The organism is Bradyrhizobium sp. UFLA05-89, assembly GCF_059803475.1.
In genome coordinates this window covers 1-46,752 of the sequence record NZ_JBANBA010000074.1, presented here as the reverse complement: position 1 = coordinate 46,752, position 46,752 = coordinate 1, and the positions used below count along the sequence as shown (strand labels likewise).

The following is a 46,752-nucleotide window of genomic DNA, read 5'->3' as shown; positions in this document are numbered from 1 at the left end:
CGAGGGGTGTCCACACCCTCACCGCCGCTTACCCCAGTCGCCGCTTACCCCATAGCATCTGGATTCCCCGCTTTCGCAGGGAATGACAGCGAGATTGCGTAACGCCTACCACCCTCTCTCAACATTCCGCACGTCGCCGGTGTTGGCGTCGACATAGACTTCCATCCAGCGGCCGGCGCGGTCACGGCCTTCGATCTGCCATTCGTCGCCGAGGAACTGGGTGTGCGAGACGGTCCTGATGCCGATATCGGTAGCGATGCCGAGCGCGGTCTCCATCGAGACCTGGTCGCCGGAATCAAACGCCAGCGCAGGCGCCGACGCGCCGAGCGCAAGCACCGTGACGATCGGGATGATGAACTTTCGCATGGAACCACTCCTGTTACGTTGCCACGCGGCTAACCATGGACACAGACGAGCGTTCCGGGTTCCGATCACGATGCGTTGCGCGAATGTTCGGCAGGTCGCGGCATAGCGGTTCCGCTGTCACGCTTTCCATCGTCATCGTCGTCCTGGCGAAAGCCAGGACCCATTACCCCGGGGAGAAGTCGCAGCGGGAGATGGCAACTCCGAGTCTTCGCAAAACTGCCGACGGTGGTTATGGGTCCTGGCTTTCGCCAGGACGACACCGGAGAGGAACGTCGACGTCACACGCCGTCGCGCGCAGGTAGGCACTAAACCCCCGCCACCGAAATCCACAAATCCGCGAGCTTGCGCCGCAGCGCCTTCATCCGCGTGACAGGCGCTGGCTTCTCCTCGTCCTCGGGCAGCCGCAAGCCGACCACGTTGACGCGGCCGCCGGAGATCGAGCGGGCAACGAGCACGATCTCGTCGAGCGCGAGCTCGGCGCCTTCCTTCGGCGCGCGGTCCAGGTGAACGTCGAAATAATCGGCGAGCGTCAGCTTGCCCTCGTCCTCGCTCACCTTGACGCCGTAGATCTCGGCGAGCTCCGCCAGCGTGTGCTCACCGGAGACCATGAAGTCTCCGAGCAGATGCGGGTCGGGCGCGGTGCTCGGCTGCATGTCGACGAAGAAACGATCGAGCGACTCGGCCTTTTCAGGCGGAGCCAGCAAATAGATGTAGTCACCGGGCGTGATCGGGTCGGCTTCCGTGGGCGTCAAGATGTTCTCGTTGCGGATGACCAGCGTCGGCTTCGACCAGGACGGGATAAGACCGCGGCGGAAATACAGGCTCTTGGGCCGCACGGCATAGCCGACGAGCTGCTGCTCGAGCTGCCCGGGCAGGTCCAATTCCACGCGGCGAGGACCGCGCTCGCTGCGCGGCAGCGCGACATGCAGCCGCCTCGCGGCGGGCGCCAGCGTCCAGCCTTGCAAGAGGAGCGAGATGATGACGACCACGAAGGCAACGTCGAAATAGAGATAGGCTTTTGACAGCCCGACCAGCATCGGGATCGAGGCCAGGAAGATCGCGACCGCACCGCGCAAGCCGGTCCAGGCGATGAAGACCTTTTCCCGCCAGTTGAAGCGGAACGGTGCAAGGCACAGGAACACTGCGAGCGGCCTTGCGATCAGCATCAGGACCAGGGCGACACCGATCGCCGGCACCGCGCTGGAACCGAGCCGCTGCGGCGAGACGAGCAGGCCGAGCAGCACGAACATCACGATCTGCGCGAGCCAGGTCGCGGCATCCAGGAACGTCACCACCGAATTATGCGCGCGGGTCGGGCGGTTGCCGATAATGATGCCGGCGAGATAGACCGCGAGGAAACCCGAGGCATGCATGATCTGCGAGCCGCCGAAGATGACGAGCGCCGCCGTGGTCACGAACGGCGCGTGCAGCCCCTGCGGCAGCGCCACCTGATTGAGCGCGATCACCACCAGCCGGCCGCCGATCACGCCGACGATCGCGCCCAGCACGGCCTCCTGGATGAACTCCATGAAGACGTGGCCCGGCGAGCTCGACCCCAGCGAGATATATTCGACCAGCATCAGGGTGAGGAAGATCGCGAAGGGATCGTTGGTGCCGGATTCCGCCTCCAGCGTCGCGCCGACGCGCGGGCGCAGGCGCAGGCCCTGGGTGTGCACCAGCAGGAACACCGCAGCAGCGTCGGTCGAGGCGACGACGGCGCCGACCAGCAGCGACTCGGCCCAGTTGAGGTCGAGCGCGTATTTTGCAAACGGCGCGGTGATCAGCGCGGTCAGCAGCACGCCGACGGTCGCGAGCACCACGGACGGAGCCAGCACCGTGCGGATGCTCTGGAAGCGTGTGCGCAGGCCGCCGTCGAACAGGATCAGGGCCAGCGCCACCGAGCCGACCAGATAGGTCGTCCGCACGTCGTTGAACTGGAGCTGCCCCGGGCCGGAATCACCGGCCAGCATGCCGATTCCAAGGAAGACCAGCAGCAGGGGCGCGCCGAAACGCAACGCGAGCAAGCTCGACAGGATGCCCGCCATCACCAGGACGGCGCCGAGCAGGATCGCGATGCTGACCGAGTCGAGGGACGCCATCCGTCGTCACGTGGGAGAGGAAATCATTGTAAAACCATCCTTATCGTCGCCACACTTGCCCGCCAACCCATTTCTGCCACTCGCGGCAATCTGCCCGCATTTTGCGGCCTTAACTCGCATCACGTGCCGTTGTATCGATGGTCCGGCCGCGCCCTTTGTGGGATTCTGCCGCTGCATCGAATCAAATCCTGCCGATCTGCCTCCAACGCCCCCGCGATGGACATAGACCCCAAAGAGACATAGCCCCCAAAGAGACATGGACCTCAAAGACCTCATGGAGTTCTTGCAGACGACGGCGCGCAGCGTCGGCGCCGAGATCACCTCGCCCTGGTTCTACCTGCAATTCGGTCTGATGCTGGGAGCGGCCGGGATCGCCTGGGCCTCGGAGGCCGCCATCCGCAACCGCATCGACATGACGTCGCTGGCGATGCGCTGGCCGCTACCGCTTCGCCACTTCATCCGCGTGCTGGTCGGCAGCGCCTCCACGGCGGTCTTCACCGTCCTGGTCATCGTCGAGCGCGTGGTGATGTACCACGCGACCTGGCCGAGCCGCAGCTATCTCCTGATGGTCGCCGCAAAGCTCGGCCTCGCCTGGCTCGTGATACGGCTTGTAACCTCGGTGCTGCGCAACGCCTTCATCGTCAAGCTGGTGTCGGTCGCGGCGTGGTTCGTCGCTGCCCTTTCCATCATCGGTCAGTTGGACGCAACGGTCGATCTGCTTGACTCATTCGCGATCGTGCTCGGCGGATTGCGGCTGACGCCGCTGCTGCTGATCAAGGCCGGCGCGCTCCTGATCATCGCACTCTGGCTCACCAACATCGCCAGCAATTTCGCCGAGAGCCGGATCAACTCGACGACCGACCTGACGCCGTCGGTGCAGGTGCTGCTGATCAAGATCATCCGCATCGGGCTCTTGACAGTGGCGATCATCATCGCGCTCGACGCCGTCGGTATCAACCTGTCGGCGCTCGCGGTGTTCTCCGGCGCGGTCGGCGTCGGTATCGGTATCGGCCTCCAGAAGATCGTCGCGAACTTCATCTCCGGTATCATCCTGCTCGCGGACAAGTCGGTGAAGCCAGGCGACCTCGTCACCATCGGCGACAATACCGGGCGCATCAGCGCAATGAAGACGCGCTACATTTCCGTCGCCGCCGGCGATGGCCGCGAGTTCCTGGTGCCGAACGAGGATCTCGTGACGCAGAAGGTCGTCAACTGGACCTACACCGACAAGAACACGCTGGTGAAGATCGCCTTCGGCACCAATTACGACGCCGATCCGCGGCTGGTCTGCAAGCTCGCCGCCGAAACCGCCACCGCCCATCCGCGTGCGCAGAAAGGCAAGCCGCCGAACTGCATTCTGACAGAGTTCGCCGAGGCCGGCATGAAGTTCTCGCTAACCTTCTGGATCGCGGATCCCGACGGGATGGATAACGTCAAGAGCGACGTGATGCTGGCGCTGTGGGACGCCTTCAAGCGCGAGGGCATCCGGGTTCCCTACCCGGTGCGGGAAATCCGGGTCCGCGGCGGCGCGCTGCCGGTCGAAACCACCGTAGAAGTCCCGAGTTGAGGCAGCTTTTGGCCGCAAGCCCGCCAAGCTTGGCTTGCATGAAGGCCCGCGATCATTAAATTAGGACCAGAAATCAAACGCTTCCGCCGAAAAGATTACCTTTCATGAGCTACATCGAAGCCACCGATACTTCCTTGCGCAAGACCGGACAGATCAAGCTCCATGGCCCGAACGCATTCGTCGGCATGCGCAAGGCAGGCGCGCTGGTGGCCAGGTGTCTTGATGAGCTGACCGACATCGTCGGCCCGGGCGTGCCGACCTCGCGCATCGACGAGTTCGTCCGCGAGTTCGCCTTCAGCCATGGCGCCTATCCGGCGACGCTGATGTATCGCGGCTATCGCTACTCGACCTGCACCTCACTCAACCACGTGGTCTGCCACGGCATGCCCGGCGACCGGCCGCTGAAGGAAGGCGACATCGTCAACATCGACGTCACCTTCATCGTCGACGGCTGGTATGGCGACTCCAGCCGAATGTATGCGATCGGCCCGATCGCACGGAAAGCCGAGCGGCTGATCGAAGTAACCTATGAGGCGATGATGCGCGGCATCGCCGCCGTAAGGCCCGGCGCCACCACCGGCGACATCGGCTACGCCATTCAGAGCTTCGTCGAGCCGCAGGGCATGAGCGTGGTGCGCGATTTCTGCGGCCATGGTCTCGGGCGCATGTTCCACGACGAGCCCAACATCATCCATATCGGCCGGCCCGGCGAAGGCGTGCAGCTCAAGCCCGGCATGTTCTTCACCATCGAGCCGATGATCAATCTCGGCAAGCCGCATGTGAAGATTCTCTCCGACGGCTGGACAGCGGTGACCCGCGACCGCTCGCTGTCGGCGCAGTTCGAGCACTCCGTCGGCGTGACGGCGACCGGCGTTGAGATTTTCACGCTGTCGCAGCGGCACGGCGAGAAGCAGATCGGCTGACGTGTGGCGACCGCTTCGCTCGCTCCAACTATCCACCTATCCACCTATCGCAAACGTCGGAATGACGACGGTGGCCGTTTGTAGGTCGCGGCAAAAGCATCATTGAACCGCCGCACGCTGCCGAAGCCGGCCGCGAACGCGATCTCCGCCAAATTCATGTCGGTCTGGTCGATCAGGCGCTTGGCTTCCTGCACGCGGCGCGTCGCCGCGATCTCGCTCGGGCTCGCGCCGGCGTGGCGCATGAACAGGCGCAGGAGATGGCGCGGCCCGACGCCGAGGGCTTCCGCAAGCTCCGTCATCGACGCCTTATCCAGAAAGCCGTCATTGATCAGGCGCATCCCGCGCGCCACGGTGGTGGCGGTTCCCATCCATGCCGGCGAGCCCGGCGCCGTTTCAGGCCGGCAGCGCAGGCACGGGCGAAAGCCGGCCCGCTCGGCGGCGGCAGCAGTCGCATAGAAGGTGACGTTCTCGGAGCGCGCCGGGCGAACCGGGCAGACCGGCCGGCAGTAGATGCGCGTCGAACGAACGCCCGAGAAGAACAGCCCGTCGAACGCGTGGGCACGCGCCAGCCGTGCCCGGTCGCAGCTCTCCCAGTCGAGATGCGGTGGCAGCGTTTGCCGGTGCGCCAACGTCTTCGCCATGGCGGGATAATAGTTTCAGCACAGCCCGCCGAGTAGCCGAAATCGGACTGGATCGGGCGATGAGGTCCGAATCCAGCCAGCCTGCGCCGCCGCTTTTGGGATCATGGTGCCGACAGATCCCGGAGCAAATCGCATGAGCACGCAGGCGCAACAGACAATGTCAGGGCAAACCTCTCTCGCGTTCGAGATCGGGCTTTTGCTGATTCTCTCACTGATCTGGGGCAGCTCGTTCACGCTGATCAAGGTCGCGATCCCCACGATTCCGCCATTTACGATGGTTGCCGCGCGCGTGACGATTGCGGCCATCCTGCTGATCCTGATCGCTCGCGCGCAGAGACACGCCCTTCCGCGCCAGGGATCGGTGTGGGCGGCTTTCTTCGTGCAGGGGCTGGTGCAAAGCGCAGCTCCGTTCACCCTCATCAGTTGGGGCGAGATGCATATCGCGAGCGGCCTCGCCGGCGTACTCAATGCCACGCCGCCGATGTTCGTGCTGATGATCGCGCTGTTGACCGGGCGCGGACGACAGGCGATCAGCGGCCAGAAGATCATCGGCGTCGGTCTCGGCTTCGCCGGCGTCGCCCTGACGATCGGCATCGACGCGCTGTCCGGAATCGGCACGGCGGCGCCGCTGGCCCAGATGGCCGTGCTCGGCGCGAGCCTCTGCTACGCGCTTGCGCCGATATGGGGCCAGCGGTTCTCCGGCCTCCCCGCCATCGTCACCGCGGCCGGCGCCATGAGCTGCGCCGCGATCCTGATGCTCCCCATCGCCGCCGCCCTCGAACGTCCCTGGATGCTGGCGCTGCCTCCGGCACGGGCGATCGCGGCAGTCATCGTGCTCGCCGTTGTCTGCACGGCCTTCGCGATGGTGATCTATTTCCGCCTGATCCACACGATCGGCCCGCTCGGCACGACCAGCGGAAGCTATCTGCGCGCGGGCTTCGCGGTGGCGCTTGGCTCTGCATGGCTCGACGAGCGCTTCTCCTGGTCGATTGTTGCAGGAATGGCGCTCATTCTCGCCGGCGTCGTTGCCGTCACGGTGCCCCTGCCGGCGCGAAACAGCCGGAAACCTCCGGGCTGATTGTCGCCATTTTCAAAGCCTGATCTTGCCATTCCGTTCGCCGATGACGATCTGTCGTCAGAGGAACAGGAGAGATCAAGTGAGCACGTCGACGCGCCGTGGCTTTCTCGGATTTGTATCGGCCACTGCCGTAGGCGTGTTGCCAACCCGCGCGCAGGCGGCGTCCGAGCCCGCAGCGACTTCCAGCGAGCCGGCCTGCATCCTGACGCCGCAGGCGGAGGAAGGGCCGTTCTACGCCGATCCAAAGCTCCTGCGCATGGATATCACCGAGGGCAAGCAAGGCATTCCCCTCACGCTGCGGCTGCGTGTGATCGAGGCCGGTCCCTGCACCGCCATCAAGGGCGCCCGCGTCGACATCTGGCATTGCGACGCAAAGGGCCTCTACTCGGCGTTTCCGGGCCAGAGCGATAGCCATAACGTGGACGCGACCGGCAAGACGTTTTTGCGCGGCACTCAAGCGACCGACTACGCCGGGTGGGTCACGTTCAACACGATCTATCCCGGCTGGTATGACGGCCGCACCACGCATATCCATTTCAAGGTTTTCCTCGACGACAAAAACGTGCTGACGGGGCAAACCTTCCTGCCGGACGCGCTGAACGAGTTCATCTACACCAACGTTCCCGCCTACAAGGACCGCGCGCGGCAACGCACGATCATCAACGCCAACGACATGGTGATCGAGCGCTCCGACCCCGAGCATCGCGCCTTCTGCGCGGTGAAGGAGGAGCGCGACCGTTACGTGGCAAGCTTGACGCTCGGCATCGACCGCCGCGTGGACGCGACGGTCGGGCGCGCCGGCCCGCCACCGCCGCCACCCGGTTCACGCGGCGGACCTCCGCCGGGGCCTCCGCCCGCGGGCGGGCCGATGTTCGGCCGTCGGATCAAGGACCGGCTTGCTGCGCTGGTGCCGGGGCTGAAGCCGGTGCGCTGAACTCCGCCGCAATTGGCGGTTGCAAAAACGATGGCACGCGGCAATGCTGGCGCGCGATGCCCGCCAAATCCCGCGACCCATCCGAGAAGCACGAACCGACAGAGCCGCCGCATTATCACGGCCATCGCGAGCGGCTGCGCGAGCGCTTCTACAGCGCCGGGGCGGACGGGCTGAGCGACTATGAACTGCTGGAGATGGCGCTGTTTCCGGCGCTGCCGCGGCGCGACACCAAGCCGCTTGCGAAGACGCTGATCAAGACCTTCGGCTCGTTCGCCGAGGTCATCCACGCGCCAGTGGCGCGGCTGCGCGAGGTCGAGGGCGTCGGCGAAGCCGCGATCAATCAGCTCAAGCTGATCGCGGCGGCCGCAAGCCGCGTGACCAAGGGCGAGGTCAAGAGCCGCAACGCGCTGTCGTCCTGGAACGAGGTGATCGACTATTGCCGCTCCAGCATGGCGTTTGCCGACAAGGAGCAGTTTCGCTTGCTGTTTCTCGACAAGCGCAACCAGCTCATTGCCGATGAGGTGCAGCAGACCGGCACCGTCGACCACACCCCGGTCTATCCGCGCGAGGTGATCAAGCGCGCGCTCGAATTATCGGCGACAGCGCTGATCCTCGTGCACAATCACCCTTCCGGCGATCCCTCGCCCTCGCAGGCCGACATCCAGATGACCAAGGCCATCATCGAGATCGCAAAACCGCTCGGCATATCCGTGCACGACCACATCATCGTCGGCAAAGGCGGGCACGCGAGCTTGAGGGGGATGAAATTGATTTAACCCCGCTGCGTTGAGACCCGTCCACACACCCAAAGCCCATCCCTGCCTGCGCCAAAGCGCCTCCACGGAGACGATCATGTCGAATGGTCCCAGCGCGGTTCTCTCTTCCGATGAGATCAAAGCGATCGCACGTGACGCCGCCGAAGAAGGACAGGCGGGCCGCAAGCAGGCGGCGTGGCAGAATATCCAGCCATTGCGAAAGGCGCTGCGCCACCAGCCTGAGGCCGCGATGGCGTTGTTGTGGATTGTCGACGAGCGAAGCCTCACAAGGGAGGAGGCGGCAGACGTTCTTTCGGAGATAGCAGACGCCCACGATGGCGACACGAATATCCTCTCAACGCTTGGCCAATGCCTCGAAGCCGCCCGCGACATTGATGATCTGAATGCGCCACCGCCGGGACACCCAGTATTTCGGACCATGGTCGAGAAGCTGAGCCGCCTGGCCGAGGTCCATGAGGGGCAGCCTGAACAGGAGCGTATACTTTGCGGGCTCGCCACGTCGGCCCGAATGATGGCGCGCCAGAAGGATGCGATCGCCGAGAGCAGCCTTCGGAGGCTGACCGAAATCGATCCGCAAAACAGCGCGCACCAATACAATCTGGGCCTTTTCTACAAGACACGCGGCAGATTCGCGGAAGGCATGGCGGCGAACCGGGCGGCCGCAAGCCTGACGCAAAAAGTTATCGACAGTTACGAGTGGAACCTTGGAATCTGTGCCACCGCCGCCAAGAACGCCGAAACTGCCTTGGACGTGTGGAAGCGCATGGGTCAGAAAATAGAGCTTGGACGTTTCGGCTTGCCGGAAGGCAGATATCCGGCCTGCAAGGCGAGGCTCGCCGAACGTCCCCTTGCTGAGCGGACGGCAGACTCTGATGATCCAGGCAAAGAGGAAACGGTATGGATCGAACGGTTAAGTCCGTGCCATGGCATTATCCGCAGCGTGCTGTACGGCAATCTCGGCGTCGACTACGGCGATGTCATCCTCACGGACGGCGCCCCGATTACGCATCACACCTATGGTGAGCAGCAGGTCCCGGTCTTTCCCCATCTGGCAACACTTCTGCGTCGGAACTATCAATTCTTCGATTTCGCGGGCACGCAGCAGACAGCACGGCAATTGGCCGACCTGAGCGAAGAGTTGGACGGGGATGCCGTCGTCTATTCGCACTCCGAGAGCTTCAAGATCATGTGCGCGAATTGCTGGCGCGACCCCGATATCGATCACGCCGATCACGCGAAAATGGAAAAACACGTCGTCACCGGTCGTATCGCCGCGCCGCCCGACATTTCGCCGGCACGACTTTTGGATATGATTGATAAGGGAATCGAGAAGCGAGGAATTTGCCAACTCTACGCGCCCGATCTTTGTGCAGCGGCGGGACAGCTTGCGCGCGAGCAGATCGACAGACGTCGGTTTGCTCTACTCCGCAACTGACGGAAACATCGATCCGCAGTCGCAATCCCGGTGGACAGGCCATACACGACACGTGCATTGACTACCCGAATCGCATTGTTCGATTCGGTTGATCTGAAGAGTTTCCAAGCAAGCAATGAGATGAAATGAGCGACTGGCTGCACAACCTGCCGGTGCCGTGGATGGCGCTGGTGATTTTCGGCTTCACCTATTTTCTGGCTGCGACCGTGTTCGCGGCGGTCATGGTGTTCGCGACGGATGCGCGGACCAAGTCGCTCAAGACGATCTCGCCGGGCATGCTGCCGGTGCTCGGCATCATCTTCGGCCTGTTCGTCGCCTTCACGGCGGCGCAGGTGTGGGGCGACAGCGATCGCGCCAGCGCCGCGGTGAGCCGGGAGGCCAGCGCCCTGAGGAGCGTCGAGCTGCTCGCCGCCGGCCTGCCGACGGAGCAGGCGGCGCGCCTGCGCGCCCTGGTGCGCGACTATGTCGGGCAAGCCGCCACGGTGGAGTGGCCGATGATGGCGCAGCGGGAGGTTTCCCTGAAAGCGACGCCGCCGGCGCTGGCCGAGGCGTTGCAGCTCGTGGTCGCGATGACGCCGCAGGGCTCGGGTCAGGCGACCGTGCAGCGCGAGCTCATCAACGCGCTGGAGCAGGCGCTCGATGCGCGCCGGCAGCGCATCATCATCAGTCTCGCCGCGGTGAATGCGGTCAAGTGGTGGTGCCTGTATTTGCAGGCGGCGTGCGCGCTTGTGGTGATCGGCCTCGTCCATTGCGACAATCGCCTCGCGGCGGCCATCGCGATGGGCCTGTTCGCGACCGGCGTTTCGGCTTCCGTTCTCCTGATCGCCGCGCATGACCGGCCATTTGCCGGCCAGATCTCGATCGGACCCGAGCCGCTGCTCCAGATCATGCCGGAGAAGCCGGACAAGCTGCCCTGAGAGGAGCTGCTAGGACATTCCCACGATTTCGCGCAGCTGGGGCGCGAGTGCGGGAGTGGAGCAGAGAATCGGGTTTCCTTTGCTGATGCCGTCGCCAGCGAAGAAATCATTGATTGTTGCGCCCGCCTCGCCGGCGATGACGATGCCGGCAGCGACGTCCCATGCATTGATGTGCAGCTCGAGATAGGCGTCGGTGCGCGCATTGGCGACATGGCAGAGCCCCAGCGCGCCCGAGCCGGAGCGCTTCACCGCGCAGCCCGCGGCATAGCCGCGCTCGAGGACGGCGAGATAGCGCTCGAAGGGGACGCGGGGCGACCAGCCGAGCTCGACATAGGCGCGCTTGAGGTCGTTGGTGGCCGAGACGTGGATCGGCCGCCCGTTCAGCGTTGCGCCCTGTCCGCGTTGGGCCACATAGAGCTCGTCCAGCGCCGGTGCGGCCACGATTCCGATGGTCGGGACGCGATCGTGCAGGAAGCCGATCGAGATGCACCAGTTGCGGTCGCCATGGGCGAAGTTCATGGTGCCGTCGATCGGATCGATGATCCAGACCGCATCGCTCGCTGCGCCGCCGCCCTCCTCGCCGATCACCGTGTCGGTCGGGAAGAGCACGGCCAGCCGCTGCCTGAGGAAATCCTCGACGGCACCGTCGGCAACCGTCAGCCAGTCCTGAGCGCCCTTCATGGTGACGCCGAGGCTGTCCTGCTTGCCGAAATAGTCCAGCGCCAGGCGCCCGGCCTCGGCGACAAGGCCCTGGACGGCATGACGCCGCATTGCGAGCTCTGCCGGCGTCATCGCCCAACAACCTCGGTGGGGACCGACGCGCCAACGCGCTCCGCAAGATCAGGGATCAACCACGGGAGCAAGGCTTCGTCGTCGCTGTCTGGCATGAGCCAGGTCGATTGCTCGTCGGCAGGCATCGTTTCGGCTTCACCAATCTCGGATTCACAAATCTGTTGCATCAGCACGCTACGGATCGCTACGTTTATTCCAAGCCGGTCGCGGAATGGAAGGACAATTCCATTCTGGCAAAATGACATCGGCGTGGAGGGAACGAATCGTGCAGGCGGAAACGCATGGCGTGACGAGCGCCGGCGCGGCGATCCAGGTGCGCGACCTGCATGTCGCCTATGGCGGCACGCCAGTCCTGCACGGTGTCAGCCTCGATTTTGCCCCCGGCACCTTCACCGCCCTCCTGGGCTCTTCCGGCTGCGGCAAGACCACCCTTCTGCGCTCATTGTGCGGCTTCGTGCCGGTGCACTCCGGCTCGATCGTGGTCGGCGACCGTGACGTCGCCCTGCTGCCACCGGAGAAGCGTGGCATGGCGATGGTTTTCCAGTCCTACGCGCTGTGGCCGCATATGACCGTGCTGCAGAACATCGGCTACGGGCTGAAGCTGCGGGGCGCCGCCAAAGCCGAGATCGCCGCTAAGGCGGCTTCGCTGCTCACGATGCTGGGCCTTGCCGGCTACGAGCAGCGCAAGGTCACGGCGCTGTCGGGCGGGCAGCGGCAGCGCGTCGCGCTCGGCCGGGCGCTGGCGGTCGACCCTAGCATCCTGCTGCTCGACGAGCCGCTGTCCAATCTCGACGCCAAGATCCGGATGACGATGCGCCACGAGATCCGCGCGATCCAGCAGCGGCTCGGCGTCACGGCCATCCATGTCACGCATGATCGCGAGGAAGCCATGACCATGGCGGATCGGCTCGTCATCATGCAGGTGGGCCGGATCGCCCAGGTCGGTACACCCGAGGAGGTTTACGATCGGCCGGCGAGCGCCTTTGTCGCCAACTTCATGGGCGCGGAGAACGTCCTGCCCGTGCGTGTCGCGCGCAACGAGGACGGGACGGCCGTCAGTGCCGGCTCCGCGGTCGTCCGGGTCGCGCACGACGATGCCACAGCGCTGCCCACGGGCGAGGCCGTGGCCTATTTCCGCGACGACGTCGCAAGCCTGGAGGCGCCCGACGCGATGCCGCAGGGCGATCTCCTCGTGCCCGGGCGTATCGCCGCGCGCAGCTATCCCGGCGGTCTCTATCGCTATCGCGTCGAGGCGGTCGGCCGGCAGATCACGGTCGACGACGCAGCACGCCATGAGCCAGGCGCGACCGTCGGCCTGCGCATTCCGTTGCGACGCATTCACATCTTCCCGGCGGCCGAAGCCGCCACCGCCGCCTGACCAGGAGCCAGACTCATGCGCATTCTCAACTTAGCCTGCTCGCTCGCGGCGCTGCTCTCAGCATCGCCTCTCGCCGCACAGACCCTCAACGTCGCTTCGGCCGGCGACCAGAATATGGTCGACTACGTCAAGGACTATCTCGGCCCGATGTTCGAGAAGAGTCACCCCGGCGTGAAGGTCATCTCCGTCGGCACCGGTCCCGGCGATGCCGGCTCCCAGAAGATCTTTGAGAAGCTTGACGCCCAGAAAGGCGCCGCGACCACCGATTTCGATGTGGTGGTGATCCACCAGAAGGCGGCCGGGACGATGGTGAAGCAAGGGCTGCTCGCGAAATACACCGACAAGGTCGACACCGCGAAGCTGGTCTCCAGCGAGACCGCCAAGAACTCGCTCGGCGCCGACGTCTCGGGCTACGTCATCCCGATGTTCCAGTCGCAGACGGCGCTCGCCTACAATGCCGACATGCTCAAGACCCCGCCCGACAACTTCGCCGAGTTGAAGGAGTGGGTGAAAAAGAACCCGAAGCAGTTCGGCTACAATGGCATCAAGGGCGGCATGTCCGGCGTGGCATTCGTCGCCGGCTGGATCTATGCCTTCGGCGGCGACGCCGGCAAACTGATTCAGGGGCCGTATGACCCGGCCGAGAAGGCAAAGTGGGACACAGCCTTCAGCGAGCTGAAGGACTTCAACAAGAACATCGTCATCACGCCCGGCAATGCCGGCACGCTCGACATGCTCAACCGCGGCGAGATCGCGATGGGCCCGGTCTGGGTCGACATGTTCTATTCCTGGCAGGCAGACGGCAAGCTGCCGCCCAACATGAAGCTCAAGCTCGCCTCGCCCGGCATGCCCGGCCAGCCGATGTACTACGCCGTGCCGGAGAAGGCGGCGCAGCCGAAGCTCGCAGAGGAGTTCATCGCGCTCGCCACCAGCCCGCAGGTCCAGGCGGACGGCATCGTCAAGAAGTTCAACTGGTATCCGGGCATCGACGCCAAGAACCTCGAAGGCAAGCTCGACAAGGCGGCATGGGACAAGCTCTTCACCGACATCACCCCGGCCGACCTGTCCAAGAACGCAAAACCCTTCCCGATCGCGCCCTATTTCAACGACATTCTCGAGGGCTACGAGAAGAAGGTCGCGAACTGAGGGGCGCGTTTTGCGGGACGGGTTCGGAACGCCGCGAAATATCATGAGCCTGTCCCAGCGCCAGCTCGCCTTGCTGCTGATCGCGCCGGGCCTCGCGCTCGTCGCGGCGCTGTTCCTCTATCCGCTCTGCTTCTCGCTCGTCTCGGCCTTCACCGATCCTGATGGCGGATTCTCCTTGCAGGCCTTCGGCAAGGCCTTCGAGCTCTATTCCGGCGACATCCTCTTCACGATCGTCATCGTGGTGACCTCCTGCGCGTTGACGGCGCTGGCGGCGGTCGCCATCGCCGGCACGCTGACGCTCGGCGAGAACCCATGGGTCGTCGGAACGTTGCGCGCCCTTTACCGCTGGCCCCTGTTCATCCCTTTCATCGTGGCCGCGCAATGCATGCGCACCTTCCTCGCCAAGAACGGGCTGATGAACAACACCTTCGTCTCGCTCGGCCTGCTGGAGCCGTTGCAGGCGGTAAGCTATCTCGACTGGCGCGGCATCATCATCACCTTCGTGTGGAAGCAGACCCCATTCGTCGCCCTGCTGCTGGCCGGCGCGCTGGCCTCGCTCGACCGCGCGACCCTCGAGGCCGGGCGCAATCTCGGCGCCTCGCGGCTCAGGGTTCTGATCGAGCTGGCGCTGCCGCAGGTGATGCCGACGCTGCTCGTTGCCCTCGTCCTGTCCTTCGTGACGATGCTCTCGGTGCTCTCCGTGCCGATGATGGTGGCCGGTTCGCAACCGACCATGCTGACCGTCGACATGGCCTTCCGCATCAACTCCTATGGCGACTATGCCACGGCGAATGCGCTCGGCGTCATCACCTACCTGATCAGCGCCGGTGCTGCGATCCTCTATCTCCGGCACGGCATGGCGAAGGAGGGCGCGCCATGAGCCGCGTCGCATCCTTGCTGCGCGCTGCGCTGGCGGGCGCTCTTCTTGCGGCCTTCGCCTTTGCGCTGATCGGCCCGCTCACCAATCTGGCGCTGTGGTCGGTGGCCGAGCGGTGGTACACGCCCTACAAGCTGCCGGTCACCTATGGCACCCGCTACTGGGAGCAGGTCTTCCGCCCGACCGGCGACGCCATGGCCTCGCTCGGGACCTCGGTCTCGATTGCGGTGCTGACGGTCGTCGTCGCACTCGCGCTCTCCGTGCCGGCCGGCTACGCGCTGGCGCGCCTGAAGCTGCCGGTCCGCTCACTGTTCATGATCGTGTTCCTGCTGCCCCAGGCCTTTCCCTCGGTGGCGATTTACATCAACGTGGCACGGATCTTCTATGGCCTCGGCATCAACGGCACCGTGCTCGGCGTCGTGCTGGTTCACGCCGCGCACGGCCTGGTCTATTCCGTGTGGATCGCGGCCGCGGCTTTCGCGGCAGTCGACAGGGATCTCGAACTCGCGGCCCGCAACATCGGCGCCTCGCCGCTGCGCACCTTCTTCACGGTGACGCTCCCCCTGGCAGCGCCGGGTGTCATCGCGAGCGGCATCTTCGTCTTCCTGGAATCACTGGACGAGTTCACCGGCACGTTCTTCGTCGGCGTTCCCCAAGTCACGACGCTGCCGCTCTTGCTCTACAATGCGGCGATGGGCGGAAACTACCAGGTCGCCTCGATCACGGCACTGATCCTCCTGGTGCCATCCGTGCTGTTCATGCTGTTCATCGAGCGCTTCCTGCGCGCGGACGTTCTGGCGAAGGTGGGGGCTTAGCGCCCTCGCGAGTCGGGATCACCTCGTGCGCATCGGCTGATGATCCGGTCGCGCCGTGACAGGCGATCTCATCGAATCAGTTGCCATCCCTTCGGTGTCCAGCGGAGCAGTGCGCCGGAGAGCGGCTTTGGCGAGCGGGCCATGACGCCTTTGGCAAGCGTTCGCAAAGCATCGATCGCGGCACCGGAGTCCTCGCCGACGTACAGCAGGACGTCAGCCGACGGCGCCGCAACGATCAATACGCCACGCTGAGCCTGCGCCAGCGGGGCCCAGCTATCCGGCAGCGCAAGCCGGCTGGTTTGATAATAGTCGCCGCCGATCGTGCCGATCTGCCCTGGCGGTGCCGCCTTCGCGACTTCCATAAGAGGCCTGGTAGCGTTGCGGAGATTGGCAATTCCAATGTCGAATGCCTGATTGGTGGTAAGACCAAGCGTCGCCCGGTCCTTGTCGTTGAGCATCCGGAGCGTGCGTGGCGAATCGAGCACCGGCACGATCACCAGCCCCTCAACGAGAGGCCTTGGCGTCACCATCGCACCCGGCGCAGGCCCCAAGGCTTGCCGCATATACTCGGTCGACCGGACTACGACGCGCAGAGCTTCCTTGGTCGGCGGATCACTTTGATTGCGCGTTGCTGCCGCGACACCGCCCACATAGGTCTCAATCTCCTTGGCGCAGCCAGCCGCGTTCGCCTTGCAGAACGCATAGACCCGATCGAGATTGGCCTGTAGGGGCCCAATCGAAAGCGTCAGCGGCCCCTTGATGACGACGGCGACGTCGCGAACGGCGGTCCGCACCCGCTCGGCCACAAACGCTGTGAAGGTGCGCTCGTCAGTTGGTATCTGTTGCGCCAATACTGGCGCGACGACAAGAACGTGGAGGCTCGCGATTGCGCAGGTCAACCAGCGGCACATTCGAAGTTTGATGCGCATGCTCGAAAGAGCCTCGGGGCGAGGCTCGCGCGATTGAGTCGCCTCCCCAATCATGAGACACATGCCGCGCCAGACCGAGCTGGGCAAGCGAGCCTGCGGGGATACGGGCTCATGCAGATCATTCGCCGCCCATTTACCATCTATTAACTCTCCGCTTTGTGCTGCGGGAATGTGTGTCACAATCGTTCATCATCGAAACGGAGAGGAATCGATGATGAATCAGACAATAGAGCACATCTGGAGCACGGGCCTGTCGTTGCTGAGCCCCGGTCATCTGGTCGACTGGCTTCTCGACCAGATCGAGAAAATAAGCCCAATGATGATGCCTGCTCAGGTCGACATACTGTCGTACCAGGAAACGCGAGTCGAAGCGCGTCGCGACTAGTTCGGCGCGATCACTGCTCGCACCGGCGCCACCCACGTGACGCCGGTATCAAGTCAGAGCAAAACTAGTAGCAATAACGCGGATCGACCCGGACATAGGCGCCGTCGGGGCGCTGCATGTAGCAGCCGCGCTGATAGGCGTAATAGCCCGAACGGCGGTGCTCGCCTTCGGAGGCGATGGCCGCACCCGTGCCGGCGCCGACGATCGCACCGACTGCCGCGCCGCGGCTGCCGCCGATCGCGCCGCCGAGAATGGCACCGCCGACGCCGCCGACGATCGCGCCGCCAATGGCGTCCTGCGCCGCAGCCTCATGCACCGGCACCAGCATCGCAACCGCCAGGCAGGCCGCCATTCCAAGTCCTGCCATCCTAAGTCCTGCCATCCTAAGTCCTCGAAGCATCGCAATCCTCCAGTGTGACGCGGCGAGTCATATCGTCGGCTGGGGATTCGGGCCAGAACTATCACGCCCCTTCCGGCGTGAGGCGCCACGCGATGTCGCCATGGTCTCAGATTCCATACCAGCAAGGGATCGCGCGTGCTACAGAACGTAGGCTAGTGCGGCTCGAACGGGTGGCCGGGAATTTCCAGATGTTTCATTCATGAGGAATAGCGACATGGCGCGTCGATTTCTGGTGCTGATCGGCCTGGTGCTGCTGACGATCTCCGCGGCAGAGGCCGGACCGAACGAGGACGCGGTGGCGGCGCGCGCGAGCTGGGAGCAGGTCTACAATGCCGGAGATGTCGACAAGTTTGTCGCGCTCTACACCAAGGACGCGATGCTGTTCGGCTCGACCGCGCAGCTCTTTACCGGCACCGATGGCGTGCGCACCTATTTCAGCAAGCTACCCGCAGGCATCAAGGTCAAGATGGGCGATCAGCAGGCGATCGCGGCCGGCCCCGACGTCGTGCTCAGCTCAGGCTTTGCCGACTTCACGCTTCCCAACGGCACCGTGCTGCCCTTCCGTCTGACGCTCGCTTTCGTCAAGGTCGACGGCAAATGGCTGGTGGCCCAGCATCACGGTTCGCCCGTGCCGAAGTAAGGCCGCCCGCCGTCACGGCGCGATCCAGCGCTGCACGGCCTCGGCCGTGTCGCTCGGGTTGGTGTTGAAGCAGATCGCAGCGTTCGGCGCGAGATGGTGCACGAGGTTGAGCACCTTTTCGAATAATAGCAGGCGCTCCTTCGGCTCGCGCAGTCCGGCGCCGATCACCACGCAGTCGAAGCTCGCTTCGCGCAGGGCCGACGTGACCACCGCCTCCGCCGTCTCGTCGAGATCGATCAGGCAGCTCGTGACCTCATAGCCGAGGTCAGTGAGCCGCAGCAGCTGTGCGTCGACATAGTTGCGCACGAGCTCGGGCGTGAGCTGCGGGAACGCGCTGTAATCCGCGCTGCCGGGCTCGATGCCGATCGCGAGCACGCGTTTGGCCATCGCGGGGGCTCCCTCGACAATTCTGTTGGATTGCCAACGGCCACGCAGGCCGGTCAGTTCCGCTATTGCCGCAGCAGGATCAGGGGATCAGCGGTATCGGGCACGCGGCGCCATTGCGCGTTGTCGTCGGCCTCGAACTGCCAGGCTTCGCCGGCCTTCGACATCAGGATGATCTGGCCGCGCTCGAGCCGCCACTGCGTCGGGTTGAACTGCGCGATCTCGGCGTCGCATTTCGACTTGAGGAAGACCTGGAAATTGTCGGGGCCGGCTTCGGTGTTGGTCAGCACGAGCGTGCAGACCGGCTGGCCATTGCCGCGCACCATGGACCAGTCGCCGATCATCTGATCCATCGACTTGGCCATCGAGCGGGCGGCGGCGAGATTTTGCAGGATGTAGACACCCTCGCCCTGCCGCAAGCCCTCGAAGATGCCGGCCTCGACCTCGGTGAAGTCGATCACAGATTCGCCGGTGGCATCCTGGAGCCGTACGATGTCGAGGCCCTTGATGCTCCAGGCCGTGATGTCCTTGGTGAAAGGCAGCGCGGTCTTGCAGGCCGGCTCCAACTCGAGCTTGGAGGCCTGGCCAGCCCCGTCACCCTTCAGCGTCACCACGCAGGTCTTGCTGCGCTCGGTGGTGGACAGCTCCCACTGCCCGACCATGTCCTTCTTCAGGGTCGTCGTATCCTGCGCCTGCGCAACACCGGTCACGGCGACGAGCGCCGCGACGATTGCCCACGCACCGACCCGAAGATGTGTCATCCGCGACTCTTCACCGGAGTTTCCGGGACCGGCGTGATCGGCGGCTTGCCGGCAAACCAGGTCTTGAGATTGTCGACCACGAGCTGGTCCATCGCGTTCCGCGTTACCACGGATGCCGATCCGATATGTGGCAGCAGAATGACATTCTGCATGGTCTTGAGCTCATCCGGCACGTTCGGCTCGGCAGCGAACACGTCGAGACCGGCGGCGAGGATAGTCCTGGATTTCAACGCCTGGACCAGCGCAGGCTCGTCGACGACGGAGCCGCGCGCGACGTTGACCAGCACGCCGCGCGGACCGAGCGCCTTGAGGACCTCGGCGTTGATCATCTTGTTGGTGCCGGCCCCGCCGGGCACGATGACGATGAGCGTGTCCACCGCCTTCGCCATCTCGATCAGATCGGGATAGTGCTGGTAGGAAACATCCTTGGATGGATTGCGCGAGTGGTAAACGACCGGCACCAGCGAGGCTTCGATCCGGCGCGCGATCGCCTGACCGATCCGGCCCATGCCGACGATGCCGACCTTGCGGTCGCGCAGCGAGCCGACGCTCAACGGATAGTTCTGGGTCGTCCAGAGGCCGGAGCGTACATAGCGGTCGGCCGGGATGAATTCGCGCAAGGTGGCAAGCAGAAGGCCCATCGCGACGTCGGCAACCTCTTCCGTCAGAACGTCCGGCGTATTGGTGACGACAATATTGTGCTCGCGCGCATAAGCCGTGTCGACGTGATCGTAGCCGACGCCAAAATTCGCCACGATCTCCAGCTTCGGGAAATGCGACAGCGACTCCTTGTCGGCCCGCACGGTGTGATAGGTCACGGCGATGCCGCGGATTTTTTCGCGGACGGCAGGCGTCAGGCGCTCGAGGTCGGCCCGCGTCTCCGCCTTGTGCACGACGAAATGGTCTGAGAAGCCGTTTTCGAGAATCGGCCGCACCGGCCCATAGATCAGAAGATCGATCTTCTCGGACGAAATCGAAGCGGCCGCCATCAGCTTTCCTTTCCAAGGGCGCTTTCATGCCAGCGCCGTAAAATGAGGTGGGAAATTAGCGCCAGCACCCCATAGATGACAATCCCGGCAAGCGACAGCAAAAGCAGCGCCGCGAACATGCGAGGTATGTTGAGACGATAGCCGGATTCGGCGATCCGGTAGGCAAGGCCCGATCCGGCCCCGGCCGTTCCCGCCGCGATCTCGGCGACAACGGCGCCGATCAGCGACAGGCCACCGGCAATGCGCAGGCCGCCGAGGATATAGGGCAAGGCCGAGGGCAATTTGAGAAAACGCAGGGTTTGCGGCTTCGAGGCGCCATAGAGCTGGAACAGGCCGGCGAGATTGCGGTCGACCGAATTCAGCCCGAGCGTGGTGTTGGCGAGGACCGGGAAGAACGCGACGATGAAGGCGCAGACCACGACGGCGGTTTCCTGGTCGAGATAGATCAGCAGCAGCGGCGCGATCGCGATCACCGGCGTCACCTGGAGGACGACCGCATAGGGGAACAGCGAATATTCCACCCATTTCGACTGGTTGAACAGCAGCGCCAGCGCGATGCCGCCGAGGCTGGCCGCGATGAAACCCTCGAGCGTGGTGAGCAAGGTGGTGAGAAGCGATTGCGACAGCACCGCCCAGTCCTTGATGAGGGTCAGGAACACGGCCGAGGGCGCCGGCAGCACATAAGGCGGTATCTGCTTGATGCGGACCACGAGCTCCCAGGCGATGAGGCCTGCCGCGAAGACGACGAGGGGAAGCGCAAAGCGCGCGGCGCGCAAGGCACCATTCTCAGGCTTTGCCGGGACGACGGGCTCTGCGCTCATAGCACCGACTGCCCGGAATAGGACGGCGCGAGCGCGCTCGACACCTTGCGGCAATAATCGGCATAGCCGGCAGAGGTGCGAAACTCTTCTCCGCGCGGCTCGATGGTCTCGATCCGGATATCGGCCTGGATACGGCCCGGCCGCGCCGTCATCACCACGACCCGCTGGGAGAGATAGACGGATTCGAACACCGAATGGGTGACGAAGATGACCGTCTTGCGCAGGCGCCGCCACAGCGCGAGCAGATCGTTGTTGAGGCGAAAGCGCGTGATCTCGTCGAGCGCCGCGAACGGCTCGTCCATCAAGAGGATATCGGGATCCGTGACGAGCGCGCGCGCCAGCGAGACCCGCATCTTCATGCCGCCGGAAAGCTCGCGTGGGAATGCATCGGCGAAATCGGCAAGGCCCACACTGGCAAGAGCCTCGTCCACGCGCGCGTTCGCCTCGGCCCTGGCGACGCCCGCAAGCTTCAGCGGCAGCCGCACATTCTCCCGCACGCTCGTCCACGGCATCAGCGTCGGCTCCTGGAACACGAAACCGATGGCATGGCCCGGCCGCGCCACATCCTCATGGCGCGAGACCCGCACCGTTCCCGCGCTCGGCGCGCTCAAGCCCGCAATCAGGCGCAGCGCCGTCGACTTGCCGCAGCCGGACGGCCCGAGCAGGGAGATGAACTCGCCCTTGCGCACGGCAAGGTCGAACGGCCCGAGCGCCATCACGCCGGTGTCATAGGCCTTCGTCACGCCGCGCAGACTGACGGCCAGCGCCGTCAGCCCGACATCGCCCCCGGACGAAGCTGTGCACTCTATCATTGGCAGGCGGCTGTTGTTTGGTCTGGCTGCGCCGCGATTTCCACCTCTCCCCAACGGGGAGAGGTCGCGCCGCAGGCGCGGGCGAGGGGGTCCCACGAGAGAGCGTAACCCCTCACCCGGATCGAATCTAGCGATGCGATCCGACCTCTCCCTATGGGAGAGGTGAACGATGCGGGCGCATCTTGATCATATCGCCGCATCGGCTACGGCTTGCTCGGACGCAGCTCGACGCCGACGCCCTTGTTGACGAAGCGCAGCGTGTAGGACTTGCGATAGTCGATGTCGGAGCGCACCACGCCGGCCTTGACCATCTTGTCGAAGAAAGAGGTGTAGCGCTCGTCGCTCATGGCGCCGATGCCGTTCTTCAGGGATTCGCCGGAATCGACGATACCGTACTCCTTCATCTTGGCGACGGAATAGGCGAGCAGCTCGTCGGTCATTTCCGGGTTGAGCTTCTTGATCATGGCGTTGCCGGCGGAATTGTCGCCATAGATGTAGTTGTACCAGCCGACGATCGAGGCATCGACGAAGCGCTGCACGAGGTCCGGCTTCTTCTCGACGATCTCGCGGCGGGTCTCGATCAGGGTCGAATAGGTGTTGAAGCCGGAATCGGCGAGCAGCAGCACGTTGGGCTTGAAGCCCGCAGCCTTCTCCACCGCAAAGGGCTCCGACGTCACATAACCCTGCATCGCGCTCTTGGGATTGGCGATGAAGGGCTGCGGATTGAAATTGTAGGGCCGGACGTTCTTCTCGCTGAAGCCGTATTCGGACTTCAGCCACTGGAAATAGCTGGTCATGCCCTCCTTGGAGACGAACAGCGTCAGCGGCTTCAGATCCTCGATCTTGCCTACCTTGGCGTCCGGCTGCGTCAGCATCACCTGCGGATCCTTCTGGAAGATCGCGGCGATCGTCACGACGGGCACGTTGTTGGTGACGGCGTCGAACGACATCAGCGTGTTGGCGGCCATGAAGAAATCGATCTTGCCCGCGATCAGGAGCATCCGGTTGTTCTCGTTGGGCCCGCCCGGCACGATGGTGACGTCGAGCCCATAGCGCTTGTAGGTGCCGTCGGCGACCGCCTGGAAGAAGCCGCCATGCTCGGCCTCGGCGACCCAGTTGGTGCCGAAGGAGACCTTATCCAGGGTCTCGGCCCGCGCCGGCAGGATCGACATGCATGCGGCCATCAAGCCTGCCGTTAACGCTCGCTGCAGATGGATGGGGCGCATGATTGGACTCCGTCGATCGTTCTGGACCATGATAAAACACAAGAATTTCGGGGACGCAGCCGGTCGGGCCACGTCCCCTTCAGGCCCGCAAACTACGTTACAAATTCACGCAAAGAAACCACGATGAGACCTTCCCGCGACTGGACCGACATCCGCTGGAGCGAGATTGAGCCCGCGGAACCGGCGCGCTGGATCGCGGTCTTGCCGCTGGCGGCGACCGAGCAGCATGGGCCGCATCTGCCGCTCGAGACGGATGTGCTGATCGCCGAGGCATATCTTGCGCGAGTGCGCGCGCTTGCGCCCGAAAACCTTCCTGTCACGTTTCTCGGGGTCGAGCGGATCGGAATCTCCACCGAGCACATCGACTATCCGGGCACGCAGACGCTGCCGACCGAAGTGGCGCTGAAGAGGTGGACGGGAATCGGCGAGGATGTCGCGCGCGCGGGCCTGCGAAAACTCGTCATCGTCACCAGCCATGGCGGCAACAGCGCGGCGATGATGCTGGTGGCGCAGGATCTGCGCGCGCATCAGAAATTGTTCGTGGTGACGACGTCTTGGTCGCGGCTTTCCGGCGCGGAGCAATTGTTTCCCGCCGAAGAAGTGCGCCACGGCATCCATGGCGGCGCGGTCGAGACCTCAATCATGCTGGCGCGCTATCCGTCCGAGGTGCGCAAGGACGCGATCGCGGATTTTGCTTCCAGCAGCATCGCGATGGAGCAGCAATATCGCTGGCTGTCGACACAGCGGCCCGCACCGTTCGCCTGGCAGGCGCAGGACCTGCACCTGAGCGGCGCCGTCGGCAACGCGACACTGGCCTCTGCGGAGAAAGGCGAACAGCTCGTCGACCGGGGCGCGCGGGCCTTCTGCGAGTTGCTCGCCGAGATCGATAACTTCGACGTGAAGAGGCTCGCGTCAGGCCCCCTCACCTACTCCACATCCCTTTGAAATTGCTTAGTTACCTAGCGACTTCCGAGGTCGACTTGGCGCGTTTCGAACCCGAACGCGCAAGCCTCCGTCCAACTGGGCACGCGGGCCACAACGGACCGCCTCACCCCGGATGGAGTTTGAAATGTCGATCAAGACCAAGATTGCCGCTGCTGCCCTCGCTGCACTGACCATCACTGCGAGCGTCGCCACCACCACCTCGTCGGCCGAGGCCAAGCCGCTCGGCTGGGGCTGGGGCGTCGGCGCCGGCATCGCCACCGCCGCCATCGTCGGCACTGCAATCGCCGCCAGCAACGACCCCTATTACTACGGCTATCACCGCTGCGGCTGGGTCGCCCAGTATGACGCCTTCGGCCACTACGTCGGCCGCGTCCGCACTTGCTACTGATCTCACCTATCTGAGGCCCGATCCCTGAGTGGGTCCTGCGTCCGACACGGGCGCCTCATCCACCCCGTGTCGTGCCCCCGACCCCGTCCGGTTGTCCCCCCGGGCGGGGTCATCCTTTTTTGGCGGCGGAGTTTTTGTTGCAGTCCCGTCACACAAGGATGCGAACCATCGTCTGCGACATTCCGCACTTGTTGCTATTGAGAATTATTCGCAATAAGGTTCGCAACAGGTACAGGGACTTGGGAAGAAATCGCGACGCACCGCGATCATCTCGTCCGATCGAGTGGACGAGAAGGACCTGATGACAGGATCGCCACGAATCGGCAGGGATATCGGGGCGTGGGGCAAATTAGGGGCGTGTGCTTTGACGTTGAGAGGTCACCGACACCGGTTGTTGCGCACGGCCGCCGCGATCGCCTGCGGCGTGCTGGCGCTCCCCGCTGCCGGCCAGGCGGCCGATCTGCCGCTCAAGGCGCCTGCGCTCAAGGCCGTCTATGACTGGACCGGGTTCTATATCGGCGCGCATGCCGGCTACGGCCGCGGCTCGTCCGCCTTCGCCCTGAACGACGGCACCGCGATCGGCGGCAATGGTGTCTTCAGCGGCATGGTCGGTGGCGTGCAGGCCGGCTACAACTATCGGCTCAACTCCGGTCTTCTGCTCGGCGTCGAAGGCGATTTTTCGTTTCCCAACTACATCACCTCCAACTCGATTGTCTCCTCGCTCGCAACACCCGTCAACGCAGTGACGCAGCAATGGGACTACACGGCAAGCCTGCGCGGCCGGGTCGGCTATGCGAGCGGTCCGTGGCTCGTCTATGCCACCGGCGGCTTTGCCTGGATGGGCGAACGCTATTTCGACACGCCGGCCGCGGGTGATACCCAGAAGGTCCTGAACACGAGGCCGGGCTGGATCGCGGGTGCCGGCGTCGAATATGGCTTCGCGCCACATTGGAGCGCGCGGCTCGAATATCTCTACAGTCGCTTTGACGGCGCCAATATCGGCTTCTCATCCGGAGCCCAGTACACATCCTCATCGCTCGACTTCCAGTCGATCAGGCTTGGCCTCAACCGCAAGGTCGATTGGCCGGGCATGCCGGGCTACGATCCCAAGACATCGCTCACGGATACCGAATCCGATCGCTGGGAGATTCACGGCCAGAGCACGTATCTTCCGCAAGGCTATCCGTCATTCCCCGCGCTCTACAGCGGGCCGAACTCTCTGTCTCCCTCGGCACAGGCCAAGGCGACCTGGAGCAACAGCCTGTTCCTGAACGCGCGACTGTGGGACGGCGGCGAGGTCTATTACAACCCGGAGCTGCTCCAGGGATTTGGACTGAACGACACGGTCGGCGCCGCGGGCTTCCCGAATGGCGAGGCGCAGAAGTCGAACTTTCCCTACCCGCACTACAACACCTCGCGCCTGTTTCTGCGCCAGACGTTTGGCTTCGGCGGCGAGCAGGAGGAGCTTGCGAGCGGCCAGTTGCAGCTCGGACAGAAGGTCGACGTCTCCCGCCTCACGCTGCAGGCCGGCAAATTCGCAGTGGTCGACGTGTTCGACGGCAATGCCTACGCCAAGGACACGCGCAAGGATTTCATGAACTGGTCGATCTGGGCACCGGGTGCCTTCGACTATGCCGCCGACAAGGTCGGCCTCACCTACGGCGTCACCGCCGAGCTCAATCAAAAGCAATGGGCGCTGCGCGGCGGCTATTTCCTGATGGTCGCGGAATCGAACGCGAACCATTTCGATACCAATATCCCCGAGCGTGGCCAGTACGTCATCGAGCTCGAGACGCGCTACTCGCTGTTCGGCCAGCCCGGCAAGCTCAGGACCATGGGCTGGGTCGACAGCGCCAATATGGGCAGCTTCCGCGAGACGCTGGACAATCCTGCGCTCAACCTCGACATCACGCAGACCCGGCGCGGTCGCCTCAAGGTCGGCTATGTCGTCAACCTCGAGCAGGCGATCACGGATGATGTCGGGCTGTTCGGCCGCTGGAGCTGGAACGACGGCAAGACCGAGACCCTCGCCTTCACCGACATCAATCGCAGCCTGTCGGGCGGGCTCTCGATCAAGGGCACGAAATGGGGCCGGCCCGACGACGTGATCGGCATCGGCGGCGCCATCAATGGCCTGTCGCAGGACTATCGCGACTTCCTCGCCGCTGGCGGTCTCGGCGTGCTCGTCGGCGACGGCGCGCTCAACTATCGCAACGAGCGCATCCTCGAAACCTACTACGCCTACGCGCTGAACAAGAACCTGACCTTCACCGCCGACTACCAGCTCATCGTCAACCCCGCCTACAATGCCGATCGCGGGCCGGTGTCGGTGTTTTCAGGACGGCTGCACGGCGAGTTCTGAGATGGTCGTGAGGCCGCCGCCCTTCACCGGGAGGTGGCGTACGCCGCCGCTGCTTCTCGCAGAGCCAAACTAGCAGGTCTTATACTGCAAGTGCTGGAGGCAGGTACACGTGGTCGTCGAGCTGGTGTACTTGACGTCATAGTAGGCAGGACCAGTCGAGTTCGAGGGACTGTTCGTTGAACAGCGCGGAAACTTCCAAAATGTGTCCTGAAGATTTACGGTCCCGCTGATCGTAAACCCGAGATTGGGTGTATAGGCGTACGAGACCTCGCTCACAATGAACGAAACCTGGTCGTTTTGGTTGTTCGGATTGTTTGCGTTGCCGACCGTTCCGTTGAGCGACGTGGGCACTGTCAAGCCCGTCAAATTGGTCCTTCCCTGTGTGAAGGTTGTTCCGTTGTACGACTGACTCCATCGAAGGGTCAGGTTGCCATTGGCATCGCTGGAGACTTCGGACACGGTGACGGACAGGATCGCGCTGCCGCTGCTGCCATTGACGGAATACGGTGCAATGATGGAGGTCGCTCCGGTGAGTATGTTCTGCATCGAGGTCGTGCTGAGCGACGTGTTCTGCGTAACCATGTCGGCCACGGAGTGAGCCGTCGCGCTGACCTTGACGTTGATCGCCATTCCGTTCGCGAGTTCGACGCCGCCGACCAACAGCACCAGCATGAACGGCACCACGATCGCGAACTCTGTCGCTGCCACGGCATCGGCGTTGGTGGAGAACTTCCTTAAGCGAAATGACAGGCTGGTCATAGGCTGATACCTCTAGGGAGTGGCAGGCTCGTTCTGAAAAGCGGCGGTTGCCATGATCAGCCGGGAGCCGTTGGTCTGGTTTGCCATGTTGAAAGCGATCGGCCCGAAGAAAATCGGCCAGAGATACATCACGCGGACAACAACGATATCGCCCGCAGTTCCCGGATTGAATTGCCAGGTGTTGGCGACAGTCCCATCGCTGTTGTAGGTCAGCGTCGGCATGCCGACATTGGCCGAGGACCAGTTGTTGGCGACCTGGACGTCGACCATCAGGCCGCCAGTGCTACTACAGGTGAAAAGGACTTTGGCGTTGTTGCAGACGGTATTTTTAAATGCGGCCGCGGCTGCGGCCGATGTCATGCTCGCATCCTGCGTCTGCACCTGCCCTGTCAGAATTTGGCGGGCCGATTGCCGGACGGCATTTTCGAGGATCGACTGCGCAAAGAAAAGCAGGAACGTCTGGATGAGGGCAGCGAGGATGGCGAGAAACGGCGTGGCAATCAGCGCGAACTCGACCGCCGTGGCGCCTTCGTTGTCCCTGACAAAGGCGCCGAAACGATTGCGGCGCCTTTTCCCTGGTGTGGTTTCCAACTGGACCATGGCGCTTTCTTACTGCGTGAGGCTGGCGGTACTTGAGGCGACCTTGATGAACAGGTCCGTCAGCGCCTGCTTGATATCGCCGCCGGTTTTGACGTGGGAGTAGAAGCCAGGCGAGGCGCACGCTTGGAGGTTTAGTGCGATCGTGCCGGTTGAGGGATCAGGCTGGTCGTACTTGTCTATCCAGCTCATGTACCAGGAATCTGTTGTCTGGATACCGGTGGAGGCACTGGCGATGAGTTGCAGGTACTCCGTGTAGAGGATAGCGATCTTAATGCCCTTGTTCTTGATGGTCGTGCATATCGTCGTGTCGAGCGGCTGCTGGCATCGATTGTTGGAGGCGAGGCTCGCGTTGGGGCAAGCTGAAGCGCCCGAGACGATCTTGTCCTCGACGCCGTCGGTGACAAGGAAGACCACCTCCTGCGGCGTATCTCCTGACGCGTTGCTGCCGAGGCCGGGCGTAGGCATGATTTTGTTGAGGTTGGTGAGCGCGCCGGCGATATCCGTGCCATTGTCGGTCTTGCAGTTCGTTGTCGTAACGACGCAGTTCTGGTAGGCGACCGGCATCAGCGCAATGTTGGAAACCTGGGCTCCAGCCAATGTCGGGGTGGTCAGCGTCGCCAGTGCGTTCAAACCCAAGTCGAACGTATAGAGCGCCGCGTTATACGTGGTGTTGTTCAGGGCCGACATGCACTGCATGACGCCCCCCGAAACACCAGACTGCGGGCAGTTCGACCATGTATTGAGCAACTGATTGACGGCACTTGTCACGAGATCGATCCGCAGGGTGATATTCCTGAATCGTGCGATCGCGAGGTTATCCTGGGTCCCGCCGTCGTGAGCGATATTGGTTTGATGACAGGCAAAGCCGCAATTCTGCGAGGCTTTTGCTGACTGGTACTTGGAAGCGGTGTAGGTGATGAGATTGCTGATGTCGGCTGTGGTCGCGCCGATCCCCATGGATGGCGAGTCGTCCATCAGCAGATAGAAATTCATGTTGGGCGCGCTCGCCGCCTGCGCTGTCGCCGAGCCGTTGATCGGCCACGACGCAGTGTTCATGAGCACCGCGGGAAAATTGTTGATGGATGCGGTGCTATACGAAACACTGACGGTGCGCTTAAGTCCTACGTCAGTGACGGTAATCGTCGGCGTCGGTGTCGTGGTCAACCCCGGCGCAAGACTGTTCGCCGTCGACATAAAGATGGCCGAGGCGGTGGCACTAGCCACCGTACTAGTTTGCATCAGCATGGCCGGCCTGACGGCTGCGATTGCGGCTGCGTCGGCAGCGGCGTCCAACTGCGCCTTCTTGCGTAGCGCCTGCGTGAAATCGAGCGTCATGCCGAGCAGAAAGACGATGGGAACCATCGCGAGCGCGGTGATCACGGCGATATTGGCCTTCCGATCTCTCGCGAAACGAAGAACTGAGCGGCGGAGCATGATCTTCATCCTATTGCCGTCGCTGCGGCGAAAGCACTTTCCTGAAATGTTGTCGATCGGAGGAGACGGTCAGATCTCCTCCGCCGATCGCGCGCTCGACACGGGCGAATATGGATACGCCCCTGTTAATCAAGGTTTACGCGCAACACATAGACATGGTCTGAAACCGCACCGGATGTGCCACATTGAGAAGGCATCATTAACGCCGGCTAAACGAGTTCCCAGAAACTTGGCCCCGAAAATCCACGCCGGCGCAGGAAAGCGCGCTCGCCTGAGCAACCTGGACGCACCTCGGGCGCGTCGTTGAGATCGATCTCGGCGACCTCCGCGATGCGGGCGCGCCGCCCGGCACCGCGATTTCGCAACAATCGCAAACGTGCCGTTACGCCGCCCGGATCGCATCGAGGAATTTGCCGACCTCGACCTTGAGGCGGCCGCTCTCGCCCGAGAGCGACTTCGCTGCCGCGAGCACGTTGGCGGAGGCCGATCCGGTCTGGCTTGCGCCGTGCTGCACGTCGACGATGTTGACGGAGACTTGCTGGGTGCCGCGCGCCGCCTGCTGCACGTTGCGGGATATTTCGCGCGTTGCGGCGCCCTGCTCCTCGATCGCCGAGGCGATGGCGGAGGCGATCTCGGACATGCGGGTGATGGTGTCGCCGATCGCCTTGATGGCGCCGACGGAATCCTGCGTCGCGGACTGGATGCCGGCGATCTGCTGGCTGATCTCGCCGGTCGCTTTTGCGGTCTGCTCGGCCAGCGCCTTGACCTCGGATGCGACGACCGCGAAGCCGCGCCCGGCCTCGCCGGCGCGCGCCGCTTCGATCGTGGCATTGAGCGCCAGAAGATTGGTCTGGCCTGCGATCTGGCTGATCAGCTCGACGACGTCGCCGATGCGGCCGGCAGCCTTGGCGAGCTCGCCGACATGACCGTTGGTCTGCTCGGCCTGCCGTACCGCCTCGCTGGCGATGCGGGCGGAATCCTGGACCTGACGGCTGATCTCGTCGACCGAGGAGGCCATCTCCTCGGCCGCAGCAGCGACGGTCTGCACGTTGGTGGAAGCCTGCTCGGATGCGGCCGCGACGGTCGCCGTCACCTGCTCCGACTGCTCGGCTGTCCGCGTCAGCGTTCCGGCCGATGCTTCCAGCTCGGTTGAAGCCGACGAGACGGTGTTGACGACGTCACCGATCAGGGCTTCGAACTCGCGGGCGATCTGATCCACGCGCTGGCCGCGCTTGAGCTTCGCCTCCGATTCGACGCCGGCCGCCTCGTCGGCGGCGGCCTTGGCCATCAGCGAATCCTTGAAGTGCTGGAGCGAGCCGGCCACCTGGCCGATCTCGTCCTGGCGCCCGCTCGCGGGAATCTCGACCGCGTGCTTGCCGGCGGCGAGAGCGCCGATCACTTCCGCAAGCTCCGCAAGTGGCCTCACCACGCGGCTGCGCAGCATCACGGTCACGCCGGCGAGCATGCCGAGCAGCACCAGCACCGCGATGCCGGCGAGCGCCAGCATCGCCAGCGCACCGTCACGGACCGCCGAGGCGCGGTCGGCCGCCTCCGCCAGCGCGGCATCTCGCACGCCGAAAAACATCTGGATGGCCGGCACGATGGCATCCGCCAGCTCATCGGTGCTGAGGCCGTACTTGCCGTCGCTCCGCGCCGCGGGCATCGCCTTCTCGACCGCGAGAGCCGCGCGCCCGAAATAGGATTCGGTTGCGTCCCTGAACGCCTTGGCGATGCGGGGCGGATTTCCGAGTTGATCGATGCCGGCCTCAATGCGCTCGCGGTCCGCCTCCACGCGTCCCTGCACGCGGTCCATCAGGGAGAATTCGGCCACCGTCAGCGGGCGGTGGGCGCTGATCGCGGGCGACAGCGTGGCGGCACGGCTACCGGCCGAGACGCGCAAATCCTGCGCCGTGCGGGCCACGTTCAGCAGCGCCGCGAGCGAGGAGTCGGCGCTCACCACCTTCGCCTCGAGCCGGTTCATGATCGGTTCGATGGCGTTGATCACATCGGCGACGCCGGGCAGGAAGCCCTTGATGGCGGCGCCGTCGCGCGCGCTGAGGGGGACACTCATGGCGCGGTCCGCCGCCGCGCGGATTTCTTTCAAGCGGCTCGCGGCCCGGTCGAGAGTCTCGACCAGCGCGGCGCCATCATCCAGAGCAATGATCGCCCGCCTTGCATTCTCGAACGCCGTATCCGCAGCCTTCGCGGCTTTCGCGGTGGCCTCGAGTTGGGCCGGAGTCGCAGGAGCTTCCTGGAAGATCGGCGTGATGTAGGGGGCGCGATAGCCGACGACGTACTGGCTGACCACGAGGATGGCGCCAAAGGCATCGACGGCCTTGATGGCCTGGGAACGGTCGGCATAGACGCGTGTCTGGGGCACCAGCACCTCGGCGCCGAGGATGACCGCGAAGACTGTCACCGACAGCATCGACAGTGCGAAGAGCCTTCCGATCCGCATCCCGATCCCCACAAGCATTACCGTTAATGGCGGGAAAACTAGCCGGGAGACACTAAGGCGCCGTTAAGTAAACACCCCCGCAACAACCGTAGTTCCGCGGAGTGTGCCAGGTCGTAGCTGTTCAATGCCGCTGCAACGCGAGGATGCGATAGAATTCCCGGGCATTCGCCCGCCGAATGCCTATATGACGAGGTAGTGGCCGCATGCCTAACCTGGAACATCGATGCTTTCGCTTGAACTCGCCATCGTCGTTTGCCTCATCGTCGTCAACGGCCTTCTGTCGATGTCCGAGCTGGCGGTCGTCTCGTCGCGCCCGGCCCGCCTGTCGATGCTTGCCGCCAAGGGCGTGCGCGGTGCCGAGCGCGCGCTGGCGCTGGCGTCCGATCCCGGAAAGTTTCTCTCGACGGTGCAGATCGGGATCACGCTGGTTGGCGTGCTGTCAGGCGCGTTCTCGGGCGCGACGCTCGGACAGCGGCTGTCGCAATGGCTGGTCGAACTCGGCCTGTCGGCGGGGATTGCCGACATCGTCGGCGTCGGCATCGTCGTGACCCTCATCACCTACGCGACGCTGATCGTGGGCGAGCTGGTACCCAAGCAGGTGGCGTTGCGCGATCCCGAAAGCATTGCGGTCAAGGTCGCGCCGGTGATGGACTGGCTCGCGAAGATCTCGCTTCCGCTGGTGATCCTGCTCGATCTCTCCGGCAAGCTGATCCTGACGCTGCTCGGCCGCGGCGGCAAGGCGGAGGAAAAGGTTTCTGAGGACGAGATCCATCACCTCGTCAGCGAGGCCGAAAGCGCCGGCGTGCTCGAGCCCGGCGAGAGGGAGATGATCGCGGGTGTGATGCGGCTCGGCGACCGCCCGGTCGGCGCCGTCATGACGCCGCGCACGGAGGTCGACGAGATCGATCTCACCGATGCGCCGGAGACGATCCGCGAGATCATGTCGAAAAGCCCGCATTCGCGCTTTCCCGTCTCCGACGGCGACCGTGACAAGCCGATCGGCGTGCTCCAGGCCAAGGACCTGCTCGTCGCCTATTTGAACGAGCGCACGCCCGATCTGCGCGCGCTGGTGCGCGACGCGCCCGTGATTCCCGCCTCCGCCGATGCGCGCGACGTGCTGGCGATCCTGAAGGCAGCGCCGGTGCATGTTGGCCTCGTCTACGACGAATACGGCGCCTTCGAAGGCGTGGTCACCGCGGCCGATATTCTGGAATCCATCGTCGGCGCGTTCCATTCCGAGGAAGGCCCGCCGGAGCCGGCCTACGTCACGCGCGCGGACGGTTCGCTGCTGATCTCGGGCTGGATGCCGGTCGACGAATTCGGTGAGCTGCTCGGCTTCGAGCTGCCGCCGCATCATCGCTACAACACCGTGGCCGGCCTCGTGCTGCAACATTTCAACGTGCTGCCGAATGTGGGCGACGCCTTCGACCTCGGCGGCTGGCATCTCGAAGTCGTCGATCTCGACGGCCGGCGGATCGACAAGATCCTTGCGAGCCGGAAAAGCGAGCAGGCGACTTGAGCTGCGCGCGCTAATTTCCAGTCGTCATCCCGGGCCGCGCGAGCCCGAAACCCATAACTACAGATTCACTTCTCGCGCTTCTGAGAATGGCCGTTGCGTCTCTCGTTGCCGTCGTCGCTGTTGCTCGCGTCGAGCGCTCGATCCCGCTCACTGTTGCTATCGCCGCCACGGCCCACGGTATCCGATGATGCACCCTCCTCCTTGCGCGGCTCGCGGCCGTAACGCGGGGTGCCGTCCGGGCTCGCGCCGACGACGGCGTGCGACGGGCTTGCGGGATATCCTCCGCCTTGCGCCATCGCCAGGGACGATAGCGCAAGCCAGAGTAACGCGGCCACGCTCGCCGTTCTCATGATCGCCTCCGCTCGATCGAGGGCAATGCAGATCGTGCGTGGGAGTTGCAACGCGCCGACCCGCGAAGCGGGCCCTCACGGAACCGGCTGGAACGAATCCGCCCGTGCCATCCGCCAGGCATCGCGGAAGCGGGGGTCCTCGGTGCCTTCGAGCAGCTCCCCCGGCCGCAGCGCCGGATAGAGCTGCGCGAACGACTTCACCTCGGTGGTCGAGGTGCGCTGGGTGAAGTGGATCGGGCGCAACTCCTGCGGATGCTCGAGGCCCGCTGCGGCGATCAGCTCGGACAGCGAGTGCAGCGTCGCATGGTGATAGTTATGGACGCGGTCGATCTTGAGCGGCACGTAGAGCGCACGCGCACGCGTCGGGTCCTGCGTGGCAACGCCGGTCGGGCAGCGGTCGGTGTGGCAGCTCAGGGACTGGATGCAGCCGAGCGAGAACATGAAGCCACGCGCCGAATTGCACCAGTCGGCGCCGATCGCCATGGCTCGCGCCATGTCGAAGGCAGTCGCAACCTTGCCCGACGCGCCGATCTTGATGCGGTTGCGCGCGTTGATGCCGACCAGCGCATTGTGCACGAAGTTGACGCCCTCGCGCATCGGCATGCCCAGATGATCCATGAACTCGAGCGGCGCGGCGCCGGTGCCGCCTTCATTGCCGTCGACGACGATGAAGTCCGGATAGATGCCGGTCTCCAGCATCGCCTTGCAGATCGCCAGGAACTCCCAGGTGTGGCCGATGCACAGCTTGAAGCCGGCAGGCTTGCCGCCGGAGAGCTTTCGCATCTCGGCGACGAATTGCATCATCCCGATCGGGGTGGAGAAGGCGCGATGCGAGGCCGGCGAAATGCAGTCCTCGCCCATGCCCACGCCGCGGATCTTTGAAATCTCTTCGGAGACCTTGGCAGCCGGCAGAACACCGCCGTGACCGGGCTTGGCGCCCTGGCTGATCTTGAGCTCGACCATCTTGATCTGGTCTTCGGTCGCGACGCGCGCGAACGCGTCCGGATCGAAGGTGCCATCGAGATGACGGCAGCCGAAATAGCCCGAGCCGATCTCCCAGATGATGTCGCCGCCCATCTCGCGGTGATAGGGGCTGACCCCGCCCTCACCGGTGTCGTGCGCGAAGCCGCCTCTCTTGGCGCCGGCATTGAGCGCGCGAACGGCGTTGGGGCTGAGCGCACCAAAGCTCATGGCCGAGATGTTGAATACCGATGCGGAGTAAGGCTTCGCGCAGTCCGGGCCGCCGATCGTGATACGGAATTTCTCATCGGACCGCGTCTTCGGCGAGACCGAGTGATGCATCCATTCATAACCCTCGCGATAGACATCCTCCTGTGTGCCGAAGGGCCGCTTGTCGAGCTGCATCTTGGCGCGCTGGTAAACCACCGCGCGGGTATCGCGCGAGAACGGCATGCCGTCCTTCTCGCTCTCGAAGAAATACTGCCGCATCTCCGGGCGGATTTCTTCGAGCAGGAAGCGCATATGTGCCGAGATCGGGTAGTTGCGCAGGACCGCGTGGCCCTTTTGCAGGAGATCGCGGACGCCGAGCAGCGTGAGGCCGCCGAAGATCACGATGGGAATGATCAGGATGTCGAAAATCTTGCGATCGGCGATGCCGAAGCCGATCAGGAGAGCGGTGACGACCGCGCAGATCGTCAGCACGATGAAGCGCGGCGAGAATGGAAGCAGCAGGGTCTCCATGGTCCCCTGCTCCAGGGCCCCACGGACCGATTTCGGCGCTTTGCTATTTTCGTCGGCCACGATCACATCCTCTCATCGAAACGACGGGGCATGATACGCCCGCGTCCCGTTTACGGATATGACGCGGCTTCTGTTTCAGGCTACCGAATTCGACCAGCGCAAATCAATCCGCAGGGTGGGCGGGCTGCTGCAGTGCAATAGACGGGATCCATAATCACAGGGAGTGGTTTGGCGAAGACCCGCAACCACCATCTCGCGCCACAACTCCCGCCTGGGCTTTGGGCCCCGGGCTCGCGCGGAGCCTGTCATCGGGCCGCGCGTCGCGCGGACCCGGTGGCGCGTCCCGGGATGACGATGGGTAGGATCGCGCCGCGCGGAGATCAGCGCTCCACGAAGGCCTTTTCGATCACGAAATGGCCGGGCTCGCTACCGGAGCCTTCGGTGAAGCCGCGACCTTCGAACATGCCGCGGAGCTCTTCGAGCATCGCCGGGCTGCCGCACATCATGATGCGGTCGGTCGCGATGTCGAGCGGGACCTGGCCGATGTCGTTGAAAAGCTGCTCGGAGTTGATGAGGTCGGTGATGCGGCCACGGTTCCGGAACGGCTCGCGGGTCACGGTCGGATAGTAGACGAGCTTCTCGGAGAGCATCGGCCCGAACAATTCGTCATCGCGCAAAGTCGCGACGAGCTGCTCGCCATAGGCGAGTTCCGAGACCTGGCGACAACCGTGAACCAGCACGATGGTCTCGAACCGGTCATAGACGTCGGGGTCCTTGATCAGGCTCGCGAACGGCGCAAGGCCGGTGCCGGTCGACAGCAGGAGAAGCCGCTTGCCGGGAATCAGGTTGTCGGCAACGAGCGTTCCGGTCGCCTTGCGGCCGACCAGGATGGTGTCGCCTTCCTTGATCTTCTGGAGGCGCGAGGTGAGCGGGCCGTCCTGAACCTTGATCGAGAAGAACTCGAGCTCCTCCTCGTGATTGGCGCTCGCCATGCTGTAGGCGCGCAGCAACGGACGGCCGTCCACTTCGAGGCCGATCATCGCGAACTGGCCGTTCTGGAACCGGAAACCGGTGTCGCGAGTGGCACGGAAGCTGAACAGGGTATCGGTCCAGTGCTGGACGGAGAGGACCTTCTCTCGATAAAACGCGCTCATGTGTTTCGATATTCCGAATCTATACGGTTTTGAACAAAAGCGTTGCCCGGCCCCTTCAACGTGGGGCGAACACCACTGTCATGGCGGATGATTTCGCGTCTCTGATTTACGGCATTGAGGTCAATAATCAACCTCGTTCGCGCAGCAATTGATGCCGATCAAACTGGCATTTCCCGTTGATTTGTCAGGATAATTAACGATTTTCTCTTTTCAGGCCGCATCGCAGCAATTTCTTTGCCCAAATGGCCCGCAAGGCAGCACTTAATTTCCGTTTCGCTCGCGAGAAATTCATTAAGAATAGCTCTGCTTTTGGCCATGGCAGACCGCCGATTCCGGCATGAAGCGACTTTTTTGGCGGGACAAGCACGATGCCAAGCAATGAACGGATATTCGTCCAGGCAATACGAAGCTATTGCGCGCGGCATGGGATCGCCATCGACGTGCGCGCGGAAGGCTGGCTGATCGCGATGGGCTGGGGCGAGACCCGCCGCTTCGCCTTCGGCTACGATATCGGTCTCAACAGCGCGATTGCGCATCGCCTCGCCAACGACAAGTCGGCGACATCGGAGGTGCTCGCCCTGACGGGCGTGCCCGCTATCGCCCATCACCTCTTTCTCAACCCGACGCTGGGGGAGCACGTCGTTGGACCGCGCTGGTGGGAAGCGATGCTTCGGCTCGTGATGCAGAACCCGCAAGGGCTGGTGGTGAAGCCCAACGAGGGCACGGCAGGCCGGTCAGTTCTCAAGGTAACGAGCAGCGCCGAACTCGAACGCGCCGTGAGCGAGATCTTCGCGATGAGCCTCGGCCTCGTGATCGCGCCCTATGTCGAGATCGAGGACGAGGTCCGGGTCGTTCTCCTCGATAAGACACCGCTCGTGGTCTACCGCAAGGAGCGGCCGTCGGTGGTCGGCGACGGCGTGCAGACGCTGCGCGAACTGGCGGGCACGATGCCCAAGGTGAAGCTGGATGATCTCGACGCGCATGCGCTCGACACCGTCGTGCCGAACGGCGAGCGGCGCGTCCTCACCTGGCGTCACAATCTCGATGCCGGCGCAAAGCCTGTCCTCATCGAGGGTGGCGAGACGCGTCGGGTGTGCGCAAAGCTCGCCATCGACGCCGCTGGCGCCATCGGCATCACCTTCGCATCCATCGACCTCGTCCGTGTCGACGGCGCGTGGCAGGTGCTCGAGATCAACTCCGGCGTGATGATGGAGGTGCTGGGGAAACTGTATCCGGACCTGGTGCAGGCGACGTACGACGCGGCGCTGGATCGGGTGTTTGGGAGAGAAGGCTGAGCGCTACGCACTCGCTGCCATCCCTTCTCCCCTTAAATCAATTAAAACAACAACGTCGACCGTCTGTGTCTACCGTTGTATCCCGATCCGACGGAGCTGTGAAAAGGCCGCTGAACCCTTCAGTTAGGGCTCGTGTTTGCCGGTGTGCGTTGATCGGATACCCCGGCGCAGCGCTTCCAAAGCGATGCGGGCGTGGCGCGCAGCCTCGTGATTGCCTGCTTTCTCGATGTGCTCGATCGCCCACATCAAGTATTGCATGGCGGTCTCGGCAGGAGGGTCAGGGGTCATTGAGGCTATCGGGGCCGCGTCGTTGGGATTGGCGTTCTACATCACGCAGTCTGTACACCTCCCGTCTCTTTAGACGAGAATAGGCGATTTCGGATATAGCAACAGTGCTTGGTTGCCATTCTTTCCTGGCACCGTAGTTCCACGCTGCTCCGGTTGAGTATTCTGCTACATTTACTCCGCGAGGCCCCAGCGACCACGGATGGTCTCGCCCTCGCTTCCTCCCGGGGTTCTACGTTTCGGAACCTGCTCCCCGCCCTTTGCTCATCTTTCCCGTCTGCAACTTACCCATCTTTAAGTTGGACGCTGGTCGGTGAAATGCTCGAAGCCGAGGTGGCAACGGAGAGAAGGAAGCTGCGATAGACACTCCCGCACGCTTTTCGCGACATGGAAAGCTCTGTCCAAAAGTGAACAAAACGCACTTGCGAGCTTCGCGCCGGGCTCTTGGTATCAAGCCGGTCGTCATCGAATTCCATGCTTTTGCCAAGAGCTTTGGTCACCAATAGCGCCGGAGTTCCAGAATGGAAATCGCGCGCAATGATCTTCATGTTTTTTGCCGTAGCGATCGCGGCCGTGTTCTTCGTTGGCTCGATGATTTCTCTGAACTTCGGCCGCCGCCTGGGTTTGCGCTATCGCAAGCATACAAACGGCGAAAGCACCGCTGGCCTGTCAACGGTCGAAGGAGCCATCTTCGGTTTGATGGGTCTGCTGCTTGCTTTCACCATTTCGGGCGCTCTGCAACGATTTGACGACCGGCGGCAGTTGGTACTTCAAGAAACGACGGCGGTGGCTGCCGCATATGACCGGACAGGTCTCTTCGAGAGAGATACGGCCCACGAACTCAGAAGCAAGCTCAAAGATTACGTCCGTGCTCGCGTGGACCTCTACCGCATGCAACACGATTTCTTGCTCTGGAAGAGGATGGAGGATTTCTCCCGCGAGCAGCAGAGCCAACTGGTGCAGTTGAAAGAAGGCCTTTGGAATGCGGCGTTGGCGGCTTGCCCGAAGAGCGATTACCAACCCGCCTGCTCATTGACCTTACCTGCATTGAACACCGCGTTTGAAATCGCCCGCCTCCGAGCGGGTGCTGCGGAAAAGCACCCACCGCAAATCATATACCTAATGCTCTTTGGGCTTGGCTTGGGCTGTTCGTTGTTGGCCGGGTTCGGCATGGCGGCGAGCGCGGCTCGAAGCTGGGTGCATATGATCCTGTTCGCCGGTGTTCTGACGGTCGCTCTCTACATCGTCACGGACATGGAATATCCACGGCTAGGTCTCATTCGGATTGAGAGCTTCGATCATTTTCTCGCGGATGCCTATGATCAGATGCGTTGAAGGATCATGGGGATCCTCTGGGGCGAGGAGGCTGGATATGGCAGGTGCCGCAGACCGCGATCCCCGACACCATACGCAGAAGATGCAGAAGGCCCTTCGGGATATCCGGAACCATCTGCGCGAAGACATTCAGAAGTTCGACGAACCGCAGTTGAAGGCGATGTTCGAGACATCCGCCGAGGTCTTGAGCGGGCTCGAGAAGGCTTTCAAGGACTACGAACAGAAGAACGAAAAAGCCTGGCGCTGACAGAACTCGGCGCCGCGACACCTGCGGCGGGCCTCATTCCTTGTTTTCACGAAACGCTCTGACCTCGGTTCGGATGGATGCACTCTCGAAGACGGCCCGACGAAGTTCCCGTCGCTCGAAATCGTTATCCGCATGAAGCAAGCGGCAACGGCGTTGGAGGTCACGGCTTTCCTCGATAGCAAGCCGGGCGCGTTCGAACAGTGGATCGGTCATGTTTCGGACAATGATCGCGTCGCGAGCTAGTTGCCATTGCATAAGCTAATCCGCTTGGCATTGTACGAAGCAGCGGCCTCAGTGCACTTTTCCCGTCAACGGGTTCCTCGACCGGCAACCATTCTCTGATCGGTGCGTTGTTTCGCATCACCGGCTCGGCTTTGCCCGTGGGCGTCGGTGGCTGAGAGACCAGTAGCGCTCCCGCCTGCATAGGATAGGGAGCGCCGCCGATGGCCGATGCGCTAGAGGACGCCGACAGGCTGATTACCCGTGCCGCGGCGGCAATCTCGGAAGCCAGGCGACTAATCGAGGAAAGCCGCGAGTTGCATCAACGGGCCGAGGTTCGGCTGAGACGCTTGTATTTCCGCGCCAGCTTCCACCCCAAGACCATTAAGCTCCTTTCGCCGCTGGATTTTCCTGATCGGCGACAACCTTATCGGGCGTCTTCGGCCCTGGGCGATTGAGCCGCGCAATCTGGCACTCCGGCGCGTGGGCCCTCTGCGCGCGAGACTGCCCACTTCGCGCAACTTCTTCGCGCGAGCGACTCGCAGTCGCCAGAACCGCGCGTTCCATAAGCGCGCCTGCACGATGCATTCGTAGACCTGGCGCTGGATCAGCTCGCTATCCCGAATGGCCCTGTCCGCGCGTTTTAGTAGTTCGTCCATACGCCGATAATCGGTGCGGGGCGAATCGTTCCTAAAAATTGAGAAGGTTTGTGAACCGGTCTTCTGCGGCCTACCGGTTTTTCGCAGGCAATTTTGGCAACAACCGACTTCGCTTCGCGAAGTTACCCTCTTCCAAAAGGGGAGAGGGTGCAGCCGGATTGCGGCCCGATCATTCCGCAGCGCAAGCGCGCTAATTGTTTGCCCCCGGCGAATCGTCCATGGCCTTGAAGGCTTCCTCGAGTTGCAACGAGATCGGCACGTTGAGCCTTTCGCCGGTCGGAAGCCGTGCCACGAACCATTTGTTGTAGAGCGGGACGAGGTCGTGGTTGGAGCCGAGCTTGCGGAAGGTGCGCTCGACCACGGCTGAGAGCTGCGGCTCGCCCTTGCGGAACATGATGCCGTAGGGGTCGTAGGACAAATAATCGCCGGTGACGCGGAACTTGTCCTGCGCCTTGTGGCGCACGATCAGGCCGTAGAGCAGGATGTCGTCGGTCGCGAACGCGTCGGCCTTGCCGTCCGCCAATATCTGGAACGACTGCTCGTGATCGGGCGAGGCGATGATGTTCAGGCCGAGCGAGAACTTCTTGTCGACCGCATGCATCGCCTGCTCATTGGTGGTGCCCTTGGTGACCACCACCGTCTTGCCCTTGAGGTCGGCGACGGCAGACACGTTGGATGCCTTCGGCACCATCAGCTTGGTGCCGGCAACGAACATCAGCGGTGAGAACGCGACGCGTTTGCCGCGTTCGGCATTGGCCGTGGTCGAGCCGCATTCGAGGTCGATCTTGTTCTGAAGCACGGCATCGATGCGGTCGTCCGAGGTGACCTTGACGTACTCGATCTTGAGATCGGGATCGTCGACCTCGACGCCGATCTCCTCAACGATCGCCTCGCAGAGCTCGAGGCTGTAGCCGATCGGCCGGCCCGCCTGGTCGAGGAAGGAGAACGGCGGCGAGCTTTCGCGATAGCCGAGCCGCACGACGTGACTGTTCTTGATGGCTGAGAGCGTGGGGCTGAGCCCTTCGCTGCCACCGATCTGCCCCGAGGCGCCGGTTGCCAGCGCGCATGCCAGCAACAGGCCCGCCGATATCGCCGATGTCAGGCGCATGACGCGCTCCTGTCAGTGGCCGGCCATCGCGGGCACTTCGCCGGGTACCATGTCCGGCGTGGGCGCCTCGCCCGGTCCGAGCGCATGCTCGGGCCCGAGCTCGCCTTCCCACTTCGCGACCACGGCGGTGGCGAGCGAATTACCGATCACGTTGGTGGCGCTGCGCCCCATGTCGAGGAAGGTGTCGATGCCCATGATCATCAACAGGCCCGCCTCGGGGATGCCGAACTGGGAAAGCGTCGATGCGATCACCACGAGCGAGGCACGTGGCACGCCGGCGACGCCCTTGGAGGTGATCATCAGGGTTGCGAGCATCGCGAGCTGGGTCGCGAGCGACATCTCGATGTGATAGGTCTGCGCGATGAAGATGCTGGCGAAGGTGCAGTACATCATCGTGCCGTCGAGGTTGAAGGAGTAGCCGAGCGGCAGTACGAAGCTCGATATGCGCGAGGAGGCGCCGAACTTGGTCAGGCCCTCCAGCGTCTTCGGATAGGCGGCCTCCGAGCTCGCGGTCGAGAACGCGATCATCAATGGCTCGCGGATCAGCCGCAGCAGATGGGCGTAGCGCGGTCCGATCGCGACGAAGCCGACGACGACCAGGATGGCCCACAGGATCAGCAGCGACAGGTAGAAGCCGCCCATGAACACGACGAGCTTCCACAGCACGAGGAGACCGTTCTTGGCGACGGTGGCGGTGATCGCGGCCCAGACCGCGAGCGGCGCGAACAGCATCACATAGCTCGTCACCTTCAGCATGATGTGGGAAATGTCGTCGATCAGGCTGAGGATCGGCTTCGAGCGCTCAGGCATGGCGCCCATCGCCACCGAGAAGAACACGGCGAAGATCACGATCTGCAGGATCTCGTTCTGCGCCATCGCGTCCGCGATCGAGGTCGGGATCAGATGGGTCAGGAATTTCTCGATCGAGAAGGCCGAGACGGGCAATCCCGTCGACTGCCCCTTCTCCGGCAGCGTTCCGGGGAAGTTCGCGCCGGGCTGGAGCAGGTTGACCATCACGAGGCCGAGCAGCAGCGACACGAAGGAGGCGCTGACGAACCAGCCCATGGTCTTGGCGAAGATGCGCCCGAGCCTTGCACCCGAACCCATATGTGCGATGCCGCCGACCAGGGTCGCGAACACCAGCGGCGCGATGATCATCTTGATCAGGCGCAGGAACATCATGGCGATCAGGTTGATCGAGGAGGCCCACTCGGCACGGGTGTCGGGCATGAAATTGTAGATCGCCGACCCCACGATGATGCCCAGCACCATCGCGACCAGAATGTATTGCGTAAACCTGTTCGACATCGCTTACCCCCACGTACACCGGCGCTTCACAGTGTCGCAGATTTTGACAGCGACGCAACACGCTTGGCGAGCGCTCGCGTTGGCCGGATGTTCCCGTTGTGAAAAAGGGTGGAGCGATCTAGCTTTCACGCAGCGCACAACGGATGCGGCTTGCATGATTTCTGCGCGGCACCTGCATCAATAAAAGTCAAACAATTGAAGAGGGGACTACCATGAGCGGGACCGTCAATCGCCAGATCCTCCTGGTCGAGAAGCCGAGCGGCAAGCTCGGACCGGAGCATTTCAAGATGGTCGAGGGCGCCGTGCCGGAGCCGAAGGACGGCGAGGCGCTGTTGCGCGTGCGCTACATCTCGCTCGATGCCGCCAACCGTGCCTGGATGCATGGCGCGACCTATCGTTCGGCGGTCGAGGCCAACAGCGTGATGGCCGGCGGCGCCATCGCCGAGGTCGTCAGCTCAAAGGCAGCGGGGATCGCAGCCGGCGACATCGTGTTCGGCGATACCGGCTGGCAGGACTACGCCGCGGTGCCCGCAAAGCATCTCACGAAAATGCCGAAGCTCGAGCCGCTGACGCATCTGCTCAGCGTGTTCGGCATCGCCGGCCTCACCGCCTATTTCGGCCTGCTGGAGATCGGCAAGCCCAAGGAAGGCGAGACGGTCGTTGTCTCGGCCGCCGCGGGCTCGGTCGGATCGATCGTCGGACAGATCGCCAAGATCAGGGGATGTCGCGTGATCGGAATTGCCGGCGGCGCAGACAAATGCAACTGGCTCACAGCGGAACTCGGCTTCGATGCCGCGGTCGACTACAAGGACGGCGCGGTGTTCAAGGCGCTGCGCGCGGCTGCACCTGATGGCGTTGACGTCTATTTCGACAATGTCGGCGGCGACATTCTGGAAGCCTGCCTGCCACAGATGAACAATTACGGCCGCATCGCCTGCTGCGGTGCAATCTCGCAATATGACCGCGCGCCGTCCGCGCATGGCCCGCGCGGCGTGCCCGGCTTGATCGTGGTGAAGCGGCTCGTGATGCAGGGCTTCATCGTGACGGACTATATGAGCCGGAGCCAGCACGCGCTCGCCGACCTGCAAGCCTGGGTCAAGTCGGGACAGTTGAAGGTGCAGGAGGACATCATAGACGGCCTGGAGAACACGCCGCGGGCGTTGATCGGATTGCTTGCGGGCGAGAACCGCGGCAAGCGTATGGTCAAGCTCTGACGATGTTGTCCCGCCACATTCGGCGGGCACAATCTACTTGCGGTAGATGCCAAAGCGGCCAATGATGCCGTGCGCGAGATAGCCCTCGCGCCGATTGCGATCATATGACTTTTTTCGAAGCTCCGATTTTCAAGGCATGGGCTTCACCAAGGGCAGGAATTGGCGCAAATGTTCAATAGCTCTGGAATTGTCGCAACGCGCAGCGCGTTGCTGGCGGCGGCTCTCTTCGCAACTGCAGCACCGATCTTCGCGCAGGCCCCGACCGACGCACAGAAGAGTGCGATCCGGTCCGCATGCCGGGCCGACTATCAGGCGCATTGCGCGAGCGTGACGCCGGGCGGTGCCGAGGCACTGCAGTGCCTGAACAAGAACATGCCGAGCCTGTCGTCGGCCTGCCAGAGCGCGGTGCGCGCGATCGAACCGGCGGCTGCGCCGAAGACCGAAGCCGCACCGGCCGCACCGAAGGCTGAATCGGCGCCTGCCGCCGAACCCGCCAAAACGCCCGCCACGACCGAAGCACCCAAAGCCGAGGCGCCCAAAGCTGCCGCGGCCAGGCAGCCGAGCAGCGCACAGGTCTCCGCGATCAAGAGTGCCTGCCGCTCCGACTATCCAAAAGTCTGCGCCGGCGTGCCGCCTGGCGGCGCGCCCGCGCTCGAATGCCTGGAGAAGAACAAGGCGAGGGTCTCGCCCGCCTGCGCAAAAGCGGTGAGCGCCGCGACCGGCGGTGGCGGCGCGTCAGCCGCCGCAGCGCCCACGGGCGCGGCTCCCGCGGCAGCGCCGGCGGTCATCGTCCTGCGGCCGTTGCGGCCGCGCGAAGAGCTGCTCATCGTGCGTTCGGCATGCGGCGGCGACGTCCGCACGCTGTGCGCAGGTGTGGCGCCGGGCGGCGGCCGCATCGCGCAATGCCTCGCGACCAATGCCGGCTCGCTGTCACCCGCCTGCAAGGAGGTCCTTGCCCCCTTCGCTGCGCGCTAGGATCGCGCTAGGATCGCACAACGCCGCGCATGGCCAGTTCCGCGCGGCGATGTCTGGCGGCGTGCGCAGTCGCTGACACCACAGAGAGGTTGCTGACTCTTCGATTTTGATCACGACAAGACCGGGAGGAGGAACGAACGCATGGCCCTTGTCGATCATTGCTCTGGCGCTGCGGACCAGAGCAGATCTAGCCCCTAGCTCGAATAGCAAGAATACTTTCAATCAGGGAGGACGACGTTGCGGATCGCCGTGATCGGCGGGGGGCCTGGCGGGCTCTACTTCGCCTATCTCTGGAAGAAGCGTCACCCCGACGACCAGGTCGACCTGTTCGAGCAGAACCCGGCCGACGCGACCTGGGGCTTTGGCGTGGTGTTCTCGGACGAGGCGCTGGAGTTCCTGCGCGCGGACGACCCCGAGACGGTCGACGCCATCGCGCCGCACATGGAGAGTTGGGAGAACATCACGCTGAATCTGGGCGCGGACAGCGTCGCCATCGACGGCGTCGGCTTTTCCTCGATCGGACGGCTCGATCTTCTGAAATTCCTCCAGCAGCGCGCGCTCGATGCCGGCGTCACACCGCGCTTCGACACGCAGATCCATTCCATCGATCAGCTCAACGGCCATGATCTGATCGTCGCCGCCGACGGGCTCAACTCGCTGGTGCGTCGCTCGTACGAGGGCGATTTCGGCACCTCGCTGTCCTACTCCTCCAACAAGTTCGTCTGGTACGGCACCTCGAAACGCTTCGACACGCTGTCACAGACCTTCGTGAAGACCGATCGCGGCGCCTTCAACGCCCATCACTACCGCTACTCGCCGACCATGAGCACCTTCCTGGTCGAGTGCGACCATGCCACCTGGCAGGCCTACGGTTTCGCCTACAAGGACCTCGAGCAGTCAAAAGGCGTCTGCGAGGAGGTCTTTGCCGATACGCTCGGCGGTCACTGTCTGGTCTCCAACAAATCGGTCTGGCGCAATTTCCCCTGGGTCTGGAACGAGCACTGGTCGTTCAAGAACATGGTGCTGATCGGCGACGCGCTGCACTCGGCGCATTTCTCGATCGGCTCAGGCACGCGGCTCGCGATCGAGGACGCAATCTCGCTGGTGAAGGCGCTGGAATCCGACGCGCATCTTGCAACCGCGCTGCACCGCTACCAGGCCGAGCGCAAACCAATCGTGCAAAAGCTCGTCAGCGCCGCGCGCACCTCGGCCGGCTGGTACGAGCACTTTGCCGAACACATGAAGCTCGACCTGATGGAATTTGCCTATAGCTACATCACCCGCTCCGGGCGGATCGACGATGCGCGCCTGCGCCATATGTCGCCGGCCTTCATGGCGCGCTACGA

General features: G+C 63.5%; 49 protein-coding genes. 24 read left to right on the top strand and 25 right to left on the bottom strand.

The window, feature by feature from the left end:
* Positions 1-105 precede the first annotated feature (105 nt).
* Entirely contained in the window at positions 106-366 is a 261-nt protein-coding gene (locus SO139_RS30625) for a PepSY domain-containing protein (protein WP_449383341.1), read from the bottom strand.
* 305 nt (positions 367-671) lie between these two features.
* Entirely contained in the window at positions 672-2,465 is a 1,794-nt protein-coding gene (locus SO139_RS30620) for a potassium/proton antiporter (RefSeq protein ID WP_449383340.1), read from the bottom strand.
* A gap of 256 nt (positions 2,466-2,721) precedes the next feature.
* Between SO139_RS30620 and SO139_RS30615 the strand changes: the two genes are divergently transcribed.
* A complete protein-coding gene (locus SO139_RS30615; protein WP_449383339.1) occupies positions 2,722-4,032 on the top strand; it encodes a mechanosensitive ion channel family protein in 1,311 nt (436 codons plus the stop codon).
* A 104-nt stretch (positions 4,033-4,136) separates the two neighbouring features.
* Positions 4,137-4,955: a type I methionyl aminopeptidase gene (map, locus tag SO139_RS30610; RefSeq protein ID WP_449383338.1), complete on the top strand. Its 819-nt coding sequence runs from the start codon at positions 4,137-4,139 to the stop codon at positions 4,953-4,955.
* 44 nt (positions 4,956-4,999) lie between these two features.
* Here the strand turns inward: map and SO139_RS30605 are convergent, their stop codons facing one another.
* The gene (locus tag SO139_RS30605; protein ID WP_449383337.1) at positions 5,000-5,596 is read right to left on the bottom strand and encodes a bifunctional transcriptional activator/DNA repair enzyme AdaA; all 597 of its coding nucleotides are present in this window, start codon (positions 5,594-5,596) and stop codon (positions 5,000-5,002) included.
* A 133-nt stretch (positions 5,597-5,729) separates the two neighbouring features.
* Between SO139_RS30605 and SO139_RS30600 the strand changes: the two genes are divergently transcribed.
* From SO139_RS30600 to SO139_RS30580, 5 genes are all read left to right on the top strand, one after another.
* Entirely contained in the window at positions 5,730-6,674 is a 945-nt protein-coding gene (locus SO139_RS30600) for a DMT family transporter (RefSeq protein WP_449383336.1), read from the top strand.
* Between the two features lie 79 nt (positions 6,675-6,753).
* Positions 6,754-7,608, top strand: coding sequence for an intradiol ring-cleavage dioxygenase (locus tag SO139_RS30595; protein ID WP_449383335.1), 855 nt, complete (start codon positions 6,754-6,756; stop codon positions 7,606-7,608).
* A 56-nt stretch (positions 7,609-7,664) separates the two neighbouring features.
* Positions 7,665-8,384, top strand: a complete 720-nt coding sequence (gene radC, locus SO139_RS30590; protein ID WP_449383334.1) for a RadC family protein — start codon at positions 7,665-7,667, stop codon at positions 8,382-8,384.
* A gap of 76 nt (positions 8,385-8,460) precedes the next feature.
* Positions 8,461-9,819 (top strand): tetratricopeptide repeat protein, encoded by a 1,359-nt coding sequence (locus tag SO139_RS30585; RefSeq protein WP_449383333.1) that lies wholly within the window; start codon positions 8,461-8,463, stop codon positions 9,817-9,819.
* Between the two features lie 125 nt (positions 9,820-9,944).
* The gene (locus SO139_RS30580; protein WP_449383332.1) at positions 9,945-10,736 is read left to right on the top strand and encodes a bestrophin-like domain; all 792 of its coding nucleotides are present in this window, start codon (positions 9,945-9,947) and stop codon (positions 10,734-10,736) included.
* A gap of 9 nt (positions 10,737-10,745) precedes the next feature.
* Here the strand turns inward: SO139_RS30580 and SO139_RS30575 are convergent, their stop codons facing one another.
* Entirely contained in the window at positions 10,746-11,507 is a 762-nt protein-coding gene (locus SO139_RS30575; protein WP_449383331.1) for an inositol monophosphatase family protein, read from the bottom strand.
* A gap of 17 nt (positions 11,508-11,524) precedes the next feature.
* On the bottom strand, positions 11,525-11,701 hold the full coding sequence (locus tag SO139_RS30570; RefSeq protein WP_449383330.1) for a hypothetical protein: 177 nt from the start codon (positions 11,699-11,701) through the stop codon (positions 11,525-11,527).
* Between the two features lie 92 nt (positions 11,702-11,793).
* Between SO139_RS30570 and SO139_RS30565 the strand changes: the two genes are divergently transcribed.
* Genes SO139_RS30565 through SO139_RS30550 form a run of 4 tightly spaced genes read left to right on the top strand, consistent with a single transcriptional unit; the run spans position 11,794 to position 15,744 of the window.
* Positions 11,794-12,906 carry an ABC transporter ATP-binding protein gene (locus SO139_RS30565; RefSeq protein ID WP_449383329.1) on the top strand — a complete coding sequence of 371 codons (1,113 nt, stop codon included), beginning with the start codon at positions 11,794-11,796 and terminating at the stop codon, positions 12,904-12,906.
* Positions 12,907-12,921: 15 nt separating this feature from the next.
* Positions 12,922-14,052 carry an ABC transporter substrate-binding protein gene (locus SO139_RS30560; protein WP_449383328.1) on the top strand — a complete coding sequence of 377 codons (1,131 nt, stop codon included), beginning with the start codon at positions 12,922-12,924 and terminating at the stop codon, positions 14,050-14,052.
* 49 nt (positions 14,053-14,101) lie between these two features.
* Positions 14,102-14,932 carry an ABC transporter permease gene (locus SO139_RS30555; RefSeq protein WP_449383343.1) on the top strand — a complete coding sequence of 277 codons (831 nt, stop codon included), beginning with the start codon at positions 14,102-14,104 and terminating at the stop codon, positions 14,930-14,932.
* A complete protein-coding gene (locus SO139_RS30550) occupies positions 14,929-15,744 on the top strand; it encodes an ABC transporter permease (RefSeq protein ID WP_449383327.1) in 816 nt (271 codons plus the stop codon). The genes SO139_RS30555 and SO139_RS30550 overlap by 4 nt, the downstream gene beginning before the upstream one ends.
* Before the next feature lie 68 nt (positions 15,745-15,812).
* Here the strand turns inward: SO139_RS30550 and SO139_RS30545 are convergent, their stop codons facing one another.
* On the bottom strand, positions 15,813-16,853 hold the full coding sequence (locus tag SO139_RS30545) for a DUF1444 domain-containing protein (RefSeq protein ID WP_498541091.1): 1,041 nt from the start codon (positions 16,851-16,853) through the stop codon (positions 15,813-15,815).
* Between the two features lie 34 nt (positions 16,854-16,887).
* On the opposite strand from SO139_RS30545, the gene SO139_RS30540 reads away from it, so the two are divergent.
* On the top strand, positions 16,888-17,058 hold the full coding sequence (locus SO139_RS30540; protein ID WP_449383325.1) for a hypothetical protein: 171 nt from the start codon (positions 16,888-16,890) through the stop codon (positions 17,056-17,058).
* 64 nt (positions 17,059-17,122) lie between these two features.
* Here SO139_RS30540 and SO139_RS30535 read toward each other — a convergent pair whose 3' ends face one another.
* Positions 17,123-17,425 carry a YMGG-like glycine zipper-containing protein gene (locus tag SO139_RS30535; RefSeq protein ID WP_449383324.1) on the bottom strand — a complete coding sequence of 101 codons (303 nt, stop codon included), beginning with the start codon at positions 17,423-17,425 and terminating at the stop codon, positions 17,123-17,125.
* A 247-nt stretch (positions 17,426-17,672) separates the two neighbouring features.
* Here SO139_RS30535 and SO139_RS30530 point away from each other — a divergent pair, with 247 nt between their 5' ends.
* Positions 17,673-18,098, top strand: coding sequence for an SgcJ/EcaC family oxidoreductase (locus tag SO139_RS30530; protein ID WP_449383323.1), 426 nt, complete (start codon positions 17,673-17,675; stop codon positions 18,096-18,098).
* A 12-nt stretch (positions 18,099-18,110) separates the two neighbouring features.
* On the opposite strand, the gene SO139_RS30525 is transcribed toward SO139_RS30530, so the two are convergent.
* The 6 genes from SO139_RS30525 to SO139_RS30500 form a co-directional block, all read right to left on the bottom strand.
* Entirely contained in the window at positions 18,111-18,485 is a 375-nt protein-coding gene (locus tag SO139_RS30525) for a hypothetical protein (RefSeq protein ID WP_449383322.1), read from the bottom strand.
* 62 nt (positions 18,486-18,547) lie between these two features.
* Positions 18,548-19,243 (bottom strand): AprI/Inh family metalloprotease inhibitor, encoded by a 696-nt coding sequence (locus SO139_RS30520; protein ID WP_449383321.1) that lies wholly within the window; start codon positions 19,241-19,243, stop codon positions 18,548-18,550.
* Positions 19,240-20,232: a 2-hydroxyacid dehydrogenase gene (locus SO139_RS30515; RefSeq protein WP_449383320.1), complete on the bottom strand. Its 993-nt coding sequence runs from the start codon at positions 20,230-20,232 to the stop codon at positions 19,240-19,242. The genes SO139_RS30520 and SO139_RS30515 overlap by 4 nt, the downstream gene beginning before the upstream one ends.
* Positions 20,232-21,053, bottom strand: a complete 822-nt coding sequence (locus tag SO139_RS30510) for an ABC transporter permease (protein WP_449383319.1) — start codon at positions 21,051-21,053, stop codon at positions 20,232-20,234. The genes SO139_RS30515 and SO139_RS30510 overlap by 1 nt, the downstream gene beginning before the upstream one ends.
* Positions 21,050-21,865, bottom strand: coding sequence for an ABC transporter ATP-binding protein (locus SO139_RS30505; protein ID WP_498541090.1), 816 nt, complete (start codon positions 21,863-21,865; stop codon positions 21,050-21,052). Before SO139_RS30505 ends, SO139_RS30510 begins: the two co-directional genes overlap by 4 nt.
* Before the next feature lie 203 nt (positions 21,866-22,068).
* A complete protein-coding gene (locus SO139_RS30500) occupies positions 22,069-23,091 on the bottom strand; it encodes an ABC transporter substrate-binding protein (protein ID WP_449383317.1) in 1,023 nt (340 codons plus the stop codon).
* Between the two features lie 123 nt (positions 23,092-23,214).
* Here SO139_RS30500 and SO139_RS30495 point away from each other — a divergent pair, with 123 nt between their 5' ends.
* From SO139_RS30495 to SO139_RS30485, 3 genes are all read left to right on the top strand, one after another.
* Positions 23,215-24,036, top strand: a complete 822-nt coding sequence (locus SO139_RS30495; protein ID WP_449383316.1) for a creatininase family protein — start codon at positions 23,215-23,217, stop codon at positions 24,034-24,036.
* 124 nt (positions 24,037-24,160) lie between these two features.
* Positions 24,161-24,424, top strand: coding sequence for a hypothetical protein (locus SO139_RS30490; RefSeq protein ID WP_449383315.1), 264 nt, complete (start codon positions 24,161-24,163; stop codon positions 24,422-24,424).
* A gap of 394 nt (positions 24,425-24,818) precedes the next feature.
* A complete protein-coding gene (locus SO139_RS30485; RefSeq protein ID WP_449383314.1) occupies positions 24,819-26,786 on the top strand; it encodes a carbohydrate porin in 1,968 nt (655 codons plus the stop codon).
* Positions 26,787-26,855: 69 nt separating this feature from the next.
* Here SO139_RS30485 and SO139_RS30480 read toward each other — a convergent pair whose 3' ends face one another.
* From SO139_RS30480 to SO139_RS30465, 4 genes are all read right to left on the bottom strand, one after another.
* The gene (locus SO139_RS30480; protein WP_449383313.1) at positions 26,856-27,545 is read right to left on the bottom strand and encodes a TadE/TadG family type IV pilus assembly protein; all 690 of its coding nucleotides are present in this window, start codon (positions 27,543-27,545) and stop codon (positions 26,856-26,858) included.
* Between the two features lie 12 nt (positions 27,546-27,557).
* On the bottom strand, positions 27,558-28,145 hold the full coding sequence (locus SO139_RS30475) for a TadE/TadG family type IV pilus assembly protein (protein WP_449383312.1): 588 nt from the start codon (positions 28,143-28,145) through the stop codon (positions 27,558-27,560).
* A gap of 9 nt (positions 28,146-28,154) precedes the next feature.
* The gene (locus SO139_RS30470) at positions 28,155-29,579 is read right to left on the bottom strand and encodes a TadE/TadG family type IV pilus assembly protein (protein WP_449383342.1); all 1,425 of its coding nucleotides are present in this window, start codon (positions 29,577-29,579) and stop codon (positions 28,155-28,157) included.
* A gap of 382 nt (positions 29,580-29,961) precedes the next feature.
* Positions 29,962-32,037, bottom strand: a complete 2,076-nt coding sequence (locus SO139_RS30465; protein WP_449383311.1) for a methyl-accepting chemotaxis protein — start codon at positions 32,035-32,037, stop codon at positions 29,962-29,964.
* Positions 32,038-32,260: 223 nt separating this feature from the next.
* On the opposite strand from SO139_RS30465, the gene SO139_RS30460 reads away from it, so the two are divergent.
* A complete protein-coding gene (locus tag SO139_RS30460; protein ID WP_449383310.1) occupies positions 32,261-33,556 on the top strand; it encodes a hemolysin family protein in 1,296 nt (431 codons plus the stop codon).
* Between the two features lie 65 nt (positions 33,557-33,621).
* Here the strand turns inward: SO139_RS30460 and SO139_RS30455 are convergent, their stop codons facing one another.
* The 3 genes from SO139_RS30455 to SO139_RS30445 form a co-directional block, all read right to left on the bottom strand.
* Positions 33,622-33,906, bottom strand: a complete 285-nt coding sequence (locus tag SO139_RS30455) for a hypothetical protein (RefSeq protein ID WP_449383309.1) — start codon at positions 33,904-33,906, stop codon at positions 33,622-33,624.
* 75 nt (positions 33,907-33,981) lie between these two features.
* A complete protein-coding gene (locus SO139_RS30450) occupies positions 33,982-35,607 on the bottom strand; it encodes an FMN-binding glutamate synthase family protein (RefSeq protein ID WP_474799623.1) in 1,626 nt (541 codons plus the stop codon).
* A gap of 380 nt (positions 35,608-35,987) precedes the next feature.
* Complete coding sequence (locus SO139_RS30445) at positions 35,988-36,761, bottom strand: ferredoxin--NADP reductase (RefSeq protein ID WP_449381179.1); 774 nt, start codon at positions 36,759-36,761, stop codon at positions 35,988-35,990.
* 368 nt (positions 36,762-37,129) lie between these two features.
* Between SO139_RS30445 and SO139_RS30440 the strand changes: the two genes are divergently transcribed.
* Positions 37,130-38,056 carry an ATP-grasp domain-containing protein gene (locus SO139_RS30440; RefSeq protein WP_449381178.1) on the top strand — a complete coding sequence of 309 codons (927 nt, stop codon included), beginning with the start codon at positions 37,130-37,132 and terminating at the stop codon, positions 38,054-38,056.
* Between the two features lie 123 nt (positions 38,057-38,179).
* On the opposite strand, the gene SO139_RS30435 is transcribed toward SO139_RS30440, so the two are convergent.
* Complete coding sequence (locus SO139_RS30435) at positions 38,180-38,344, bottom strand: hypothetical protein (RefSeq protein ID WP_474799593.1); 165 nt, start codon at positions 38,342-38,344, stop codon at positions 38,180-38,182.
* A gap of 281 nt (positions 38,345-38,625) precedes the next feature.
* Positions 38,626-38,889, bottom strand: coding sequence for a hypothetical protein (locus SO139_RS30430; RefSeq protein WP_449381177.1), 264 nt, complete (start codon positions 38,887-38,889; stop codon positions 38,626-38,628).
* Here SO139_RS30430 and SO139_RS30425 point away from each other — a divergent pair.
* Positions 38,879-39,676 (top strand): bestrophin-like domain, encoded by a 798-nt coding sequence (locus SO139_RS30425; protein ID WP_449381176.1) that lies wholly within the window; start codon positions 38,879-38,881, stop codon positions 39,674-39,676. The genes SO139_RS30430 and SO139_RS30425 overlap by 11 nt on opposite strands.
* Positions 39,677-39,713: 37 nt before the next feature.
* Positions 39,714-39,923, top strand: coding sequence for a hypothetical protein (locus tag SO139_RS30420; protein ID WP_449381175.1), 210 nt, complete (start codon positions 39,714-39,716; stop codon positions 39,921-39,923).
* Between the two features lie 33 nt (positions 39,924-39,956).
* Here the strand turns inward: SO139_RS30420 and SO139_RS30415 are convergent, their stop codons facing one another.
* Positions 39,957-40,178 carry a hypothetical protein gene (locus SO139_RS30415; RefSeq protein WP_449381174.1) on the bottom strand — a complete coding sequence of 74 codons (222 nt, stop codon included), beginning with the start codon at positions 40,176-40,178 and terminating at the stop codon, positions 39,957-39,959.
* Positions 40,179-40,366: 188 nt separating this feature from the next.
* On the opposite strand from SO139_RS30415, the gene SO139_RS30410 reads away from it, so the two are divergent.
* Complete coding sequence (locus SO139_RS30410; RefSeq protein WP_474799596.1) at positions 40,367-40,600, top strand: hypothetical protein; 234 nt, start codon at positions 40,367-40,369, stop codon at positions 40,598-40,600.
* A 391-nt stretch (positions 40,601-40,991) separates the two neighbouring features.
* Here the strand turns inward: SO139_RS30410 and SO139_RS30405 are convergent, their stop codons facing one another.
* Together SO139_RS30405 and SO139_RS30400 are read right to left on the bottom strand one after the other, a co-directional pair.
* On the bottom strand, positions 40,992-41,909 hold the full coding sequence (locus SO139_RS30405) for an amino acid ABC transporter substrate-binding protein (RefSeq protein WP_449381173.1): 918 nt from the start codon (positions 41,907-41,909) through the stop codon (positions 40,992-40,994).
* 12 nt (positions 41,910-41,921) lie between these two features.
* Positions 41,922-43,217 carry a dicarboxylate/amino acid:cation symporter gene (locus SO139_RS30400; protein ID WP_449381172.1) on the bottom strand — a complete coding sequence of 432 codons (1,296 nt, stop codon included), beginning with the start codon at positions 43,215-43,217 and terminating at the stop codon, positions 41,922-41,924.
* Between the two features lie 212 nt (positions 43,218-43,429).
* Here SO139_RS30400 and SO139_RS30395 point away from each other — a divergent pair, with 212 nt between their 5' ends.
* The 3 genes from SO139_RS30395 to SO139_RS30385 all read left to right on the top strand — a co-directional run.
* Entirely contained in the window at positions 43,430-44,431 is a 1,002-nt protein-coding gene (locus tag SO139_RS30395; protein WP_449381171.1) for an NADP-dependent oxidoreductase, read from the top strand.
* 168 nt (positions 44,432-44,599) lie between these two features.
* Positions 44,600-45,406, top strand: coding sequence for a cysteine rich repeat-containing protein (locus SO139_RS30390; protein WP_498541089.1), 807 nt, complete (start codon positions 44,600-44,602; stop codon positions 45,404-45,406).
* A 237-nt stretch (positions 45,407-45,643) separates the two neighbouring features.
* Positions 45,644-46,752 (top strand): FAD-dependent monooxygenase (locus SO139_RS30385; protein WP_498541088.1); only part of this gene is annotated, 1,109 nt, incomplete at its 3' end.

Bases quoted from the DNA above. Each gene is read 5' to 3' on its own strand.
- SO139_RS30625 (WP_449383341.1), bottom strand. From the start codon at position 366: ATGCGAAAGTTCATCATCCCGATCGTCACGGTGCTTGCGCTCGGCGCG.
- SO139_RS30620 (WP_449383340.1), bottom strand. From the start codon at position 2,465: ATGGCGTCCCTCGACTCGGTCAGCATCGCGATCCTGCTCGGCGCCGTC.
- SO139_RS30615 (WP_449383339.1), top strand. From the start codon at position 2,722: ATGGACCTCAAAGACCTCATGGAGTTCTTGCAGACGACGGCGCGCAGC.
- map (WP_449383338.1), top strand. From the start codon at position 4,137: ATGAGCTACATCGAAGCCACCGATACTTCCTTGCGCAAGACCGGACAG.
- SO139_RS30605 (WP_449383337.1), bottom strand. From the start codon at position 5,596: ATGGCGAAGACGTTGGCGCACCGGCAAACGCTGCCACCGCATCTCGAC.
- SO139_RS30600 (WP_449383336.1), top strand. From the start codon at position 5,730: ATGAGCACGCAGGCGCAACAGACAATGTCAGGGCAAACCTCTCTCGCG.
- radC (WP_449383334.1), top strand. From the start codon at position 7,665: ATGCCCGCCAAATCCCGCGACCCATCCGAGAAGCACGAACCGACAGAG.
- SO139_RS30585 (WP_449383333.1), top strand. From the start codon at position 8,461: ATGTCGAATGGTCCCAGCGCGGTTCTCTCTTCCGATGAGATCAAAGCG.
- SO139_RS30580 (WP_449383332.1), top strand. From the start codon at position 9,945: ATGAGCGACTGGCTGCACAACCTGCCGGTGCCGTGGATGGCGCTGGTG.
- SO139_RS30575 (WP_449383331.1), bottom strand. From the start codon at position 11,507: ATGCGGCGTCATGCCGTCCAGGGCCTTGTCGCCGAGGCCGGGCGCCTG.
- SO139_RS30560 (WP_449383328.1), top strand. From the start codon at position 12,922: ATGCGCATTCTCAACTTAGCCTGCTCGCTCGCGGCGCTGCTCTCAGCA.
- SO139_RS30550 (WP_449383327.1), top strand. From the start codon at position 14,929: ATGAGCCGCGTCGCATCCTTGCTGCGCGCTGCGCTGGCGGGCGCTCTT.
- SO139_RS30540 (WP_449383325.1), top strand. From the start codon at position 16,888: ATGAATCAGACAATAGAGCACATCTGGAGCACGGGCCTGTCGTTGCTG.
- SO139_RS30535 (WP_449383324.1), bottom strand. From the start codon at position 17,425: ATGGCAGGACTTGGAATGGCGGCCTGCCTGGCGGTTGCGATGCTGGTG.
- SO139_RS30530 (WP_449383323.1), top strand. From the start codon at position 17,673: ATGGCGCGTCGATTTCTGGTGCTGATCGGCCTGGTGCTGCTGACGATC.
- SO139_RS30525 (WP_449383322.1), bottom strand. From the start codon at position 18,485: ATGGCCAAACGCGTGCTCGCGATCGGCATCGAGCCCGGCAGCGCGGAT.
- SO139_RS30520 (WP_449383321.1), bottom strand. From the start codon at position 19,243: ATGACACATCTTCGGGTCGGTGCGTGGGCAATCGTCGCGGCGCTCGTC.
- SO139_RS30515 (WP_449383320.1), bottom strand. From the start codon at position 20,232: ATGGCGGCCGCTTCGATTTCGTCCGAGAAGATCGATCTTCTGATCTAT.
- SO139_RS30510 (WP_449383319.1), bottom strand. From the start codon at position 21,053: ATGAGCGCAGAGCCCGTCGTCCCGGCAAAGCCTGAGAATGGTGCCTTG.
- SO139_RS30505 (WP_498541090.1), bottom strand. From the start codon at position 21,865: ATGATAGAGTGCACAGCTTCGTCCGGGGGCGATGTCGGGCTGACGGCG.
- SO139_RS30500 (WP_449383317.1), bottom strand. From the start codon at position 23,091: ATGCGCCCCATCCATCTGCAGCGAGCGTTAACGGCAGGCTTGATGGCC.
- SO139_RS30495 (WP_449383316.1), top strand. From the start codon at position 23,215: ATGAGACCTTCCCGCGACTGGACCGACATCCGCTGGAGCGAGATTGAG.
- SO139_RS30490 (WP_449383315.1), top strand. From the start codon at position 24,161: ATGTCGATCAAGACCAAGATTGCCGCTGCTGCCCTCGCTGCACTGACC.
- SO139_RS30480 (WP_449383313.1), bottom strand. From the start codon at position 27,545: ATGACCAGCCTGTCATTTCGCTTAAGGAAGTTCTCCACCAACGCCGAT.
- SO139_RS30475 (WP_449383312.1), bottom strand. From the start codon at position 28,145: ATGGTCCAGTTGGAAACCACACCAGGGAAAAGGCGCCGCAATCGTTTC.
- SO139_RS30470 (WP_449383342.1), bottom strand. From the start codon at position 29,579: ATGCTCCGCCGCTCAGTTCTTCGTTTCGCGAGAGATCGGAAGGCCAAT.
- SO139_RS30465 (WP_449383311.1), bottom strand. From the start codon at position 32,037: ATGCGGATCGGAAGGCTCTTCGCACTGTCGATGCTGTCGGTGACAGTC.
- SO139_RS30460 (WP_449383310.1), top strand. From the start codon at position 32,261: ATGCTTTCGCTTGAACTCGCCATCGTCGTTTGCCTCATCGTCGTCAAC.
- SO139_RS30455 (WP_449383309.1), bottom strand. From the start codon at position 33,906: ATGAGAACGGCGAGCGTGGCCGCGTTACTCTGGCTTGCGCTATCGTCC.
- SO139_RS30450 (WP_474799623.1), bottom strand. From the start codon at position 35,607: ATGGAGACCCTGCTGCTTCCATTCTCGCCGCGCTTCATCGTGCTGACG.
- SO139_RS30445 (WP_449381179.1), bottom strand. From the start codon at position 36,761: ATGAGCGCGTTTTATCGAGAGAAGGTCCTCTCCGTCCAGCACTGGACC.
- SO139_RS30440 (WP_449381178.1), top strand. From the start codon at position 37,130: ATGCCAAGCAATGAACGGATATTCGTCCAGGCAATACGAAGCTATTGC.
- SO139_RS30435 (WP_474799593.1), bottom strand. From the start codon at position 38,344: ATGACCCCTGACCCTCCTGCCGAGACCGCCATGCAATACTTGATGTGG.
- SO139_RS30425 (WP_449381176.1), top strand. From the start codon at position 38,879: ATGATCTTCATGTTTTTTGCCGTAGCGATCGCGGCCGTGTTCTTCGTT.
- SO139_RS30430 (WP_449381177.1), bottom strand. From the start codon at position 38,889: ATGAAGATCATTGCGCGCGATTTCCATTCTGGAACTCCGGCGCTATTG.
- SO139_RS30420 (WP_449381175.1), top strand. From the start codon at position 39,714: ATGGCAGGTGCCGCAGACCGCGATCCCCGACACCATACGCAGAAGATG.
- SO139_RS30415 (WP_449381174.1), bottom strand. From the start codon at position 40,178: ATGCAATGGCAACTAGCTCGCGACGCGATCATTGTCCGAAACATGACC.
- SO139_RS30410 (WP_474799596.1), top strand. From the start codon at position 40,367: ATGGCCGATGCGCTAGAGGACGCCGACAGGCTGATTACCCGTGCCGCG.
- SO139_RS30405 (WP_449381173.1), bottom strand. From the start codon at position 41,909: ATGCGCCTGACATCGGCGATATCGGCGGGCCTGTTGCTGGCATGCGCG.
- SO139_RS30400 (WP_449381172.1), bottom strand. From the start codon at position 43,217: ATGTCGAACAGGTTTACGCAATACATTCTGGTCGCGATGGTGCTGGGC.
- SO139_RS30395 (WP_449381171.1), top strand. From the start codon at position 43,430: ATGAGCGGGACCGTCAATCGCCAGATCCTCCTGGTCGAGAAGCCGAGC.
- SO139_RS30390 (WP_498541089.1), top strand. From the start codon at position 44,600: ATGTTCAATAGCTCTGGAATTGTCGCAACGCGCAGCGCGTTGCTGGCG.